At 51.3% G+C, this 55,163-nt stretch carries 64 protein-coding genes, 2 tRNA genes and 3 pseudogenes (2 of these 69 only partly in view); 24 read left to right on the forward strand and 45 right to left on the reverse strand.

Annotation, left to right across the window (positions count from 1 at the left end; all coding sequences use genetic code 11):
• Positions 1-846, forward strand: partial view of an alpha-amylase gene (gene amyA, locus C2U43_RS15585; RefSeq protein ID WP_103285450.1) — the 3' portion only. Its footprint begins 642 nt before the window's first position; only the last 846 of its 1,488 coding nucleotides appear in the window; its start codon lies off the left edge, out of view; the stop codon is at positions 844-846.
• Positions 847-886: 40 nt separating this feature from the next.
• Here amyA and yedD read toward each other — a convergent pair whose 3' ends face one another.
• Positions 887-1,300, reverse strand: coding sequence for a lipoprotein YedD (yedD, locus tag C2U43_RS15590; protein WP_042307689.1), 414 nt, complete (start codon positions 1,298-1,300; stop codon positions 887-889).
• A gap of 164 nt (positions 1,301-1,464) precedes the next feature.
• On the opposite strand from yedD, the gene yedE reads away from it, so the two are divergent.
• Entirely contained in the window at positions 1,465-2,691 is a 1,227-nt protein-coding gene (gene yedE, locus C2U43_RS15595; protein WP_442861433.1) for a selenium metabolism membrane protein YedE/FdhT, read from the forward strand.
• On the forward strand, positions 2,688-2,921 hold the full coding sequence (yedF, locus tag C2U43_RS15600) for a sulfurtransferase-like selenium metabolism protein YedF (protein WP_000790504.1): 234 nt from the start codon (positions 2,688-2,690) through the stop codon (positions 2,919-2,921). The genes yedE and yedF overlap by 4 nt, the downstream gene beginning before the upstream one ends.
• A 54-nt stretch (positions 2,922-2,975) precedes the next feature.
• Here yedF and fliE read toward each other — a convergent pair whose 3' ends face one another.
• Positions 2,976-3,290 (reverse strand): flagellar hook-basal body complex protein FliE, encoded by a 315-nt coding sequence (gene fliE, locus C2U43_RS15605; RefSeq protein WP_079935374.1) that lies wholly within the window; start codon positions 3,288-3,290, stop codon positions 2,976-2,978.
• Between the two features lie 216 nt (positions 3,291-3,506).
• Here fliE and fliF point away from each other — a divergent pair, with 216 nt between their 5' ends.
• From fliF to rcsA, 14 genes and pseudogenes are all read left to right on the forward strand, one after another.
• On the forward strand, positions 3,507-5,180 hold the full coding sequence (gene fliF / locus C2U43_RS15615; protein ID WP_008785112.1) for a flagellar basal-body MS-ring/collar protein FliF: 1,674 nt from the start codon (positions 3,507-3,509) through the stop codon (positions 5,178-5,180).
• Positions 5,173-6,171, forward strand: a complete 999-nt coding sequence (gene fliG / locus C2U43_RS15620) for a flagellar motor switch protein FliG (RefSeq protein WP_003030443.1) — start codon at positions 5,173-5,175, stop codon at positions 6,169-6,171. The genes fliF and fliG overlap by 8 nt, the downstream gene beginning before the upstream one ends.
• Complete coding sequence (fliH, locus tag C2U43_RS15625) at positions 6,164-6,871, forward strand: flagellar assembly protein FliH (protein WP_003834049.1); 708 nt, start codon at positions 6,164-6,166, stop codon at positions 6,869-6,871. Before fliG ends, fliH begins: the two co-directional genes overlap by 8 nt.
• Positions 6,871-8,241, forward strand: a complete 1,371-nt coding sequence (gene fliI, locus C2U43_RS15630) for a flagellar protein export ATPase FliI (RefSeq protein ID WP_003030440.1) — start codon at positions 6,871-6,873, stop codon at positions 8,239-8,241. Before fliH ends, fliI begins: the two co-directional genes overlap by 1 nt.
• A 21-nt stretch (positions 8,242-8,262) precedes the next feature.
• The gene (fliJ, locus tag C2U43_RS15635; RefSeq protein WP_003834052.1) at positions 8,263-8,706 is read left to right on the forward strand and encodes a flagellar export protein FliJ; all 444 of its coding nucleotides are present in this window, start codon (positions 8,263-8,265) and stop codon (positions 8,704-8,706) included.
• Positions 8,703-9,917 carry a flagellar hook length control protein FliK gene (gene fliK / locus C2U43_RS15640; RefSeq protein WP_103285452.1) on the forward strand — a complete coding sequence of 405 codons (1,215 nt, stop codon included), beginning with the start codon at positions 8,703-8,705 and terminating at the stop codon, positions 9,915-9,917. The genes fliJ and fliK overlap by 4 nt, the downstream gene beginning before the upstream one ends.
• 104 nt (positions 9,918-10,021) lie before the next feature.
• The gene (gene fliL / locus C2U43_RS15645; protein ID WP_003834054.1) at positions 10,022-10,489 is read left to right on the forward strand and encodes a flagellar basal body-associated protein FliL; all 468 of its coding nucleotides are present in this window, start codon (positions 10,022-10,024) and stop codon (positions 10,487-10,489) included.
• A gap of 4 nt (positions 10,490-10,493) precedes the next feature.
• Entirely contained in the window at positions 10,494-11,498 is a 1,005-nt protein-coding gene (gene fliM, locus C2U43_RS15650; RefSeq protein ID WP_003030434.1) for a flagellar motor switch protein FliM, read from the forward strand.
• On the forward strand, positions 11,495-11,908 hold the full coding sequence (gene fliN, locus C2U43_RS15655; RefSeq protein ID WP_003030433.1) for a flagellar motor switch protein FliN: 414 nt from the start codon (positions 11,495-11,497) through the stop codon (positions 11,906-11,908). The genes fliM and fliN overlap by 4 nt, the downstream gene beginning before the upstream one ends.
• Complete coding sequence (gene fliO / locus C2U43_RS15660; protein ID WP_103285453.1) at positions 11,908-12,285, forward strand: flagellar biosynthetic protein FliO; 378 nt, start codon at positions 11,908-11,910, stop codon at positions 12,283-12,285. Before fliN ends, fliO begins: the two co-directional genes overlap by 1 nt.
• A complete protein-coding gene (gene fliP, locus C2U43_RS15665; protein WP_003834056.1) occupies positions 12,285-13,022 on the forward strand; it encodes a flagellar type III secretion system pore protein FliP in 738 nt (245 codons plus the stop codon). Before fliO ends, fliP begins: the two co-directional genes overlap by 1 nt.
• Positions 13,023-13,031: 9 nt before the next feature.
• The gene (gene fliQ, locus C2U43_RS15670; RefSeq protein WP_008785117.1) at positions 13,032-13,301 is read left to right on the forward strand and encodes a flagellar biosynthesis protein FliQ; all 270 of its coding nucleotides are present in this window, start codon (positions 13,032-13,034) and stop codon (positions 13,299-13,301) included.
• Between the two features lie 8 nt (positions 13,302-13,309).
• Positions 13,310-14,150: pseudogene (gene fliR, locus C2U43_RS15675) on the forward strand (flagellar biosynthetic protein FliR).
• Between the two features lie 233 nt (positions 14,151-14,383).
• Positions 14,384-15,007, forward strand: coding sequence for a transcriptional regulator RcsA (gene rcsA / locus C2U43_RS15680; RefSeq protein ID WP_103285454.1), 624 nt, complete (start codon positions 14,384-14,386; stop codon positions 15,005-15,007).
• Positions 15,008-15,061: 54 nt separating this feature from the next.
• Here the strand turns inward: rcsA and dsrB are convergent, their stop codons facing one another.
• Entirely contained in the window at positions 15,062-15,250 is a 189-nt protein-coding gene (gene dsrB, locus C2U43_RS15685) for a protein DsrB (protein WP_003030419.1), read from the reverse strand.
• Between the two features lie 163 nt (positions 15,251-15,413).
• Here dsrB and yodD point away from each other — a divergent pair, with 163 nt between their 5' ends.
• Entirely contained in the window at positions 15,414-15,641 is a 228-nt protein-coding gene (gene yodD, locus C2U43_RS15690) for a YodD family peroxide/acid resistance protein (RefSeq protein ID WP_003030417.1), read from the forward strand.
• A gap of 206 nt (positions 15,642-15,847) precedes the next feature.
• Here yodD and C2U43_RS15695 read toward each other — a convergent pair whose 3' ends face one another.
• Positions 15,848-16,033, reverse strand: coding sequence for a YodC family protein (locus tag C2U43_RS15695; RefSeq protein ID WP_003030415.1), 186 nt, complete (start codon positions 16,031-16,033; stop codon positions 15,848-15,850).
• Between the two features lie 77 nt (positions 16,034-16,110).
• Positions 16,111-17,022 carry a DUF808 domain-containing protein gene (locus C2U43_RS15700; protein WP_100272212.1) on the reverse strand — a complete coding sequence of 304 codons (912 nt, stop codon included), beginning with the start codon at positions 17,020-17,022 and terminating at the stop codon, positions 16,111-16,113.
• A gap of 178 nt (positions 17,023-17,200) precedes the next feature.
• Here C2U43_RS15700 and yedA point away from each other — a divergent pair, with 178 nt between their 5' ends.
• Positions 17,201-18,121, forward strand: coding sequence for a drug/metabolite exporter YedA (yedA, locus tag C2U43_RS15705; protein WP_003834062.1), 921 nt, complete (start codon positions 17,201-17,203; stop codon positions 18,119-18,121).
• Here the strand turns inward: yedA and C2U43_RS15710 are convergent.
• The 3 genes from C2U43_RS15710 to C2U43_RS15720 form a co-directional block, all read right to left on the reverse strand.
• Positions 18,113-18,580 carry a very short patch repair endonuclease gene (locus tag C2U43_RS15710; RefSeq protein ID WP_003839067.1) on the reverse strand — a complete coding sequence of 156 codons (468 nt, stop codon included), beginning with the start codon at positions 18,578-18,580 and terminating at the stop codon, positions 18,113-18,115. The genes yedA and C2U43_RS15710 overlap by 9 nt on opposite strands.
• Complete coding sequence (locus C2U43_RS15715; RefSeq protein WP_103285455.1) at positions 18,561-19,991, reverse strand: DNA cytosine methyltransferase; 1,431 nt, start codon at positions 19,989-19,991, stop codon at positions 18,561-18,563. Before C2U43_RS15715 ends, C2U43_RS15710 begins: the two co-directional genes overlap by 20 nt.
• A gap of 76 nt (positions 19,992-20,067) precedes the next feature.
• Positions 20,068-20,760, reverse strand: coding sequence for a phosphohydrolase (locus C2U43_RS15720; RefSeq protein WP_103285456.1), 693 nt, complete (start codon positions 20,758-20,760; stop codon positions 20,068-20,070).
• 442 nt (positions 20,761-21,202) lie between these two features.
• Between C2U43_RS15720 and ompC the strand changes: the two genes are divergently transcribed.
• Positions 21,203-22,390 carry a porin OmpC gene (gene ompC, locus C2U43_RS15725; protein WP_103285457.1) on the forward strand — a complete coding sequence of 396 codons (1,188 nt, stop codon included), beginning with the start codon at positions 21,203-21,205 and terminating at the stop codon, positions 22,388-22,390.
• A gap of 172 nt (positions 22,391-22,562) precedes the next feature.
• On the opposite strand, the gene C2U43_RS29400 is transcribed toward ompC, so the two are convergent.
• From C2U43_RS29400 to C2U43_RS15740, 4 genes are all read right to left on the reverse strand, one after another.
• Positions 22,563-22,682, reverse strand: a tRNA-OTHER gene (locus C2U43_RS29400).
• 309 nt (positions 22,683-22,991) lie between these two features.
• A complete protein-coding gene (locus C2U43_RS15730; protein WP_103285458.1) occupies positions 22,992-24,551 on the reverse strand; it encodes an EAL domain-containing protein in 1,560 nt (519 codons plus the stop codon).
• A 212-nt stretch (positions 24,552-24,763) separates the two neighbouring features.
• Positions 24,764-24,961, reverse strand: a complete 198-nt coding sequence (locus tag C2U43_RS30080; RefSeq protein WP_327003390.1) for a hypothetical protein — start codon at positions 24,959-24,961, stop codon at positions 24,764-24,766.
• Entirely contained in the window at positions 24,943-25,923 is a 981-nt protein-coding gene (locus C2U43_RS15740; RefSeq protein ID WP_103285459.1) for an IS5-like element ISKpn26 family transposase, read from the reverse strand. The genes C2U43_RS30080 and C2U43_RS15740 overlap by 19 nt, the downstream gene beginning before the upstream one ends.
• Positions 25,924-26,020: 97 nt before the next feature.
• Here C2U43_RS15740 and C2U43_RS30085 point away from each other — a divergent pair.
• Positions 26,021-26,164: pseudogene (locus C2U43_RS30085) on the forward strand (DinI-like family protein); the annotation flags it as partial.
• 128 nt (positions 26,165-26,292) lie between these two features.
• Here C2U43_RS30085 and C2U43_RS15750 read toward each other — a convergent pair.
• Complete coding sequence (locus tag C2U43_RS15750; protein ID WP_053390079.1) at positions 26,293-26,844, reverse strand: recombinase family protein; 552 nt, start codon at positions 26,842-26,844, stop codon at positions 26,293-26,295.
• 29 nt (positions 26,845-26,873) lie between these two features.
• Between C2U43_RS15750 and C2U43_RS30220 the strand changes: the two genes are divergently transcribed.
• Positions 26,874-28,148: a hypothetical protein gene (locus C2U43_RS30220; RefSeq protein WP_103285460.1), complete on the forward strand. Its 1,275-nt coding sequence runs from the start codon at positions 26,874-26,876 to the stop codon at positions 28,146-28,148.
• Between the two features lie 12 nt (positions 28,149-28,160).
• Entirely contained in the window at positions 28,161-28,691 is a 531-nt protein-coding gene (locus C2U43_RS15760; protein ID WP_071444917.1) for a tail fiber assembly protein, read from the forward strand.
• On the opposite strand, the gene C2U43_RS15765 is transcribed toward C2U43_RS15760, so the two are convergent.
• From C2U43_RS15765 to C2U43_RS29405, 25 genes and pseudogenes are all read right to left on the reverse strand, one after another.
• Positions 28,663-29,202: a tail fiber assembly protein gene (locus C2U43_RS15765; protein WP_071444916.1), complete on the reverse strand. Its 540-nt coding sequence runs from the start codon at positions 29,200-29,202 to the stop codon at positions 28,663-28,665. The two genes, C2U43_RS15760 and C2U43_RS15765, sit on opposite strands and share 29 nt — an antisense overlap.
• 168 nt (positions 29,203-29,370) lie before the next feature.
• The gene (locus tag C2U43_RS15770; RefSeq protein WP_001752311.1) at positions 29,371-30,402 is read right to left on the reverse strand and encodes an IS630-like element ISEc33 family transposase; all 1,032 of its coding nucleotides are present in this window, start codon (positions 30,400-30,402) and stop codon (positions 29,371-29,373) included.
• 96 nt (positions 30,403-30,498) lie between these two features.
• Positions 30,499-32,409, reverse strand: coding sequence for a phage tail protein (locus C2U43_RS29810; RefSeq protein ID WP_233899542.1), 1,911 nt, complete (start codon positions 32,407-32,409; stop codon positions 30,499-30,501).
• Positions 32,402-32,965 carry a phage tail protein I gene (locus C2U43_RS15785; RefSeq protein ID WP_044711171.1) on the reverse strand — a complete coding sequence of 188 codons (564 nt, stop codon included), beginning with the start codon at positions 32,963-32,965 and terminating at the stop codon, positions 32,402-32,404. The genes C2U43_RS29810 and C2U43_RS15785 overlap by 8 nt, the downstream gene beginning before the upstream one ends.
• Positions 32,955-33,875, reverse strand: coding sequence for a baseplate assembly protein (locus C2U43_RS15790; RefSeq protein ID WP_103285461.1), 921 nt, complete (start codon positions 33,873-33,875; stop codon positions 32,955-32,957). Before C2U43_RS15790 ends, C2U43_RS15785 begins: the two co-directional genes overlap by 11 nt.
• Entirely contained in the window at positions 33,859-34,212 is a 354-nt protein-coding gene (locus tag C2U43_RS15795) for a GPW/gp25 family protein (protein WP_103285462.1), read from the reverse strand. Before C2U43_RS15795 ends, C2U43_RS15790 begins: the two co-directional genes overlap by 17 nt.
• A 39-nt stretch (positions 34,213-34,251) precedes the next feature.
• On the reverse strand, positions 34,252-35,370 hold the full coding sequence (locus C2U43_RS15800; protein ID WP_103285463.1) for a contractile injection system protein, VgrG/Pvc8 family: 1,119 nt from the start codon (positions 35,368-35,370) through the stop codon (positions 34,252-34,254).
• 1 nt (position 35,371) lies between these two features.
• Complete coding sequence (locus C2U43_RS15805) at positions 35,372-35,587, reverse strand: tail protein X (protein ID WP_103285464.1); 216 nt, start codon at positions 35,585-35,587, stop codon at positions 35,372-35,374.
• A complete protein-coding gene (locus C2U43_RS15810; protein WP_442861434.1) occupies positions 35,562-36,023 on the reverse strand; it encodes a phage tail protein in 462 nt (153 codons plus the stop codon). The genes C2U43_RS15805 and C2U43_RS15810 overlap by 26 nt, the downstream gene beginning before the upstream one ends.
• Before the next feature lie 5 nt (positions 36,024-36,028).
• Complete coding sequence (locus C2U43_RS15815; RefSeq protein ID WP_103285466.1) at positions 36,029-37,951, reverse strand: hypothetical protein; 1,923 nt, start codon at positions 37,949-37,951, stop codon at positions 36,029-36,031.
• A gap of 102 nt (positions 37,952-38,053) precedes the next feature.
• Positions 38,054-38,353 (reverse strand): phage tail assembly protein, encoded by a 300-nt coding sequence (locus C2U43_RS15820; RefSeq protein ID WP_103285467.1) that lies wholly within the window; start codon positions 38,351-38,353, stop codon positions 38,054-38,056.
• A gap of 58 nt (positions 38,354-38,411) precedes the next feature.
• Positions 38,412-38,918, reverse strand: a complete 507-nt coding sequence (locus C2U43_RS15825) for a phage major tail tube protein (RefSeq protein WP_016150414.1) — start codon at positions 38,916-38,918, stop codon at positions 38,412-38,414.
• Positions 38,915-40,384, reverse strand: a complete 1,470-nt coding sequence (locus C2U43_RS15830) for a phage tail sheath family protein (RefSeq protein ID WP_103285468.1) — start codon at positions 40,382-40,384, stop codon at positions 38,915-38,917. Before C2U43_RS15830 ends, C2U43_RS15825 begins: the two co-directional genes overlap by 4 nt.
• Positions 40,385-40,422: 38 nt before the next feature.
• On the reverse strand, positions 40,423-41,040 hold the full coding sequence (locus tag C2U43_RS15835; protein ID WP_103285469.1) for a phage baseplate assembly protein V: 618 nt from the start codon (positions 41,038-41,040) through the stop codon (positions 40,423-40,425).
• Positions 41,033-41,587 carry a hypothetical protein gene (locus tag C2U43_RS15840; protein ID WP_103285470.1) on the reverse strand — a complete coding sequence of 185 codons (555 nt, stop codon included), beginning with the start codon at positions 41,585-41,587 and terminating at the stop codon, positions 41,033-41,035. Before C2U43_RS15840 ends, C2U43_RS15835 begins: the two co-directional genes overlap by 8 nt.
• Positions 41,588-41,598: 11 nt before the next feature.
• Positions 41,599-42,255 carry a hypothetical protein gene (locus C2U43_RS15845; protein ID WP_053389956.1) on the reverse strand — a complete coding sequence of 219 codons (657 nt, stop codon included), beginning with the start codon at positions 42,253-42,255 and terminating at the stop codon, positions 41,599-41,601.
• Position 42,256: 1 nt separating this feature from the next.
• Complete coding sequence (locus C2U43_RS15850) at positions 42,257-42,613, reverse strand: head-tail joining protein (protein ID WP_103285471.1); 357 nt, start codon at positions 42,611-42,613, stop codon at positions 42,257-42,259.
• Positions 42,613-42,948 (reverse strand): capsid cement protein, encoded by a 336-nt coding sequence (locus C2U43_RS15855; RefSeq protein WP_103285472.1) that lies wholly within the window; start codon positions 42,946-42,948, stop codon positions 42,613-42,615. Before C2U43_RS15855 ends, C2U43_RS15850 begins: the two co-directional genes overlap by 1 nt.
• Before the next feature lie 72 nt (positions 42,949-43,020).
• Positions 43,021-45,122: pseudogene (locus tag C2U43_RS15860) on the reverse strand (ClpP-like prohead protease/major capsid protein fusion protein).
• Positions 45,079-46,590 carry a phage portal protein gene (locus C2U43_RS15865; RefSeq protein WP_103285473.1) on the reverse strand — a complete coding sequence of 504 codons (1,512 nt, stop codon included), beginning with the start codon at positions 46,588-46,590 and terminating at the stop codon, positions 45,079-45,081. Before C2U43_RS15865 ends, C2U43_RS15860 begins: the two are co-directional and overlap by 44 nt.
• 8 nt (positions 46,591-46,598) lie before the next feature.
• Positions 46,599-46,814 (reverse strand): hypothetical protein, encoded by a 216-nt coding sequence (locus C2U43_RS15870; RefSeq protein ID WP_016150423.1) that lies wholly within the window; start codon positions 46,812-46,814, stop codon positions 46,599-46,601.
• Positions 46,811-48,928, reverse strand: a complete 2,118-nt coding sequence (locus C2U43_RS15875) for a phage terminase large subunit family protein (protein WP_103285474.1) — start codon at positions 48,926-48,928, stop codon at positions 46,811-46,813. Before C2U43_RS15875 ends, C2U43_RS15870 begins: the two co-directional genes overlap by 4 nt.
• Before the next feature lie 3 nt (positions 48,929-48,931).
• Positions 48,932-49,438: a DUF1441 family protein gene (locus C2U43_RS15880; RefSeq protein WP_103286001.1), complete on the reverse strand. Its 507-nt coding sequence runs from the start codon at positions 49,436-49,438 to the stop codon at positions 48,932-48,934.
• A 348-nt stretch (positions 49,439-49,786) separates the two neighbouring features.
• Positions 49,787-49,954 (reverse strand): YnfU family zinc-binding protein, encoded by a 168-nt coding sequence (locus C2U43_RS29815; protein WP_219816768.1) that lies wholly within the window; start codon positions 49,952-49,954, stop codon positions 49,787-49,789.
• A gap of 190 nt (positions 49,955-50,144) precedes the next feature.
• Positions 50,145-50,291, reverse strand: a complete 147-nt coding sequence (locus C2U43_RS29405) for a hypothetical protein (RefSeq protein ID WP_158654543.1) — start codon at positions 50,289-50,291, stop codon at positions 50,145-50,147.
• A gap of 244 nt (positions 50,292-50,535) precedes the next feature.
• Between C2U43_RS29405 and C2U43_RS15885 the strand changes: the two genes are divergently transcribed.
• Positions 50,536-50,784 (forward strand): hypothetical protein, encoded by a 249-nt coding sequence (locus C2U43_RS15885; protein WP_080625351.1) that lies wholly within the window; start codon positions 50,536-50,538, stop codon positions 50,782-50,784.
• A gap of 161 nt (positions 50,785-50,945) precedes the next feature.
• Here the strand turns inward: C2U43_RS15885 and C2U43_RS29600 are convergent, their stop codons facing one another.
• The 7 genes from C2U43_RS29600 to C2U43_RS15920 all read right to left on the reverse strand — a co-directional run.
• Entirely contained in the window at positions 50,946-51,083 is a 138-nt protein-coding gene (locus C2U43_RS29600) for a hypothetical protein (protein WP_182315670.1), read from the reverse strand.
• Between the two features lie 362 nt (positions 51,084-51,445).
• Positions 51,446-51,943 (reverse strand): hypothetical protein, encoded by a 498-nt coding sequence (locus C2U43_RS15890; protein ID WP_080626323.1) that lies wholly within the window; start codon positions 51,941-51,943, stop codon positions 51,446-51,448.
• A gap of 23 nt (positions 51,944-51,966) precedes the next feature.
• Positions 51,967-52,515 carry a lysozyme gene (locus C2U43_RS15895; RefSeq protein ID WP_103285475.1) on the reverse strand — a complete coding sequence of 183 codons (549 nt, stop codon included), beginning with the start codon at positions 52,513-52,515 and terminating at the stop codon, positions 51,967-51,969.
• Positions 52,487-52,765, reverse strand: coding sequence for a phage holin (locus C2U43_RS15900; protein WP_003832349.1), 279 nt, complete (start codon positions 52,763-52,765; stop codon positions 52,487-52,489). The genes C2U43_RS15895 and C2U43_RS15900 overlap by 29 nt, the downstream gene beginning before the upstream one ends.
• An 854-nt stretch (positions 52,766-53,619) precedes the next feature.
• A tRNA-Ile gene (locus C2U43_RS15910) sits at positions 53,620-53,696 on the reverse strand.
• Between the two features lie 365 nt (positions 53,697-54,061).
• Positions 54,062-54,661: a hypothetical protein gene (locus C2U43_RS15915; RefSeq protein ID WP_080626324.1), complete on the reverse strand. Its 600-nt coding sequence runs from the start codon at positions 54,659-54,661 to the stop codon at positions 54,062-54,064.
• Positions 54,662-54,674: 13 nt separating this feature from the next.
• Positions 54,675-55,163, reverse strand: the final stretch of a protein-coding gene (locus C2U43_RS15920) for a DUF968 domain-containing protein (protein ID WP_103285476.1). 552 nt of this gene lie beyond the right edge of the window; the window shows 489 of its 1,041 coding nt (coding positions 553-1,041); its start codon lies beyond the right edge, outside the window; it ends in the stop codon at positions 54,675-54,677.

A 55,163-nucleotide genomic window follows, 5' to 3' on the forward strand; every position in this document is an offset into this window, starting at 1 on the left:
GAGATCAAATACTGGGCGCGCTGGGTGATGGAGCAAACCCAGTGCGACGGCTTTCGTTTAGATGCGGTGAAACATATTCCGGCATGGTTTTATAAAGAGTGGATTGAACACGTACAGGAAGTCGCGCCCAAACCATTGTTTATTGTCGCGGAATACTGGTCCCACGAGGTCGACAAACTGCAAACCTACATTAACCAGGTGGAGGGGAAAACCATGCTGTTCGACGCCCCTTTGCAGATGAAATTCCACGAGGCCTCCCGTCAGGGCCGCGATTACGACATGAGCCAGATTTTCACCGACACGTTAGTCGAGGCCGATCCGTTTCATGCCGTCACGCTGGTTGCCAATCATGACACCCAGCCATTGCAGGCGCTGGAAGCCCCTGTCGAGGCGTGGTTTAAGCCGCTGGCCTATGCGTTGATCCTGCTGCGGGAAAACGGCGTACCGTCGGTGTTTTATCCTGACCTCTACGGAGCGCATTACGAAGACACCGGCGGCGATGGCGAAACCTATCCTATCGACATGCCGATCATTGAACAACTTGATGAACTGATCCTCGCACGCCAGCGCTTCGCGCATGGGGTACAGACGCTCTTTTTCGATCATCCTAACTGTATCGCTTTTAGCCGCAGCGGAACGGACGAAGATCCCGGCTGTGTGGTGGTGCTGTCTAACGGCGATGACGGGGAAAAAACCATCAATCTGGGGGCGAATTACGGTAATAAAACCTGGCGCGATTATTTGGGAAATCGCGAAGAAAGCGTGGTGACCGATGAAAACGGGGAAGCGACGTTTTTCTGCAACGGCGGTAGCGTCAGCGTGTGGGTGATTGAAGACGTGTTGTAATACTCAACCCCGGTGGCTACTGGCTACCGGGGCGTGCTGCTTATGGCAGCGGTGTGGCCAGCGGCGTTTTCGTTAACGCGTCAGCGCACTCCTGCGTCGGGCGATCCACCCGTTGCAGCGTCATGCCATCATACTCCAGCGTATTGCCTTCGCGCTCAATCTCATACAGCTCACGTTTCACCGTCACGTTGGTGAGATCGCCGGAAATCATCGTCAGTTTCCCCGGCAGGGCAATGACCCGCTGCCACTGGCGACAATCCAGCGTGTCACCCTCTTTCGTCACTACCAGGCTGGCAATGGCTTCCGGGCTTACCAGGCTACGTTGCGGTCCTTTTGACTGCCAGTAACCTTCCAGACCGGCTGGCGCGGGCGTTTTCACCACGTCGTTATAATTCTCTACTTCGGCGCATCCGCTCAACGCCAGAAATACCCCAACGATTGCTAATTTTTTCATCATTCATCCTGCATGCGAAGAAAATGGGATTGTGGCATTAAAGGCCTGATGCCGCCAGCCTTTCGGTGGCATTGAGAAAGATTGATCCAGACGGTGTTACCTCTTATTACTCATAGTCAAAAATTCTGATCGGTGTAGTATCCACACTTCTTGTTACATACCTTCTGAGTTCAGAGGCAAAACGCATGTCATGGCAACACTTCAAACAGGCCTGGTTAATTAAATTTTGGGCCCCTGCCCCTGCGGTCATCGCAGCGGGTATTCTCTCTACTTACTATTTCGGCATTACGGGAACCTTCTGGGCCGTGACCGGTGAATTCACCCGTTGGGGTGGTCAAATCCTGCAATTATTTGGCGTTCACGCCGAAGAGTGGGGTTACTACAAGCTGATCCATCTTGAAGGCTCACCCCTGACCCGCATCGACGGTATGATGATCCTCGGTATGTTCGGCGGCTGTTTTGCTGCCGCACTCTGGGCCAACAACGTCAAACTTCGCATGCCGCGCAGTCGGATACGCATCATGCAGGCGATAGTCGGCGGGATTATTGCCGGATTCGGCGCCCGTCTGGCGATGGGGTGTAACCTGGCCGCGTTCTTCACCGGCATTCCACAGTTCTCGCTACACGCCTGGTTTTTTGCGCTGGCAACAGCCATTGGCTCGTGGTTTGGCGCACGTTTTACCCTGCTGCCGATATTCCGTATTCCGGTCAAAATGCAGAAAGTCTCCGCCGCTTCCCCGCTGACGCAAAAACCGGATCAGGCGCGTCGCCGTTTCCGCCTGGGCATGCTGGTGTTTATCGGCATGATCGGCTGGGCGCTACTCACGGCGATGGATAAACCCAAGCTCGGTCTGGCGATGCTGTTCGGCGTTGGGTTCGGACTGCTGATTGAACGGGCGCAAATCTGCTTCACCTCCGCCTTCCGCGACCTGTGGATTTCCGGTCGCACCCATATGGCAAAAGCGATCATCTTCGGGATGGCGGTCAGCGCCATCGGTATCTTTAGCTATGTGCAACTGGGCGTCGAGCCTAAAATCATGTGGGCGGGTCCGAATGCGGTGATTGGCGGCTTGCTGTTCGGCTTTGGCATCGTTTTAGCGGGCGGATGTGAAACCGGCTGGATGTATCGCGCCGTTGAAGGCCAGGTGCATTACTGGTGGGTTGGTCTGGGCAACGTTATTGGCTCGACCATTCTGGCCTACTACTGGGATGATTTTGCTCCCGCGCTTGCCACTAACTGGGACAAAGTGAATCTGCTCAACACCTTCGGCCCGCTCGGCGGTCTGCTGGTGACCTATCTGCTGTTGTTTGCCGCGCTGATGCTCATTATCGGCTGGGAAAAACGTTTCTTCCGTCGCGCAGGGCTGACGCCTGCCAAGGAGTCTGTATGAAAAATATCGTGCCTGATTATCGCCTCGATATGGTCGGCGAACCGTGTCCGTACCCGGCTGTAGCCACGCTGGAAGCGATGCCGCAATTGAAGAAAGGTGAAATTCTGGAAGTGGTGAGCGATTGCCCGCAGTCAATCAACAATATTCCACTGGATGCGCGTAATCACGGCTATACGGTGCTGGATATTCAGCAGGATGGTCCAACGATCCGCTATTTGATTCAGAAGTAACTGGTTGCCGGATGGCACTGCGCTTATCCGGCAAACATTCTCTGCACGTTGTCCCTACACCTGCATCGACATGACTTCCTGATACGCCGACACCAGTTTGTTACGCACCTGAATACCCATCTGCATCGATACCGACGCTTTTTGCATATCGGTCATCACATCATTTAACGCAATGCCCGGCTCACCCAGGGTAAATTTCTCAGCCTGCGTACGGGACGCGGTTTGCACATCGCTGATTCTGTCTAACGCCGCATGCAGTTGTCCGGCAAAACTCACGGTCGGTTGTGGCTGCATATCCTGCGTTTTTGCTGACATCGCCGTGGCCTGTAACTGGCTGATGACCCCTTCAATCCCCTGTATTGCCGACATTCTGATCCCCTGGATGATTTTTTACGTAGCTGAGATTACCAGTTAGTCAATAAGATAAAGGCGTTAAATAACGATAAAAAACCACGGTTTTTAACGCATAGAAAAATTCGAAACCGCAAATAATGAGACCGTCAATTTTTCGAGTTTGCTGACCCGGGAGTGAGTCTTGTTCCACTTTGCAAAAAACGCCGTCCACGATAAGCCACGAGGTGCGAGATGAGTGCGACAGCATCGACTGCAACCCAGCTTAAACCTCTCGAGTGGTTAAACCGCCTGCGCGCGAATCCCAGAATTCCTTTGATTGTGGCGGGAGCCGCTGCCGTCGCTATCATCGTGGCGATGGTCCTGTGGGCCAAAGCGCCTGACTATCGCACGCTGTTCAGCAATCTTTCCGATCAGGATGGTGGCGCGATTGTCACCCAACTGACGCAGATGAACGTTCCCTATCGTTTTACTGAGGGAAGCGGTGCTATAGAAGTTCCTGCCGATAAAGTCCACGAACTGCGCTTACGTCTGGCGCAGCAAGGCCTGCCGAAAGGCGGCGCCGTTGGTTTTGAACTGCTGGATCAGGAAAAGTTTGGTATCAGCCAGTTTAGCGAGCAGGTCAACTACCAGCGTGCGCTGGAAGGTGAATTAGCCCGTACCATTGAAACGCTGGGACCGGTAAAACGCGCCCGCGTGCATCTGGCAATGCCGAAACCGTCGCTGTTTGTGCGTGAGCAAAAAGCGCCTTCAGCCTCCGTGACCGTTAACCTTGAACCGGGCCGTGCACTGGATGAAGGTCAGATCAGTGCAGTTACGCATCTGGTTTCCAGCGCTGTCGCCGGGTTACCGCCGGGCAACGTTACGCTGGTCGACCAGGCGGGTCATCTGCTAACTCAGTCGAACACCAGCAGCCGCGATCTTAACGATGCGCAGTTGAAATACGCCAGCGATGTCGAAGGCCGCGTTCAACGCCGTATCGAATCGATCCTGTCGCCGATTGTCGGCAACGGTAACGTACATGCGCAGGTCACCGCGCAGCTGGATTTTGCTAATAAAGAGCAAACCGAAGAACAGTACCGTCCAAACGGTGATGATTCCCAGGCCGTGCTACGTTCACGTCAGTTAAACGTCAGCGAGCAGATCGGAAGCGGAGCGCCAGGCGGCGTACCGGGCGCGTTGTCTAATCAGCCAGCACCGGCGAATACCGCGCCAATCGCCAACCCTCCGGCTAATCAGCAAAATGCGCAAACCACGCAGACGGCAAATAACAGCAATAATGCCGGACCACGCAGTACGCAGCGCAATGAAACCAGCAATTATGAAGTCGACCGTACCATTCGCCACACCAAAATGAACGTCGGCGATGTGCAGCGTCTCTCGGTTGCAGTGGTGGTCAACTATAAAACGTTGCCGGACGGCAAACCGCTGCCGCTAACCGCCGATCAGATGAAACAGATTGAGGATCTGACCCGCGAAGCGATGGGCTTCTCCGACAAACGTGGCGATACCCTGAACGTGGTGAACTCTCCGTTCACGGCGACCGACGATTCCATGGGCGAGCTGCCGTTCTGGAAACAGCCGTTCTTTATTGATCAGTTGATGACCGCAGGCCGTTGGTTACTGGTTCTGCTTGTTGCCTGGATCCTGTGGCGTAAGGCTGTTCGTCCGCAGTTGGTTCGCCGCAGCGAAGAAGCAAAAGCGGTACAAGAACAAACGCGTATTCGTCAGGAAACCGAAGAAGCGGTAGAAGTTCGCCTCAGCAAAGACGAACAGACCCAGCAGCGTCGTACGAATCAGCGTCTGGGTGCAGAAGTGATGAGCCAGCGTATTCGTGAAATGTCAGATAACGATCCGCGCGTCGTGGCGCTGGTCATTCGCCAGTGGATGAGTAACGATCATGAGTAATGCCCTTACCGGTACCGATAAAAGCGTCATCCTGCTGATGACCATTGGCGAAGATCGCGCTGCTGAGGTGTTTAAACACCTTTCCACGCGCGAAGTTCAGGCGCTGAGTACAGCGATGGCGAACGTACGCCAGATCTCCAACAAACAGTTGACGGAAGTGCTGGCCGAATTTGAGCAAGAAGCAGAACAGTTTGCCGCGCTGAATATCAACGCCAACGAATATCTGCGCTCCGTGCTGGTGAAAGCGCTGGGCGAGGAACGCGCCTCCAGCCTGCTGGAAGATATTCTGGAAACCCGCGATACCACCAGCGGCATTGAAACGCTCAACTTTATGGAGCCGCAAAGCGCCGCCGACCTTATCCGCGACGAGCATCCGCAGATTATCGCCACCATTCTGGTGCACCTCAAACGGGGCCAGGCCGCCGATATTCTGGCGCTGTTCGACGAGCGTTTACGTCACGACGTGATGCTGCGTATTGCTACCTTCGGCGGCGTGCAGCCTGCCGCACTGGCAGAACTGACCGAGGTACTGAACGGTCTGCTCGATGGCCAGAACCTCAAGCGCAGCAAAATGGGCGGCGTGAGAACGGCGGCAGAAATTATCAACCTGATGAAAACCCAGCAGGAAGAAGCGGTTATCACCGCCGTACGCGAGTTCGACGGCGAACTGGCGCAGAAAATTATCGACGAAATGTTCCTGTTCGAAAACCTGGTGGACGTCGACGATCGCAGTATCCAGCGCCTGCTGCAGGAAGTGGATTCCGAATCGCTGCTGATTGCGCTGAAAGGTGCCGAACAGCCGCTACGCGAGAAGTTCCTGCGCAACATGTCGCAACGTGCTGCCGATATTCTGCGCGACGACCTTGCCAACCGCGGTCCGGTGCGCTTGTCGCAGGTGGAAAACGAACAGAAAGCGATTCTGCTTATTGTGCGTCGTCTGGCGGAAACCGGCGAGATGGTGATCGGCAGCGGCGAGGATACCTATGTCTAACGAACTGCCGTGGAAAGTCTGGACTCCGGACGATCTCGCCCCACCGATGGCAGAGTTCGTGCTGGCCGACCACAGCGAAACGCCGCTGTCCGAAGAGACGGAAGAACCCGAGCTTTCAGCAGAGCAACAGCTTGAACAACAGCTCGCACAGCTGCAAATGCAGGCCCATGAGCAAGGGTATAACGCGGGGCTGGCGGAAGGTCGACAAAAGGGTCATGAACAAGGCTATCAGGAAGGTCTGAGCCAGGGGCTGGAGCAAGGCCAGAACCAGGCGCGAGCACAGCATGCGCCGATTCATGCCCGTATGCAGCAGCTGGTGAGCGAGTTTCAGAATACGCTGGACGCACTGGACAGCGTCATTGCCTCGCGCCTGATGCAAATGGCGCTGGAAGCTGCGCGTCAGGTGATTGGTCAGACGCCTATCGTGGATAACGCTGCGCTGATTAAGCAGATCCAACAGTTATTGCAACAGGAACCGCTGTTTAGCGGTAAGCCACAGCTGCGCGTACATCCGGACGATCTCCAGCGTGTTGAGGAGATGCTCGGTGCCACTCTCAGCCTGCACGGCTGGCGGCTACGCGGCGATCCCACGCTGCATCACGGCGGTTGTAAAGTCTCAGCCGACGAAGGCGATCTGGATGCCAGCGTCGCCACTCGCTGGCAAGAACTCTGCCGTCTGGCAGCGCCGGGAGTCGTGTAATGACCACTCGCCTGACTCGCTGGCTCAATACGCTGGACAACTTCGAAGAGAAAATGTCGCTGCTGCCTGCGGTGCGTCGTTACGGTCGTCTGACCCGCGCCACCGGGCTGGTGCTGGAAGCTACGGGGTTACAGCTGCCGCTGGGTGCCACCTGCGTCATTGAACGCCAGGATGGCAACGAAACCCAGGAAGTTGAAAGCGAAGTCGTAGGCTTTAACGGTCAACGTCTGTTTCTGATGCCGCTCGAAGAGGTCGAAGGCGTTCTGCCCGGCGCGCGCGTATACGCGAAGAACATTGCCGGAGAAGGTCTGCAAAGCGGGAAGCAATTACCGCTTGGCCCTGCTCTGCTGGGTCGTGTGCTGGACGGTAGCGGCAAACCGCTCGACGGACTGCCCGCCCCGGATACCACCGAAACCGGCGCGCTGATTACGCCACCGTTTAACCCGCTGCAACGTACCGCAATTGAACACGTTCTGGATACTGGCGTACGCCCCATCAACGCGTTATTAACCGTTGGTCGCGGTCAGCGTATGGGACTTTTCGCAGGTTCCGGCGTCGGTAAAAGCGTCCTGCTCGGCATGATGGCGCGCTATACCCAGGCCGATGTCATCGTCGTGGGCCTGATTGGCGAGCGTGGCCGCGAAGTTAAAGATTTTATTGAAAATATTCTCGGCGCTGACGGTCGCGCACGCTCGGTAGTGATTGCCGCTCCGGCGGACGTCTCGCCGCTGTTACGTATGCAAGGCGCGGCCTACGCCACGCGCATCGCCGAAGATTTCCGCGATCGCGGACAGCACGTATTGCTGATTATGGATTCCCTCACCCGCTATGCGATGGCGCAACGTGAGATAGCCCTGGCGATCGGCGAGCCGCCGGCGACTAAAGGTTATCCGCCGTCAGTATTCGCCAAATTACCGGCGCTGGTTGAACGTGCCGGGAACGGTATTCACGGCGGCGGTTCAGTCACCGCGTTTTATACGGTACTGACCGAGGGTGACGACCAGCAGGACCCGATTGCCGATTCCGCGCGCGCAATTCTGGACGGCCACATTGTGCTGTCACGTCATCTGGCCGAGGCGGGTCACTATCCGGCCATCGATATTGAAGCCTCGATCAGCCGCGCCATGACCGCGCTCATTAGTGAAAAACATTACGCACGGGTGCGCAACTTTAAACAGTTGTTGTCCAGCTTCCAGCGTAACCGCGATCTGGTTAGCGTGGGGGCGTATGCCAAAGGCAGCGATCCAATGCTGGATAAAGCCATCGCCTTATGGCCACAGCTGGAAGCGTTTTTACAGCAAGGCATCTTTGAACGGGCTGACTGGGAAGATTCTCTACAAGCTTTAGAACTGATTTTCCCTGGTGTGTGATTAAGCAGGAGAGCATAGGTCATGGCACAACATGGTGCGTTAGCAACACTGAAAGACCTGGCTGAAAAAGAGGTAGATGACGCCGCTGTCTTATTAGGAGAGATGCGTCGTGGCTGTCAGCAGGCAGAAGAACAATTAAAAATGCTGATCGATTATCAGCATGAGTATCGCAACAATCTGAATACCGATATGGGCCAGGGTATTACCAGCAATCGCTGGATTAACTACCAGCAATTCATTCAGACGCTGGAAAAAGCGATTGAACAACACCGCCAACAGCTCAATCAGTGGACGCAAAAAGTGGACATGGCTTTGAACAGTTGGCGCGACAAAAAACAACGATTACAGGCGTGGCAGACGTTGCAGGACAGACAAACCTCGGCGGCGTTACTGGCCGAAAACCGTCTGGATCAGAAAAAAATGGATGAATTTGCTCAGCGCGCAGCTATGAGGAAACCCGAATGATTACTTTACCCCAACTGATTACCACCGACACCGACGTAGCCGCAGGTCTTCAGTCAGGCAAAGCGGTAGATTCACCCGAAGATTTTTTAGCGCTGCTGGCTGGCGCATTAGGTGCGGGCGACGCGCAGGGTAAAGACGCTCCGCTGTCGCTTGCCGACTTACAGGCGGCCAGCAGTAAGCTGCAAAAAGGGTTACTGCAAAAAAATGGCGATGCCGCACAGTCGGTCAAATTAACCGATCTGTTGGCGCAACAGGAGCAACAAACCGAGGCTTCTCTTGCCGACATGACAGACGCTCAGCAACTGTTGTCTGCTCTCACACCTTCACTGAAAGCTAATGCCCTGACGACGCTGGGCAAAGTTGCTCAGCAGGACGAAAAAAGCACTACGCTGAGTGATGACGATCTCGCCAACCTGAGCGCACTGTTCGCCATGCTGCCAGGACAACCACTGGCTACGCCTGCCGTCGACAGCGCACCAGCCTCTGTTGATGCCACTCTTTCGGTGTTGTCACGTGGCGCGGTACACGGCGCGACGACTGATAACGCAGACGAATTGCTGCCGGGTGATGCCAAAAAAGGCAAAGCGGATGTCACAATTGCTGGCGGTGGTGCTAATCAGGCAAACAATCCAGCACTAACCCCGCTGACGGCGGCGGCGAACGCCAGAGCTGAAATCGACAGCACCCCGTCACCGACCAGCATTGGCATGACTGCGGCCCCGCTAAGTGGTCCACAAACACACGCACAACCGTTACCGACGGCCGCGCCGGTGTTAAGCGCTCCGTTAGGTAGCCATGAATGGCAGCAATCGCTGAGCCAGCACGTCACATTGTTCACGCGCCAGGGCCAGCAAAGCGCAGAGCTGCGTCTGCATCCGCAAGACCTGGGTCAGGTACATATTTCCCTCAAACTGGACGACAACCTCGCACAGTTACAAATGGTTTCACCGCACAGTCACGTGCGCGCCGCACTGGAAGCCGCATTACCGATGCTGCGTACGCAGTTGGCTGAAAGCGGCATTCAACTGGGGCAAAGCAACATCAGCAGTGAAAACTTCGCTGGCCATCAGCAGTCTTCCGGGCAGCAACAGCAGGCTGGTCGCGCTCAAGGACAAGACATTTTTGCCGCTGAAGATGACGCAATACTGGCAACCCCAGCCTCGCTGCAAGCCGCTGCCCGCGGCGATGGCGCAGTAGACATCTTCGCCTAACGCCAGAGGTAGCATGATTATCCGCGTCTTTTCCACGCTTTGTCGTGGACAGGACACGGGATAATCAGCCCATAAGCTGTACCGAAACAGGAAGCCCGTATCTGATGACTGACTCCGCGATTAACAAAAAAAGTAAACGCGCTATTTGGATCCCTCTGCTGGTATTAATTACCCTCGCCGCCTGCGCAACTGCGGGTTATAGCTACTGGCGCATGCAGCAGCAGCCGTCCGCCAGCGTCAAAGCGGAACCGCCTCCACCGCCAGCCCCGGTATTCTTTGCGTTGGATACCTTTACCGTCAATCTGGGTGATGCAGATCGTGTGCTGTATATCGGTATCACGCTGCGCATGAAAGATGAGGCGACACGTTCACGTCTTAACGAATATCTGCCGGAAGTGCGCAGCCGCCTGCTGCTGCTGTTCTCTCGTCAGAATGCAGCCACACTCGCCACCGAGGAAGGTAAGCAACAGCTGATTACCGCCATCAAAGAGACGCTGGCGACTCCGCTCGTTGTTGGGCAGCCGAAACAGGTTGTCACCGACGTTCTTTATACAGCTTTTATTCTGCGGTAAAGACATGGGCGACAGTATTCTTTCTCAGGCTGAAATCGACGCATTGCTCAACGGCGATAGCGAAACCAAAGACGAACCCATTTCAGGTATCGCAAAAGAAAGCGATATTCGTCCTTATGATCCCAACACTCAGCGTCGCGTGGTACGTGAGCGTTTACAGGCGTTGGAGATCATTAACGAACGCTTTGCGCGCCAGTTCCGAATGGGATTATTTAACCTGTTGCGCCGTAGCCCGGATATTACCGTGGGTGCGATCCGTATCCAGCCATACCATGAATTTGCGCGCAACTTACCGGTTCCGACCAACCTGAACTTAATCCACCTGAAGCCGCTGCGCGGTACGGGTCTGGTGGTGTTCTCACCGAGTCTGGTATTTATCGCCGTAGACAACCTGTTTGGCGGTGACGGTCGTTTCCCGACGAAAGTCGAAGGTCGCGAATTTACGCACACGGAACAGCGCGTTATCAACCGCATGCTGAAGTTGGCGCTGGAAAGCTACAGCGACGCGTGGAAGGCCATCAACCCGCTGGAAGTGGAATACGTCCGTTCTGAGATGCAGGTGAAATTTACCAATATCACTACCTCTCCGAACGACATCGTGGTGAATACCCCGTTCCACGTTGAAATTGGCAACCTGACCGGTGAATTTAACATCTGTCTGCCATTCAGCATGATTGAACCGTTGCGTGAGCTGCTGGTGAATCCGCCGCTGGAAAACTCACGTAATGAAGATCAGAACTGGCGCAATAATCTGGTGCGTCAGGTTCAGCATTCTGAGCTGGAGCTGGTGGCAAACTTTGCCGACATTCCGCTGCGGCTATCCCAGATTTTAAAACTGAAACCCGGCGATGTACTGCCGATTGAAAAACCCGACCGCATTATTGCTCATGTGGACGGCGTGCCTGTGCTGACCAGCCAGTATGGCACCGTAAACGGTCAGTATGCGTTACGCGTAGAACATCTGATAAACCCGATTTTGAATTCGCTGAATGAGGAACAGCCCAAATGAGTGATATGAATAATCCGTCCGATGAGAACACTGGCGCATTGGACGATCTGTGGGCTGACGCGTTAAACGAGCAAAAAACCACGCCCACCAAAAGTGCGGCCGATGCGGTATTCCAGCAGTTAGGTGGCGGCGACGTTAGCGGTGCTTTGCAGGACATCGACCTGATCATGGACATTCCGGTCAAGCTGACCGTCGAACTGGGCCGTACCCGTATGACCATCAAAGAGCTGCTGCGTCTGACGCAGGGTTCGGTTGTCGCACTGGATGGTCTGGCAGGCGAACCGCTAGATATTCTGATCAACGGTTATCTGATTGCCCAGGGCGAAGTCGTCGTAGTTGCGGATAAATACGGTGTGCGTATCACTGACATTATCACCCCGTCTGAACGTATGCGCCGCCTGAGCCGTTAATCATGAATACCCAGGCTACCGTTTCTCAACCCGCCGCCGTTCCCGGCTCACCGCTGGCGCAGGTAAGCGGCGCGCTGCTCGGGATCATCGTCTTGATCCTGGCGGCGGCCTGGGTCATTAAACGTCTGGGGTTTGCCCCCAAAAGTGCCGGTACGCGTGGGCTGAAAGTCACGGCCAGTACCTCACTGGGTCCACGTGAGCGCGTGGTGATTGTCGAGGTCGAAGATGCCCGTTTGGTACTGGGCGTCACAGCCTCGCAGATTAACGTCCTGCACACCCTGCCCCCGGCACCTGCCGATGCAGAAGAAAAAACGGCCTCCCCTGCGGATTTCCAGGCCATGATGAAGAGTTTTCTGAAGCGTCCTGGGAGATCCTGATGCGCCGTTTGTTATCCCTTACGCTGGCAGGCTTGTGGCTTTTCAGCCCCGTTGCCCTCGCCCAACTCCCGGGTCTGGTCAGTCAGCCTTTGCCGGGCGGCGGACAAAACTGGACGTTACCCGTGCAGACGCTGGTGTTCATCACCTCGCTGACGTTCCTGCCTGCAATTTTGCTGATGATGACCAGCTTCACCCGCATCATCATCGTTTTTGGTCTACTGCGAAATGCGCTGGGTACCCCCTCAGCACCACCTAACCAGGTGCTCCTGGGCCTGGCGCTCTTTTTGACCTTTTTCATCATGTCGCCGGTGATCGATAAAATCTACGTTGACGCATACCAACCGTTCAGCGAAGAGAAGATCTCCATGCAGGAAGCCATGGAGAAAGGCGCCCAGCCGCTGCGTGAGTTTATGTTGCGCCAGACCCGTGAAGCCGATCTGGCACTCTTCGCGCGCTTAGCAAACAGCGGTCCGTTACAGGGACCAGAAGCCGTGCCGATGCGAATTTTGCTGCCCGCTTATGTCACCAGTGAGCTGAAAACAGCATTCCAGATAGGCTTTACCATTTTTATTCCGTTTCTGATTATCGACCTGGTGATCGCCAGCGTGTTGATGGCGCTCGGGATGATGATGGTCCCGCCCGCCACAATCGCGTTGCCGTTCAAGCTGATGCTGTTTGTGTTGGTAGACGGTTGGCAGCTACTTGTCGGCTCGCTGGCACAAAGCTTTTACAGTTAGAGGCGCGAAATGACTCCTGAATCGGTCATGATGATGGGCACAGAGGCGATGAAAGTCGCTCTGGCCCTTGCCGCGCCTTTGCTGTTGGTCGCTCTCATCACGGGTCTTATCATCAGTATTCTGCAGGCGGCGACCCAGATTAACGAAATGACGCTGTCCTTCATCCCCAAAATTGTCGCGGTGTTTATTGCCATTATCGTTGCTGGCCCGTGGATGCTTAACCTGCTGCTCGACTACGTGCGTACGCTGTTCAGCAATATCCCCTATATCATCGGGTAGACAACGTTATGTTGCAGGTGTCCAGCGTTGAGTGGCTCCACTGGCTGAATTTATACTTCTGGCCTTTGCTGCGCATACTGGCGCTCATCTCAACGGCCCCCATCCTCAGTGAACGAGCCATCCCCAAACGGGTAAAGCTGGGGCTGGGGTTGATGATTACCGTCGTTATCGCCCCATCGATTCCCGCCGTTGACGTCCCCATCTTTTCTGTTGGCGCGCTTTGGCAGGCAATGCAACAAATCCTGATCGGTATCGCATTAGGCTTCACCATGCAGTTTGCGTTTGCCGCAGTACGTACCGCCGGGGAATTAATTGGCCTGCAAATGGGCCTTTCCTTCGCGACGTTCTTCGATCCAGGTAGCCGTCTGAATATGCCGGTTCTGGCACGACTGATCGACATGCTCGCCATGCTGCTGTTCCTGACCTTTAACGGCCATTTATGGCTGATTTCGCTGCTGGTAGATACTTTTCATACTCTGCCCATCGGCGGCAATCCGGTGAACAGCAATGCGTTTCTCGCGCTGGCACGGGCGGGCAGCCTGATTTTCCTCAACGGGCTAATGCTGGCCCTGCCGGTAATGACGCTGCTGCTCACGCTGAACCTTGCACTTGGTTTGTTAAATCGCATGGCACCACAGCTGTCGGTTTTCGTCATCGGCTTTCCTCTCACTCTGACCGTAGGTATTTCACTAATGGCGGCGCTAATGCCATTAATTGCGCCATTCTGCGAACGATTATTCAGTGAAATTTTTAATTTACTGGCCGATATCGTCAGCGAAATGCCTGGAAAATAATAACCCTTATTTTTTATCCTGTTTTACTAAGGATTGTCCTAAATTTAAAAAGTGACAACATCCACCAGGATATCTCTGTCGCGGCTTATTTGTTTTTGCCTCACTCACATAACGCAACATTCACTTTACTTTAAGATGTTTCCTGGCAAATTATACGCAACTTTACGGGATAGTAAATTCGCCTGAAAAACAGCGAAAGCGTCATCTTGGGTCGTTATTATTCCGTTTAGTTGTGATGAAATAATCAGGTAAGGGGAATTATCGTTACGCATTGAGTGAGGGTATGCCATGTCAACGATTATTATGGATTTATGCAGTTACACCCGACTAGGGTTAACCGGATATCTGGTAAGTCGGGGAGTGAAAAAAAGGGAAATCAACAACATTTCCAACGTTGATGAACTCAGTCTCGCCTGTGTCTCTCAACAACCCGCTGTGGTGTTTATTAATGAGGACTGCTTTATCCACGATCCTGCTAATAGCCAGCAAATAAAGCAAATCATTAATCAGCATCCCAGCACATTATTTATTGTGTTTATGGCAATTGCCAACGTGCATTTTGATGAATATCTACTCGTCAGAAAAAATTTATTGATTAGTTCTAAATCGATTAAACCTGACTCACTGGATAAACTACTTGGCGATATTCTGAAAAAGGAAGTAGATATTGCTATTGATGTGAATCTGCCGACATTATCATTAAGTCGAACCGAATCCGGCATGCTGCGTATGTGGATGGAGGGTCAGGGAACAATACAGATATCAGATCAAATGAATATCAAAGCCAAGACGGTGTCATCCCATAAGGGGAATATAAAACGAAAGATTAAAACGCATAATAAGCAAGTTATCTATCACGTTGTAAGGCTTACGGATAACGTCACCAATGGTATCTTTGTGAATATGCGCTAAGACGTTCTGACTGGTGGCGACTCCACCAGTCAGAATCAAACAGCGAAACTCATGTCACTCCACTTTTTCCACAAAGATACCATCCTGATGACCTGATTCATTAAAGAACCAGATACCGAGCGGGTAGTCTTCCAGCGAAACCAGGTACATGGTGCCTTCACTAAATTCTTCGATTGCCAGTACCACGCCCGGTCGACGAGGACCGCCGTCCGTTTTGACTGTAACCCGATCATTCACCTTCATAGTTTTCCTCCTGTGGCTTTGTGCCAGTGTAGAACAAATTCCTTTTTCTGGCAGCGCTGTGCACGCGCGATTGCGGGTTTTATCGACGGTCTATACTTAAGTTGTGCGTATCTGATGTTTGGGTACGCTCCCCCGGTATCCTTAACGGTTGAGAGGTATGAGGATGAAAACCGCGAAAGAGTACAGCGATACGGCCAAACGTGAAGTCAGCGTCGATGTCGACGCGCTGCTAAAGGCAATCAACGAAATCTGCGAGAGTGAAATTCATCGCAGCCAGGATGACCCGGAGCGCGTCAGCGTTGACGGGCGTGATTACCATACATGGCATGAACTGGCCGATGCGTTCGAGCTTGATATCCATGATTTTAGCGTGTCGGAAATCAATCGCTGACTGAGGGCGAAAAAAATCCCGGCCCTTATCGGGTCGGGATCAAGCTTGCTTATGCAAGAAGCACTTGTAAATTCGTTACACCAGAAAATCTGATGTGAACCAAACCTTATCTGCAATTTTTTTGCCTGACAAGTAAATAATTCTCACCGGAATGATAAATATAACTAATGGGTGAGAGATCACCAGGTTACGGTCGAGCCAAATGTTCAGGCATCCTGACAGAGCTGTCTTCGCTCGCCAGGCACCACCAGTTCATCTTCACGGAATGCTTCCCGTTTAACGCCAAAGCCGTCGTACCAGCGACACTCCACCATTCCGCTGGCATACCCGGTAACGATCATACGTGGGCCACCCTCTTTGGAGGTGACTTCCTCACTGACAGAAAAGACCATACCTGCCTCCTGTATCAAGAGAAACCTTTACACCTTAGATGACAAGGAGGCGTTTTGCGTAATCAGTCCTGTAACAATTAGTGCGAAACTCCGCGCACTCTGGCGACAGCTTTTACCAGCAGAACGACAATCCCACCGATGATAAAGCCGAGCACCAGGTTAAGCAGGGTCGGAAGCATTAGCGAAATCAATGTACTTTGCTGCTGAGCAAAATGTTCAATCGCATGATGCAGCGGCGATATTCCGTGTACCACAATGCCGCCTCCCACTAAAAACATCGCCAGTGTGCCGACCACAGAAAGTGTTTTCATAAGCCAGGGGGCAACCACCAGTAACCCTTTGCCCAACGACTGGGCAAGCAGGCTGCGCTTTTCTGCCAACCAGTACCCAATGTCGTCAAGCTTAACGATAATCCCGACCAGGCCATACACGCCCACGGTCACCACTAACGCGATACCTGATAGCACCAACACCTGATTCAGCAAGGGTGCGTCCGCTACAATACCCAGCGTAATTGCGACAATCTCGGCAGACAAAATGAAGTCGGTACGTATTGCCCCTTTGATTTTATCTTTCTCAAAGGTGAGTGGATCCTGTGCGGCCAGAGCAGCCAGACGCTGCTGACGCTCTTCCGGGCTTTCTTTGTGCTTCCGCGCCTCCAGGGTATGCAGAACCTTTTCCACCCCTTCAAAACAGAGAAACGCCCCACCTACCATTAATAAGGGGGTGATCGCCCAGGGAATAAATGCGCTTATCAATAGCGCCAACGGCACCAGAATAACTTTGTTAACAAACGATCCTTTCGCTACACTCCAGACCACCGGGAGTTCGCGGTTCGCCCGCACGCCCGACACCTGCTGTGCATTAAGCGACAGATCATCCCCCAGCACGCCCGCGGTTTTTTTCGCGGCCAGTTTTCCCATCACTGAGATATCATCCAGCAGCGTGGCGATATCATCGAGTAAGGTCAGTAAGCTACTTCCTGCCAAAATTTTCACCCTCAATATTATTTTTTTGCAGTCATAAGTATGAAGTAAAACACGCCATGCTGAAACTGACCTTTCTGGTCAACAAGTTTTTAACATCAACACGTAATTATAAATCTCGCCAGTAAGATAGTTTTGACGTTTACTATGTTGCACCTTTTTATTTCCACCGTGAGGGATTATGCGTTTCAGGCAATTGTTACCGCTTTTCAGTGCGCTATTCGCGCTGTACATCATTTGGGGTTCCACGTACTTCGTTATTCGCATTGGCGTTGAAAGCTGGCCGCCGTTAATGATGGCAGCCGTACGTTTTCTCTCCGCGGGCATTTTATTAACAAGTTTCTTACTTATTCGCGGGCACAAGCTGCCCCCCTTACGCCTAATCCTGAACGCCGCGTTAATTGGTATCCTGCTGCTGGCTGTAGGTAATGGGCTGGTCACCGTCGCAGAACACCAAAATGTCCCTTCCGGTATTGCCGCCGTGGTGGTCGCCACCGTCCCGTTATTTACGCTGTGTTTTAGCCACTTTTTTGGCATCAAAACGCGCAAGCTGGAATGGTTGGGGATAGCGATTGGGCTAGCTGGGATCATCATGCTGAACAGCGGGGGCAATTTAAGTGGCAATCCGTGGGGCGCTATTTTGATCCTGATCGGTTCAATAAGCTGGGCGTTTGGCTCGGTATACGGTTCACGCATTACCCTACCCGTTGGCATGATGGCCGGAGCCATTGAAATGTTAGCCGCCGGTATTGTGCTGATGTGTGCATCGCTACTTTCCGGGGAAAAACTGACCACCATGCCAACATTTTCAGGCTTTATGGCGGTGGCTTACCTGGCCCTGTTTGGCTCCATTATTGCCATTAATGCGTATATGTTCCTGATCCGCAATGTCAGCCCGGCGCTAGCCACCAGCTATGCCTACGTCAATCCGGTTGTTGCCGTGCTGTTAGGTACCGGTCTGGGGGGAGAAAGACTGGCCCCTATCGAATGGCTGGCGCTCGGCGTGATCGTGTTTGCTGTGGTGCTGGTAACGTTGGGGAAATACCTGTTCCCTGTTAAAGCGGATGCCGTTGCTACCCCGTCGGAAAAAACGTTACAGTAAATGAATACCGAGAGTGTCGATCTGCGCGGTGTCACCACCGCCGCAGATCCACTCGATGACACGTTCAGATAACGCTTCATCGTCCAGCTTTTCGCGACCGCGCAGGGCGCACTCCCAGACAATCAGTACGCGCCAGCCCAGAGCCTGCAACTTTTCACAATCCCGCGCATCGCGCTGGACATTTTTGCCTATTTTTTCCAGCCAGAATTCCGTTCGTGTCGCGGGGACTTTAAACAAATAGCAATCGTGGTGGTGCCAGAAACAGCCGTGAGTAAAAATCACACAATGATAATCATCCACCACAAAATCGGGGCGACCGGGTAACGTCGCATCCTGCACGCGAAACGTTACCCCCTGCTCTGTCAGCACGCTGGCAAGGCGTTTTTCAATTGCGGTATCGCGGGTAGCTATCGCCCGCATATTTTTACTGCGTGTTGCTTTATCGTGAACGTCTGCCACGCTGATTCTCTTTCTCGCGAATAGCAACTGCCTGCCTGATTTTCGGCTCCAGCAGCCTGGCCACCGCCGCAAATGCCGGAACGACCACCGAATTACCAAACTGGCGATAAGCCTGGGTATCTGACACAGGGATCCTGAACTGATAGCCCTGCGGAGATTCAAACCCCATCAGGCGCGCGCACTCTCTGGGCGTAAGTCTGCGTGGGCGGTGTCGCTGATTCTGCGGATCGTCAAAATCTTTTTCACCCAGCGCCATATCCCAGCCACGGTCAATCAGGATCTCCGCCCCATCTTTATAATAACGCGCAGATAATGTGCGCGTTACGCTATCAGGGTTACCGGGATACACCATGCCATAGCCAAATCCATTGCCCCGCGCCTGATGCTTTTTCGCATAGCGATAGAGGTATTTCCACAGCACCGGCGTCAGTATATATTTCGCATCGACGGTCGGCTCAAGCAGTTCCGCCAGCGTGGTACGCCGCGGCGGATAACGCGTGACAATATCCCGCAGCGTGAAGTCTGATTTCAAATTCAGATCGCGTCGGAAGCCGACAAGCACGATACGTTCGCGATGCTGAGGCAAAAAATGTTGCCCATCGATAATTTTCGGATCGTCCGGACCGTTATCCGCCGCATCCGCCACGTCATAACCCAGCTCGTCCAGCGTTTGCATAATGATGCGAAACGTTTTGCCCTGATCGTGACTCTTCAGGTTTTTGACGTTTTCGAGCACAAATATGGCTGGCCGACGCGCATCGATAATGCGCACCACGTCAAAAAATAGCGTGCCTTGCGTATCACAGGCGAAACCATGTGCCCGCCCTAACGCATTTTTCTTTGATACACCAGCCAGAGAAAATGGCTGACAAGGGAATCCGGCTAACAGCACGTCATGTTCAGGAACATGCTGGCGAATATGTTCTGCCGCCTGCTGGTCACTCACCCCATCGTGATGGCTGAGTGTGATATCACGAATATCTTCATTAAAGTTGTGCTGGAGCGGATCGCAGTAGTTGTTCGCTTTATAGGTGCGCACCGCATGCTTGTTCCACTCACTGGTAAACACGCACTGCCCGCCAATAGCTTCAAAGCCGCGACGAATACCCCCAATGCCAGCAAAAAGATCGATAAAGCGAAAGGCATAATGCGGATGATGCGCAGGTGGTTTCGGCAACAAAGTATTCAGATGAATGAGCTCGCGGTCGCTGAGGCGATGCCATGTTTCATTAGCAACTACTCGTTTAAAAATGGCCGGGCTCCAGCGGTTCTCGCCAACGCCATTCAGATGAGCAACCAGCGTTTTCACGTCATATATTTCAAGCAACTTAGCCAACATCACCTGCACGTCGGTCTCGTTTTCATCTGTCATCGGGTTCATGGAGCCTGCTACTGAAAAATTATCCTGCATACATTTAACCGGCAGAAATGGATAACCGACAGATTAACATAAATTAGCACGGTTGACGTTTCAGCCGTATTGGCGACTAGCGCGCTTTAAAGGATTGAATCGCGTCAAGATCCAGCATTTCGTATTCTCCTTTTAACTCCGCACTCAGCTTCGCCATATACGTCAGTAAAAAATCCGCATTATGTTGTGCCAAATGCCTCCCTCGTTCGGTTTGCATCGTCAACGGCAACGTCAATAACTTGGTCTGGAAGTGATCGAGCGCGTACTGTTTATCGTCTAGGCTACGCTTTCGGGCAAACGGATCTTCCGCATCAAACAGCGCAACCCCTAACGCCCCTGAAACGGCAAATACGCGCGCTAAACCAATTGCACCCAGCGCCTCAAGCCGGTCTGCATCCTGCACGATTTTCGCTTCAAGGGTTTCTGGCGCGATTTTGGCGCTAAAACTGTGCGCCTCAATGGCATGACACACTGCCGATAACCGCTGTTGTGGAAAATCCGGAAAATCGCGCATCAAAACACGACGTGTTTCCTTGGCTGCCAGTACCGACGAACAATGACGCTCAGGATGGTTCTTTGGCAGGCTGACGAGATCGTGGAAGTAGCACGCGGTCAACACCACCAGCCAGTCTACGGTTGCATCTGTACTCAGCTTTTGCGCCGTTATCCACACACGTCGAAAGTGAAAGATGTCATGTGCAGCATCTTGTCCAGAATGGTTATCAGCTAACCAGGCTTCAAATCGCGACTGCCAGTCGTGCAGTTTCATGCTATCTCCCTTTGTAGAAAGAAAATCACCTTAGCAACAATTTTCATTGCAGGCCACTGCCCGCCCCATTACATAATCATCTTTTATTATTGCACTAAAAATAAAATCCACATGAATTTATAAAGCCCACCACGCCAATATCGAAAAATAATTTATATGAATATTAAAAACAAACATCTAAAACAAATAAAATACACATAACAAATAAATAGATAAACACATATAACTAACTGATTAAAAACAATTCACATGGCGAATACCAATGTAATTAACACACGCGCATAATTATATAAAGATGCAAAAGAAACATTTTGAAAATATTTTAAATACATTTGTTACATGTTATATTTTAAATTAAATGAACTTCATAGATAGTATCCAAATGTAGTCACTCGGATAGTACTACATATTCATTTTAATTATCATGCAAAGGGAATACATAATGAAAAGAAAAGTATTGGCACTGCTTCTCCCTGCTTTATTAGCTGCAGGCGCAGCAAATGCGGCTGAAATCTATAATAAGAACGGCAATAAACTGGATCTGTACGGTAAAGTCGACGGTCTGCGTTATTTCTCTGACGATGCGGGCAACGATGGCGATCAGACCTATGCGCGTGTAGGTTTCAAGGGTGAAACACAGATCAACGAGATGCTGACCGGTTACGGTCAGTGGGAATATAACATTCAGGCCAACGGCACCGAAGGTGACAAAGGCGATTCCTGGACTCGTCTGGGCTTTGCCGGCTTAGGTTTTGGCCAGAACGGTACCTTCGACTACGGTCGTAACTATGGCGTGGTCTACGACGTAGAAGCCTGGACCGATATGCTGCCAGAATTTGGCGGTGACTCCTACACCCAGACCGACGTGTATATGACCGGTCGTACTAACGGCGTGGCTACCTACCGTAATAACGGCTTCTTCGGTCTGGTTGATGGCCTGAACTTTGCACTGCAGTATCAGGGTAATAATGAAGGTGAAGGTACATGGAGTGGCCAGGAAGGTTCCGGTAATAGCCAAAACCGTAAACTGGCGAAAGAAAATGGTGACGGTTTCGGTATTTCTACCTCCTATGACTTCGACTTCGGTTTAAGCCTCGGTGCGGCATACTCCAGTTCTGACCGTACGGATGACCAGGTTGCGCGTGGTTACCAGGACGGTATGAACAAACGCAACAACTATGCTGGCGGTGAAACTGCGGATGCCTGGACCGTTGGTGCAAAATATGACGCGAACAACGTGTACCTGGCAGCCATGTATTCAGAAACCCGCAATATGACTTACTATGGCGGTGGTAACGGTGAGGCTAGCGGCGGTATCGCTAACAAAACGCAAAACTTTGAAGCCGTTGCTCAGTACCAGTTCGACTTCGGCCTGCGCCCTTCCATCGCTTACCTGCAATCTAAAGGTAGCGATTTAGGTGGTCAGGAAGTGAGTCGTGGTAACTGGCGTTATGTCGACAAAGACCTGGTCAAATATGTTGATGTGGGTGTGACTTACTACTTCAACAAAAATATGTCCACCTATGTCGATTATAAAATCAACCTGCTGGATGAAGACGACAGCTTCTATGAAAGCAATGGTATCGCAACTGACGACATCGTTGCCGTTGGTTTAGTCTACCAGTTCTAATTGACGCAAAAATAAGCAAGCCCGCTTCATATGAAGCGGGCTTTTTATTTATACGAAACGTATTTTTTTATCACACGGGCATTACAACGATAAACTTGTGAGGATACTCAAAGAAAAAAACATCCATGAGAACTGTCGTTGAAAGCGAGGCGTGCAAGTGCTTGAATAGTAGCGGAGAGAGGGGGATTTGAACCCCCGGTAGAGTTGCCCCTACTCCGGTTTTCGAGACCGATTTCATTGGTAATATTTTCAATAACTTAACTTTTCTTGCTGGTATATCCACAATATTTCCACTTCATAAAATTCAACTAGTTACGCGTTTATCCATACTTAATATACCAACACTTTCTGAGCTAAAACCTATAGTTCAAAGTACAACCTAGAGGTGAGACTGTGTGGAAGATATTCCCAGTCAATGACGCGTGAAGCCTAACTCGGCCAGCTCTCTGATGAAGCCGAACATGACATTACATACAATTTTGAACCAACTCGCAGATTGAATGCGGCAAGATATCAAAATCCTTCTGCAGTTAAATTTATATAGCTCGCGGTTACACGTGTTATATAGAATGCGAAAACAATGAAAATAAAGTGTTAAATGTTAAGGCAAATTGGCATCCTCGACTAATTTTGTCAATTTATCTATAGATAGTGGCTTTGAGTAATACCACCCTTGGACACCGCACTCAGGGAACATTTCAGTTAAATATTTCACCTGAGTTGATGTTTCTACACCTTCGAAAACGACTTTGTGAGTTATATCTTTAAAAATCTCCACCAACCCTGACAATACATTATTATTTATAGAGCATTCATCGATAGAATCTGTAATTGACTTATCAATTTTAATTTCATTTATTTGTAAATTTGATAGCCAGTTTAAATTTGAATGACCAGTCCCGAAATCATCAATAGCTATTGATATACCTTTATTATTAAATAAAGAAATAACCTTTTGGAGGGAATTTATTTCCGCGCTCTGCCTTTCTGTTAACTCCATCATTATCATACCTGGTTTTATATTTGATTCATCAATCATCTGAAACACTTTTTCTTGAAATGATTCCGACAGAAGGTCTTGAGAACTAACATTAATGCTTATAAAAATATCAAATTCCTCAGAAAGAGACATGGTTTGCTTTACTACCATTCGAAATACAAAATCACTTATTCCCTGGATTAAACCATGCTTCTCTGCAATAGGGATAAAAATATCAGGAGGAATGCTACCAATATCATGATCATCCCATCTAATTAGTGCTTCCACACCAATAATTTTTCCGGTTTTTATTTTATAAATAGGTTGATACACAAGATATAATGATTCGCTTCTTATCGCATTTTTTAATCTTGAAACTAATGATTGCTTACGTGCAACTCTTTGATTATAAAAACCACCCAGAAGAACACCAGTTACAATAGATGTAAAGGAAATCAACAACATCGTTAACCAACTATCGAAACTCATCCACGGAAATTTAACTCCCCCCATGACACAGATATTATTATTTTTATTACAGCTTTGCGTGGTAATAAGTCCTAGTTGGTAGGATTTATCATGCTGAGCCTCTTCAAGAAGATCGACCTGCTCACCAAGTTTGAACAAATGAAGCGAATGATCTCTGTCACCTACAATTGCAGAAAACCCCTTCTCTTCATGGTCTGTAACAAATCTATTAAATGCAAATGGTGAAATCGTTATGGCTAATTTTTGATTGCTTAGCAAATCAGCTTTTACATTATTTCCCAGTAACACACCAAAAAACCAAGTTACATTGTCCTTTTCAACTTTTCTATCATAGATATTGAGAAGCAATGGTGCTGGCAACACTCCCCATAAAGCACTACATATGACTGCACCATTTGAAATAAATGATATATCTTTTATAAGAGCATAGGGCCATAAGGCCACTCTTAGAGCATGAAGTTGTAGTTCACTACAAGGACTATAAGCATTAAATATTTCATAACTATCATTTATTTTATCAATCTGTTGAATGAGACTAACACTTCTATTCAAAACTCGTTCTGTATATGATGCAATCCTCTCCTTGTATATATAATACATTGAAATCTCAGACAATGAGAAAAAAATAAAAAATGAAAACGTGATTGATATCACATAAGGCTTAATTCGTTTTAAATTGTGGTTATTCTTCACACCGACCTCTTTATATGCCTGACCCTATGTAACAACATACATTCTACTATCTGTCGTGAATCAAATACATACAGTTAAAACAGATTATCGGCTAAAACAAATATATCTTTATGTTTTTTATTAGAAAAGAACGTTATAAAATAACGCAAAACCACATCCAAGTTAGATTTGTGTTTGCATTTTAGCCAAATAAGTGGCACTTCATCTTGTATTCATAGGTCTAATGTAAAGGATGTAATTCTAAGGAAGGTGCGAATAAGCAGGTCATTTCTTCCCAAGCTGACTCGCTGATTAAAATTTCGCGGATCTGGGCCGATTTTTTTCCCGCAAACACATCGAATCAGCCTATTTAGGCTATTTTTTCCACCATTTCTGGCGTTATTTCCGGTTTTTACTGAGATCTCTCCCACTGACGTATCATTTGGTCCACCCGAAACAGGTTGGCCAGGGTGAATAACATCGCCAGTTGGTTATCGTTTTTCAGCAGCCCCTTGTATCTGGCTTTCACGAAGCCGAACTGCCGCTTGATGATGCGAAACGGGTGCTCCACCCTGGCACCGATGCTGGCTTTCATGTATTCGATGTTGATGGCCGTTTTGTTCTTGCGCGGATGCTGCTTCAAGGTTTTTACCCTGCCGGGACGCTCGGCGATCAGCCAGTCCACATCCACCTCGGCCAGCTCCTCGCGCTGTGGCGCTCCTTGGTAGCCGGCATCGGCTGAGACAAATTGCTCCTCTCCATGAAGCAGATTACCCAGCTGATTGAGGTCATGCTCGTTGGCCGCGGTGGTGACCAGGCTGTGGGTCAGGCCACTCTTGGCATCGACACCAATGTGGGCCTTCATGCCAAAGTGCCACTGATTGCCTTTCTTGGTCTGATGCATCTCCGGATCGCGTTGCTGCTCATTGTTCTTGGTAGAGCTGGGTGCCTCAATGATGGTGGCATCCACCAAAGTGCCTTGGGTCATCATGACGCCTGCTTCGGCCAGCCAGCGATTGATGGTCTTGAACAATTGACGGGCCAGTTGATGCTGCTCGAGCAGGTGGCGGAAATTCATGATGGTGGTGCGATCCGGCAGGGCGCTATCCAGGGATAATCGGGCAAACAGGCGCATGGAGGCGATTTCGTACAGGGCATCTTCCATGGCACCGTCGCTCAGGTTGTACCAATGCTGCATGCAGTGAATACGCAGCATGGTCTCCAGCGGATAGGGCCGTCGGCCATTGCCCGCCTTGGGATAAAACGGCTCGATGACAGCGGTCATATTCTGCCATGGCAGAATCTGCTCCATGCGGGAGAGGAAAATCTCTTTTCGGGTCTGACGGCGCTTAGTGCTGAATTCACTATCGGCGAAGGTGAGTTGATGGCTCATGATGTCCCTCTGGGATGCGCTCCGGATGAATATGATGATCTCATATCAGGAACTTGTTCGCACCTTCCCTAAGGGAAATAAGTGTGAAACCGCGCCTTTTCCCGATACTGGTACTTGGGTAAAACCGATGATGACACTGCCGGCGATCAACACTGACACCAGCAAGCACGAGAAGGAACAGATTAGCCGTACTGTTCAGGAAATGTTTGAAGAAGCTGATATGTGGATGGTTTCAGATTAAACGCCTTGAACCTTGATATTGCTTAAGTACAATCCGCCGTGACTGGCAATCATTCAATACTCGCACTATCGAACGTTCGCCAGTCCGCCGCCGCCCGTTCTTGCATACGACGACGCGGTGGCGTCTTCTCAACACCGCGCAGGAAATTTTTTGTATAGCGTTGACACCCCTACATCATAAATTATAGCCACACGTTTTCGTGACTCTCCAGCAGCAATCAACCTTCCAGCCTGAGCCCACTCTTCAGCAGTTAACTTTGGTCGTCTGCCGCCGATCCGACCATCTTCGCGCGCAGCTGCTAAACCAGCCCGTGTTCGCTCAACAATAAGCTCTCTCTCCATCTCCGCAAGCGCTCCCATGACATGAAAGAAAAAGCGTCCCATCGGTGTGGAGGTATCTATACTGTCGGTCAGGCTACGGAAGTTTATGCCGCGTTCCCTCATTTCTTCGACCAACACGACAAGATGCCGCATACTACGACCGAGACGATCCAGCTTCCAGACCACCAGCGTGTCACCTTCTGATAATGTTCTGAGCACCTTTTTTAAGCCTGGTCGGTCTGACGTTTTTCCACTTATCTTGTCTTCGAATATCAGCTCACATCCTGCACACTCAAGCGCGTTTCTCTGCAATGCTGTGTTCTGGTCATTTGTTGACACCCGTACATAGCCTATCAGCATGATCAATCCCTTCGCTAAAAGCCGGGATCATGCCATTTGCACCTGAAATATTCATTTTCGTAAACGTTGGTTTAATAGAAACGATAAATCGCGCAGCCGGTTCGCTGCAAAAAGACCAGAACCTGAATGATATCTCGGATAAAGTACAGGCGCGTAATGCGCTGCAACTAGGTACAGCCGCAACGCTCGACGCTACAACGTCGAGAAATGATAATACTCTCGGTCGTGTATTAAAGGTTGGCGACCGGAATTTGGGGGTAACTGTAATTCACGCTTCACGCGGCTTTAATTTTAATTCGTATGAATTTGCAGCAGGTGAAACCCTTTTCATTGAAGTAAATGCTGCAATCAATTTCCCCGCGGGAATGCCTGAGTTTGCAAATACGTTTGTTTATGTGAATGTTATCGGCATCCGTGATTCGGGTAATGATTGTGCGCTTTTGCTTTCCAGATACGATACAAATATAAGTTATCTGGCGTGGAGAATACACGAGGCAAATACTTCGATAAATTGGCGGGTACTAAAAATCCCGACAGCCGCCGCTGATATTGGTGCCATTCCGAAAGACCCCATTGGGTATATTGGAAATAACGGCACAATGGCCTCTGCATCCGCGCCTGGGTGGTGGTTGGTGAGCGTTGAGAACCCTGACAAGGTAGCTGATTTTCCCAAATACCCAAATGGTTACAAGCTGTACGGATACGGTTTTATGTTCGTTGCGCGTTCAGGAGATGTATGGCTACAGCAATATTTCAGTCATACCGGGGCGAGCGCCAGTCGCCAGACATGGAATGGAGATATGTCTGAACAGACTCCATGGGTTATAGACTACAACACGGAAAATAAACCAACAGCCAGTGATGTAGGCGCATTGCCTATTACTGGTGGCGGGTTGAATGGCAATTTGGGTATCGGAACAACTAGCGCTCTAGGCGATAACTCAATTGCTTTGGGCGACAACGATACTGGTTTTAAACAGAACGGTGACGGCATTCTGGATGTTTATGCCAACAATGTTCATGTTTTCCGGTTTCTCCACGGCGCCATTGAAAGTGCGGTGCCGATAAAAGTTAGTGGAGTTGAAGTTGCAACACAGGCATGGGTGCTACAAAACTTCGTCCAGAATATCGATCTGACAGCACCTGCTGAGGTTGGTTTCTGGGACGGGAATGGGTATACGCGAGGAACAGATGGGGCAGCCATGTACAATTTTAAAATGGTTGGTGGGAGCAGTAACGTTGGTAACTATATCATTCGTTATACGCGAAAACAGGTTAATAACACCTGGTATGTAATTAACTAAAGGTAAATAAAAATGCAACGTTTCGGTAGATTCACCCCCTATACACCTGATACCACTGACAGACCAAAAATTATCGATGGTCAGAATGTTCTATTTTTGCAGGATGATAAAGGTAATGACTGGTATGACGTTATTAAATTATTTAATGAATCTGAAACACTGAAAATTGGCTATGACGATGATGGTCGTGTCAGAACGTTCACGACAAATATTCATGCCTTTTTTCCGGTCAATATGAGTGTTGTAGAGCTTCCGGCTACAAAAGCTAATTTGCGCGTCACGCTGGGGGATGACTGGTTTTATAAAGACGACAAATTGCAGCAAATCCGCAATTACCTGGCTGACGCAGAAGCGGAACGCGACCGCCGCATGGCTAAAGCTACAGCGCGTATTGACTGGCTTGAAGCTGCGCAAAAAGATGGTGATATATCAGCCGACGAAGAAACGGAACTGGCGGCGTTACGGGCTTATCGTACCGCGCTACGCCGCCTTGACTTAACTACAGCACCAGATGTTAAGTGGCCTGAATATTCGGTGGCGTAGGCCATTCAGGTTTTGTTGTATCAACACGCATAACTCTCACCCTATATTTTTTCCATTCTGACAATGCGGCGGTTTCTTCTGCTGTCGCCATTCCTTCATCGACAGCATCTTGTAGAGGTGCAATAGAGGCAGCTGCGGCAGATAATAGCTCCGTTTTCTTCGCTTCAGCCTGCGCGTACAATTCCTTTTGTGAATATTGGCGTGGTTTAATTTCACCGTTGTCAAAAACCCAACCACCTGATATATCCACATTTTTATTTTCAGTGCCGATTTCAACTTCAACAACACTTAAGTTTCGCGGGTAAATGTTTGAAACGTCTCGGCTAATGCTGCGAATAATACCGGCTTCATCGTAAGCAATTTTCAATGTATCTGGTGAGAAATTTGTCTGTGATTGATACCAATCTTGTCCATCCTCAGAAACATAAAATTCAACATTATGTTCTTTGATAAGCAACAGGCTATTTTCATCGTTTGGTGTGTATTTTTTTAGATTTTTAAGGTGCTGCATTTTATCCTTTACCTCTTATTCGATGACATTATACCAGGTGCCGTTAATCAGTTTTTGAATATAACGGACAAGTAGACCACCAACGTTCGAGCTACCACCGACCATCCATATTGCTGTCGCAAATGCGCTGTCATTGCTGGACCAGCTAAATAGCTGCGCCTAATACCGCTACACTTTTGCCTGACCATGTTTTCCTCCGGGGAATGGGCTGGCGGTTTCCATAAAATGGCGGACCTTTTTCAGTAACTGCCACATTGAGCGGCACTGATGATTACGGGTTATCGTGTCATGAAGTGCCTGCCATAGCTGTTCCACATGATTCACCCACGGCGAGTAAACCGGCTGGTAAATTACCCTGAACTTGGGATTTGCTTTCAACCAGCGCTGTGTTTCGCGGCTTTTATGGATAATGTAGTTATCAACGATCAGCGTGATTGTTTTCGCCCGCCGGTAAGTGGCTTTCAGGTGCTTCAGCAGAGCGATAAACAGCGCTGAACTTTTGCTGTTGCCGCCCACGTAGCTGACTTTACCCGTGCCACTGTGCAGTGCGCCGGCCAGATAGTATTTTTCGTTCTGCCCCGGCGTCACTACCCGTTTCTGCTGTCCGCGCAACTGCCAGTCCGCACCGATTTTAGGATTAAGGTGGATATCCACTTCATCTTCATAAAATACCGGATGCTCTGCGCTGCATTCATCCAGCGCTTTGTGGATTACCGCCATCTTTTCATCTTTATGTGGGTCACGGATACGCAGAGTTGGCGCGGCCCTGCGCCATACAAGCCCCGCAGATGGCAACCAGCGGCGAACGGTTCCTGCATGTAACTGGCAACCGGTTATCTCATTGATTTTTATTGCCAGTAATTCGGTGCTCCAGCGTGAACGTTGATAACCAAAATCGCCGGGAGAATGCTTTATCAGCTCACGTAACAGGGTGCAGATATGTTCAAAAGGCCAGCGTCGGGAGCGCCCTGCGGGTAAGGATTTCAGGCCTTCAATACCTGAGTGCGTAAACCAGTTAATCCAGCGACCAACGGATGAACGGGCACAACAGAGAGTTCTGGCAACATCGCTGACCCGTTCACCCCGATGAAGCATCAGCATGGCCGTGAGTCTGCGGGCATGATTTTTATCACGCGTTTTATGAATAGCTTTCTGCATCAGGCGTCGTTCGCCACGGGGTATTGGTACTATGATCGGCATCGCTCAGTCCGGTTGGTGATTTTGGTTGGTTTGGCGATTGATCAGATCGCACAATCCGGGCTGAGTTCCCTTTCAGTGATCTACTATTCCGCGCAGCTATTTAGCACCATCCCAAAACTTACGCTCCTGCGGCGCACTGACGCGAATATTCTGGACAAAGTTCTGTAATACCCATTCCTGCGTTGCGTAATTACCTCGCGGCTGATAGCGAGCATCAAAATTTTCGTAGCTGCCCGGAATAATCCGACCACCGCTTACCCAGTCCCCGTTTTCATCCAGATAAGCTTGCCCATCAGTTCCATTTTCTGAACGGGATTTATTTATCATATAAATGCCGAACTGATGATTACCCAGCCCACCAAGGATAAAATGTCTGTCCGGGTGTTCCTGCCTGACAATTGCTGATGCGCCGTCTTTGTCCACAGGTGCAACGCTGGAAAAACAAGTCTGCTCGCGCATGTAAATCCAGCTCCCCGTTGAGCCAAATACCTGCACACCACCGGGAACAATCCTCATCACCTGACGACTATCGGAATAAGCATCAAGAACGCCGTCACCGTTCTGTTTAAATCCGGTATCACCGTCGCCCAAAACAATTGAGTTACCACCGAGGGCGCTCTCAATCCCAATACCCAACGCACCGTTAATCTGAGCACCACCGCTGGCGAGTAATTTGTGAGACATCGAAATCTCACCCGTTCTGAGGTTGATGCTGAGTGGTCGCAGTGGGCCGATATCGCCAGTTTCGCCCTGATTTTCCAGCGTGGGGATAAGATGCAGATATTCTTCCGTACGCCGGAAAATCAGGCCAAACTGTGCATTAAATATCCTCAGCGCATTGGCTCCTGGAATTTTCAACTCACCACTCATGGTGTCACCGGAACGCTTCAAATCCCTGCGCCATCCGGGTAAATATCCATCACCATGATTGATATAGGTAAACTGAGCGCTGAGTGCACCTTCACCTGTCGTGGCTGTAGTGACACGAATAGTCATAGCGCCACGGTCGCCCATTACCTCGACCACAGCCCCAGCCAACTGGATATTCCCGCACCCCGTATCAGTGATGGTTCGATTATCACCGTAAGACCATGAACCCTTGCACATCCAGTACGGATGATTAAATGCCCCCTGTGTTTCAAGCCAGACAATAAACTCCGCAGTCGTCCAGTTGCCGCCTCCACCAATGCTTATTCCACCACTGAAAGCCCTCGCAGCACCGATATTTCGCACGAACCTATCAGGTTGTGGCACATCCGCACCGTTCTGGTCTTTTTGCAGCGATCCAGCCGCGCGATTTATCGTTTCTACCAAACCAAGGTTTTGTAGAAATAATGCGACATTCGGAATGTCACCGCCGTTCCGGTCTTTAGCCAGCCGCGCATTCGCATTATCTATTGCGATTTTAACTGCGGCAGGGGTGGCAGCCTGCGTTTCACTGGTGCTGTTCACCGCACTGTTAAGTTGAACCAGCCCTCTTTGTTGTGTCGTGCCATCGAGGACACCAATGGATTCACGCGACGTTTTTTGTGCTTCCGCGCCCCGCGCTTTTATCTCTTTCAGGTTCTGGTCAATGCGCAGGAATAAGCCGTCACCTGTAGCAACATTCAGCGTGATATTTGAGGTATCTGATACCGCCAGGCGAAACTGCATGTTAACGCTGACACCACCAACCGGCTTATCGATCGATGGGCAGTTTGCCACCGCGTAAAGCTCTCCGGCGTCAGTCATTAAACCGACTTCGCGAACGGTGAATCCACCAACCCCGGTCGGCAGGACGATTTTCGCCATTAACTGCGTGGACTGCTCCGGTGACACCACCAGCTCAGCGATATCTCCCCGGTACGTTTCATTGATCAACAGGATTTGCGACGGATCGGGTTTAACCTGCTTGCCATTACTGTCCCCCACCACAAAGTGAGTCAGTACAATCAGGCGACCACTGGCCAGCGCCTCCGCTTCCAGTTCTTTACCCCGGTTAGTGATAATTGAGTAGTAATCAGCCATGAGATTCCCCGGCAAAAATGTCCACATCGATATGCGCTGTTGTCGCACCCGAAATATAAAAAGCCCCGTCCATACCCACATTCGCCATCACATCGATTCTGCTCAGATAGCTGCGCAGGTTCTTGGCCCGATCGGTGAGCTGGCGGATCTGATGATAGAGAGCGTCGCTGACCCCCTCACTGCTCTGTACTTCGATCCGGAAGGTGTAAGGTTCAGCGCGCGGCGTGTCTTCCCACCACTCAACCACGGTTGTGGGCAGGTTCACAGACCCGAGAGAACGGCGTACCGCCCCGGCCGTTCCCCTGTGCTGATGAACATAAGCGGCATCTTTTATCACCTGTCGCTTCTGCGCCTCTGTCCAGCCGTCATCCCAGAAATCAACGGCATGCTCCCAGGCCAGCCAGGGGAGAAGATGCGCCGGACAGGTGTCAGGATTTTTGGACTTGCGCACCATGTTGGTATCGAGGGTGGCGATTTGCTCAGCGCTGGCCTGCTCCTGCGCCCGCTCTTCATGAAATGCGCCTGGAGGAAGCAGAGATCGAAACTTAGCCGTCATTGCTGCTTACCTCCCTGCGGGTGACATTAATGGCGGTACACCACGGGGCTTTACCCGCTTCCGCTTCCAGATCTGTCACCGGAGAAATCAGCCTTACCCGTACCACACCGGATTGCTGCAGCGCGGCATAAATGGCGGACAGCGGGATGACAGTTTTAATCCGATGGGAAAGCATGGTGTATGACCGTAAAACATCGATGGCATTATTCAGCACCGTACTGGCGTCAGGTCCTTCCGGGATCTCCAGCTCCGCCGTAACTGCATAGTTTGCAATCGAGGCACTTTTTACCGTCACATAGTCCGTTAACGGGCGGATTTCATCCGCATTCAGTGTGCTGTTAACCTTATCAAGCAGGGTCTGTCCCGCTGTTCCATCCCCGGTACGGGACAGGACATAGACATCAACGTAGCCAGGCCGGTTATGGGTTTCCGGCCCATAGGCATCTGCATCCAGCACATCCGTATCGGCAGACTTCGCATGAAAGCGGTATGCGTTACGCGCGCCTGCTGTATTCAGCTGCGCCCATGAAAGCTGGATACGTTCGCGAAATGCCGCATCGTCTTCCAGTTCAGGCTCCACTGGCGGGATGGCAAGCGGATCGCCGGGCTTAATAACCTGACGTTTAACGTTGAATGCAGCACCTATCTGGTCAAGGTCTGCCTCTTTTGCACTCGCGAGAAATACCGCCCGCACGGCATCATTAACCCGCTGAAACGCAAGTGTCAGCTGGTAGGCATTCACCTCCCCCTGTTTAAACGTCGGATCGGATTCCACCAGCGCATCAAACTGCTTATCAAGTTCCCGCAGGCGCGCCAGCCACCGGGTGAAAATTTCAGTCGCATCCGGCACCACAATGGCATCCGGTACGTCCAGTTCGGACAGGTTGATCACGTCATAGCTGCTTGCCATAAATCGTTATGTCTCCCGTTCTGACAGGTAAATTGGTTTCCTTGTTGATCCCCTCGATATCCAGCACACAGCCGGACTCCCCTTCAGGAAAGGAAACAAGCACACGTGTTACCTTCAGCCGCGTCTCCCACCGTGCCAGTGCGGTCGCAGACGCAGCGATTATTTGTAGTCTGGTAAAATCATCCCGGGGGTTATCCACCAGCGAAAACAGATCACTGCCATAGTCCCGGACAAGAACCCGGCTCCCGATGGGCGTGGTCAGTATGTCGCTGACGGACTGGCGCAAATGGGCGACGCCGGACAGGCGTTTTCCGGTCCGGTTGTTTACACCGTTCATGATTAAATTCCGTTACTGAGTCGCCGGATGGCGGGAGGGTTAACCGAAGTAGGACGGGCCTTTTTTGTCCTGCTTTTCTGATTTTTTCGAAGCCGCTGCGGGTTTACGAATATCCACGACAAGGTTGTAGGTGTAGCTGAATCCTGCGGACGTCAGAGAAAAGACCAGAGACTCAACCACCCAGGCCCGATCCTCACGGGAGCCAAAACCGGAAGTCGTCACACTTGCTTCTGCAGTCAGCGGAACATGTTTAGGCCGACATGGCCCCGTGAGCGTCATTTTCTGCTCGTTACGCTTCGCCTGTGTTTTCCTGGAGTTTGCCTGTTGCTCGGCGGTGTTTTTCTCCGACTGGGTATAGGGATTGGTCATCGCCGGGCCATCATGTTCAACGGAGGAGGTCTTTGTCGTGCCATCCTCCTCGTCGTAATAACGCACACCGATTTTCTCTTTGGCCTTACCTCCGCTTCCCGTAGCTTTCCCCGTCGAACTCCCCCGCTCACCTTCACTGTAGGACCAGTTTGATACTTCATCCGGTGTGATGGTGATCCCGCCAGTCTGTTTTCCTGAAGCCGTTGCCGTGGCCCCTTGCTGTAAAAAAAGCCAGTAGCCTCCTGATGGTTTGCTCACTGCGTTGTAGTCACGCGCAAGCCTTGCGAGCAGGTTGGCATCGGATTCCGCCACCTGATCGATATGGCTGATATGAATATCTTTCAGCACGTCGGCCACGCAGGGAATAAGTCCGTTATCGGTGGCCACTGTTTTGACAATATCGGCAAGGCGAAGGTTATCCCAGCTCCGGGTTTTCTGGCTTGTCACATCTCCGGGTTGTTTCTGGGCGTTCATCGGCGCGGCGGTCGCATAAAGCTCAATACGCCTTGGCGGGCCGCTGCTCGAGACACCACTGACAACAAACCAGCCTTTATCGATCAGCTGGTCATTGAATCCCAGAGCAACCCGAAGCCGGGCACCTTTAGTGGGAAGCGCCAGCGTTTCAGAGATGAGGCTGATTTTCAGTTCATCGGCTTTTGCTGTTGCCCCACCATAATCCGTCAGGGTCAGTTCACTCAGGCATTGTTGCAGCACCCGGGTTATATCTTTCCCTTCGGCCTGAATGCTGAAGGCCGGCGCATATTCCGGCATCGCTGTCTGATCTGCCATATCAATCCCATAAACTGAATGGCGATTCCGCTACGGGCGTCACCAGATCCGGCAGTGTGATATACAGGCCGGAAGAATACATAGCCCCCTGATCCGCCAGCCCCTGATTGGCTTCAAGAACCTGAGTCACTGAATCTGAAAGATTTTCAGTACCGTAATGCACGGCACAGATTGCATCCAGTACATCTCCGTCACGGGTTTGATAGATCGTCGGCATAGTGTTTTAGCGTCATCGTCCAGTTTTTATTTCGGTGACCGCCACCCGGTAAAAACTTACTCGTCGTGTCTGAAAAGTCGGTCACCACCCACCAACCCAGCACATCGCCTTCTCCGCTGACAAGCTGCTGGGGTTTCGCCTGTTCGGCAAGATCAAATAAATCATTTACCCCTTCCACCCCTTTACGGAAAAAGGCGTGAGACTGCCCTTCCAGCCTGATGGTACGCCCGGGCTTTCCGGTGTACTGAAGAAGGTCCTGTTTGCCGATGCGTTCCTGTTCACTCCAGCGCCAGCTGGCCTCACGGGTGAGCTGATGATAAGCCGCTGTATCAATCGAAAAGGCGAAACTCCCCAGCATCATCATCACGCGGGCTTCCTGCCCACCCCGTAATGCGCCTGTACTGCGCTGACCGGAATCTTCAAATATCGGGATAATTTCACTCACCAGACAAGTCCCCCATCCAGAAGGCTGTTATCACCATTAAAGGCAGAATTGTTTTTCGTCACCGTGGTCACTTCATCGGCAATGGCTTTCTCATCCTGTCCCGGCGCGGCATTAATTTCGAAGTGGTACTCAAATTTGCGGTTATCGGTTATCTGCCGTGATGGCGGCTGCTTATCCAGTACATCCATTTTCTGAAGCAGACTTTCCCAGTAACCGCCCGTGCTCTCGTCTTTCAGAATCACCGGCTCAGCAGGTGAACTGTCTGTTGCAGTAACATTCCTGTCCTGCTGCCCGGCGGGAAGAAGGGGAGCATTCGGATACTTATCCTCTGCGCGGGCGTTTTCTCCTTCGCCCTGGCTGTACGTCAGCCCTGATGGTTCTCTTTTCCACTGACGGGCAAATGTTACCGGCTCATGCGCGTAATTATCCCAGGCTCCGGCACTGCCTTCCGGAGCCACTTTATCTGTTCGCGCTACACGTTCCTGGTTATGTTGTAACGCTGCATTCCAGTTTAAAAGCTTATCGCCGTCTTCCGGTGACAGGTATTTATCAAGCGATTTGTTAAAAGTCTCATCATCACTGTCACGAATGAATCGCCCCGTAGCGGAGTAAGATTTTTTAACCGCATCAGGCAGCCCAGGATTATCCTTTAGCTGTTTTTCAAACCATTCCCCCTGACCGCTCTGGTTTGCCCTGAACCGGGCCATATCGACGCCATTTGTGGCAAGTGTCTTCAACACGTCCCGCTGATCATTACGATCATCAGGTAACAACCACGAAAGCTTTTTAGCCAGTGCGTAAATAATTTTGCCGACAAAAACCACACCCTGTCCAAACGTCACGACACCAGGGTAGAGATCGTTACGCATGAAAGTCACAATGCGTTTAACACCACCGCCTTTAAACCATTCGGCAAGATCATCAGTCAGATTACGGATATCAGGCGCCAGTTCATTTCCCAGTTGCCCGGAAATTTCAGCAACCGCAGAAGAGAAAACAGTGCGGAGATTATTGATAGCCTGATTACCCGCAACCGCCCCATCAGCTCCCTCTTTGGTCACAAGGTTGTAGCGCCGCTGTTCGTCCATCAGGTCGCGGTAACTCCGGCCAGACTGCTTGATAAGCATCAGCAGTTTGCTCGCTTCCCCGCCAAAAAGAGAATCCAGTGCGAAGGAGGCTTTTGACTCGTCCTGAAGGCTGAGCGCCCGTTCAACAATTTTGTCGAACTGCGCCATATCGCTGAGCCCGGCAAAATCACCCGCTTTGAAACCGAGCGTTTCAAACGCATCCTGCAGTGAGCCCTGCTTACCGTTCTGTTTATACTCCCCGGATTTGTGCAGATACTCTTCAAAGAGATCGCCAATGTTTTCCGCATTCATGTCGTACTGCTTTGCCAGAGAATCCCAGGCATTAAACGTGGCCACGTCCACGCCGTAACTTTTTGCGACATTAGTGCGGGTTGCCGTTTCAGCATTGGTGGCGGCTGGTGCTATCAGTGTGCCAAGTGCTGAAGCCACTACACCGCCACCGCCAATAGCCAGCCCGGATCCAAACATCCCGCCCACCTGGCCGGCGATCCCCAGACCTCGCCGGAACAGACCTTTACCGGCACCCTTGAACGCCTGAATGCGCTGTGCTTTTTGCATCTGTACATTCAGTTTCTGCTGTTCCGCCTCCGTTTTGCGGATTTCCCTGAAAACATCGGTATAGCGGCGCTTTAAATCTCCCAGGCTTTCACCGGCCAGTTTGGCGCGTTTGATTTCTGCTGCCAGTCTGGTCTGGTCTTTTGTCAGTCGTTCAGACTGCTTTCCGACATCTTTCAGGCTTTTTTGCAGACCATCTGCAGATCGTTTCCATGAATTATCCAGGTTTCCGCCAAAGGTAATGACGGCCTTAAGGTTCTGGCTTATTCCGCCCATGGTTTATCGTCTCCAGTTCGTCGGTCAAAAAATCAGAGAAAGTGCTGAACGGCATATCGAGGTATTCCGTCATCGGAAAATGCAGTCGCCGCCCCAGAAATCTTATTGCCCGGAGGAGTCCGCCTTCGGTCGCTTCGCGGGCGGGAGCATAAAAACGCTAAAGGCATCCGTCAGCTGTGAGTAATCTGCCGCCGTCATCAGCCAGAGATCCTGTTCACTGAGATTGCACAGCAGCGCAATCATGCGGGCTTCTTTCTCTTCTTCGTTGCCACGGTCTTTGGCATGAGTGATGCGATCACGAACCAGCGGTTCACGCATGGTGACTTCATTGATCACAACCCCATTATCAAGTGATACGGGGGAATACAGTTTTATAACGCGGGTTTCACCAGGAAAGCTCATAATGTGCTCCATAAAAAAACGGCCCGCAGGCCGTTACAGTGGTGGGGTAACAGTAAAATCAGAGACGCACTTTGGCAGCCAGGCCAGAAAGCACATCCACGCCATTCACCCTGCGGGCAAAACGCTCTGTATCGATGGCGAACAGTTCGCGCCCGTCCAGTGACTGACGGTAGTAGCTGACAGCAATATCAACCGTCACGGCATTTTCGGAAAGCGTGTCCTTACTGCGCGCATCCGGCGTGACGGTCTGTACAAACCCCTCAATTTCCTCAACCGTACCGCGCGCAGTGCCGTTACCTAGATAGCCCTGATAAGCCGTAAAGCGTGAACGGCTGCCGCTGACAAAACCGAAGCTGGCCAGCATATCCGTATCTATCCCATAAAATTTAACCTGACAGGTCAGTGCTTCCATGCCGTCATCAACCGGGGTGGGCGCATCCTGTGCGCCGGTACGCAAATCCGTTTTAACAATAGCCAGAGACGGCGGCGTAAATTCATGCGCCCCCTGAATACGGATCCCCTGCCGGAAGAAGGTCCAGACGCGTAGTGTGTTTTTATCGCTCATGCTGCAAGCATCTCCTCAAGCGCATAGTTATTGTTCACCCGGACGCGCAGGCTGATAAGTTCAGTCGGCGATTTCGGACCAAAGTCATAGTTGATGTACAGGACACCCGACGCCATGGTTTCCGCGGTGTTCAGTTCTTCATCCAGCCAGGCCCGCCCACCGAATATGGCACCAAGACCGACCAGTTGCCGCATATAGGCATTGATGGTGCCGATAATGTCATCCGCATTTTCCCGGTCCAGTGGGCGGTCAACATACTCCAGCATGGTTTCCTGAATGCTGTCCTCAATAACATCAGCAGTACGGCGGACAGATTCAAAACGCCACTGAGGATTGGTTGCACACAGACGGTTCCCCCAGTGTTTAAAACCCGCCCGGCGGATAATGGTGGACACGTTCTGCATGTTGAGCAGGTTTGCATCGCAGTTCTCATCCCCGAGGATAAATTCATCGATCTGCTCAACACCGAGGATGTTGTTGATGTCCTGGTTCGACTTGCTCCACCACCAGCCTTTTTCAAAGTCGATGCGGGCGCGTAACCCGGCAGCAAACGCAGAGTAAGGCCGATAAACCAGCTGGCCATCTGCATCGCTTGCCTGGACCCGCGGGCGCAACAGTTCAGTTCGTGCGCCATAGGACTGGCGACGCTGTACCACTTCCTGCAGCGTCGCACCGGAGGCGCAGTCAACATATGCAACGGCGCGCAATTTCCCGGCCACGGTTTCCAGCCCCTTACCAACCGCATCGTCCTCACTGAATCCCGGCGCTATCACAATACGCGGCTGGTACGTGGTAACAGATTTCGCTGAAGACAGGGTGCCGATCCCCTTCAGTACCGCAGCGCGTCGTTTTGCCACATCGTTTTCATCTGCCACACGCACCACCACCGTCAGCGCATTACGCTGATCGTTAATGTCTGTCAGTGCCTGTTTCAGCGTACCTTTTTCACCCAGGCGGGATAACAGCGTGGTGCCGACGACCGCCACCGGCGTATTGAGTGGAAAGGGTTCATCTTCCCCCCCCGCCAATTGCAGGCTGAAGGGCTGGACAATTCCGTCACCGCGCCCGCTCGCACTGACTTTTGCGCCATCAACACCACCGACAGCCTCAGCAACGTCTCCGGGTTTAGCCGTGATAACACCGTGCTCATCACAACCCAGCGTGATGTTCAGTGTCAGCGATTCAGGATCCCAGCTTGCTGACGTCACAACCGCAGCAGGATTTTCGGCTGCCGGCTGTCCGGCCAGCGCAGCGACATTGATGACATTGCCTTCCCGTCCCTTAATGGTTGCAGTGAAGTCGATAACGTTATCGAGAATGGGTGTACCGGATGATCCCGATGCGGCGGTTCCCCCCGACGCATCAGGTGCCGTTCCCACCAGGCCGATAATGGCGGTCTGAATCGTGGTAACCGCCACCGTACCCGAGGTGAGTTCAATAGTTTCAACGCCATGTAACTGAGACATGTTTTTTCTCCAGGCATAAAAAAACCTGCCGCAGCAGGTCACATTTTCTGATTAGGTTTATCGGTGAGCCCGCCGCTGTCGCCGCGGTGATCGTGGTTGTTAAAGACTTCACGTATCTTGCTCATGCTGCCGGATTTATCCGTTATCTCCTTTGACGCCCCGATATTCCCTGTAACCGACGTGTCAGCATTAATCCAGGTTTTTCCCTGAACTGTCAGGGTATCCGTAATTTCAACCGGACCATCCAGCGTGCCTTTACCGACAATTTTGTAGGTTCCACCATCAGCCAGCGTAATCGTCAGGGCATGCGCGTTCCTGTCATAACGGATCTCGGCCCCGTCGCTGTAACGGGTAATGTGCTCGCTGTCACTTCCTTCCGGCACCGGCAGCTTTCCTGTGTTCCAACCGGGAAACACCCGTCCGTTGTTGAGCTCTCCGGCTTCGGACAGGACCGTAACCGCATCCCCCACGGCATAAGGATTTGAATCAGCACGGTTAGCTCCGGAAAACCCCTGGCACAACGGCAGCCAGGTCGTGATGATATCCCCCAAATCCACACGGCATTTTGGGATGCGATCGTGCCTGACGGAATGGATAACACCGCGCCGGACAAGGTTCGCCAGTCTGCGCTGCAGGTCGCCTTCTATATCACTCATCGGGCTGAGCCTCCCTGATAAGCTGATAGTCATCCACGTGATTACGGCCCGTATCAGGTGCAGCACCCAGCCAGGCCTGCTGCAGAGGCATGCCATTGTGTGCAAAGGGGTCAGTACCAAATGCAGCCGCCTGGGTGAATGAAATACGCCAGACCAGATAATCATCCATTCGCGGATCAAACTCATCACGTTCAGCCGTGGTGAATACCGCAGGCTCAATATGGCCCAGACCAAACTGCTGCCCGTCAATCCACTGGGTAATATCGGCCGCAGCGGTTCTGACAAAAATCTCAGGCTGACTCACACCCGATCCGGCGGCATCCACCACCACGAAGAGATCACAGGTTAAATTAACGCTCAGTTGCCCCTCATTACCTCCACCCTGTTCCCAGCTGTTAATCGAGAAATACACCGCGGGCGTGGTCAGGCCCGAAAAGCGGGGAACATTTCTTTCCGGATACGCACCGGCATCACGCACCCATCCGATTTTTTTTAATGCGTCAGTCACAGCATCGTGATACCGCCCCAGCAACAGTGGCTCGGCCATCGTTCGTTACCTCAGACAGAAATACGGGCTTTTACGCGCCCGCGAATGTCGGTTTCAAAGTGATGCATAAAAATCTCCATCGCTTCCGCAAATGCGTTGTCCTCGATGTAGTTCAGCATCGGTTCGTAGATATCTATTTCTGCTTCGCGTGTCCGGCGGGTCTGGGGATCGCGAATAACCACCGTCCGGCGATTATCCCGTTTTGAACGGGACACCTCCCCGTTTTCAAACGACCGTTCGCTCAGCAGATTACCTTTCGGGGAAAATCCAGCGTTTTCTGCCTGGCGGCGCGCTTTAATAAAACGCCCCGTGTTGCGGTCACGCCGGGTATGGTGCGGTCGCAGCCGCCCGTTGATTCGTCCTTTTAGGTCTTTCACCTTAATGGCATTCAGCCCGAACCAGAGCCGGAAATTATCCAGTTGTGATCCCCTGTCCAGACGAAAAGACAGCAGACGGCGCCGGACCAGATCCATACTGCGTGGGGCCAGCCCGTCTTTCAGATCCGCCATCGCTTTCTTTCGCAGCGTGGCGGCAGTACGTCTGAGCGCGCGCGAGTATGCTGCACGGAACTGTTTTTGCGTCGCACCGATACTGTCCGCAATTCGCCAGATAACATCCACATCAATATCGACGGGTAAATCCCGCCGCAGTCGAGACTCCCGCGCCATATCAGCTCCATTTATCGATCCGAGGCTGTGTTTTGCCGGGTTCCCCATATGCCAGCGTGACGCGGGTCCGCCCTTCTTCATCCGTGCCGATATGTGTCACCCGGTAAGGGATGGTATTGATAACCACACCGTCATGTTTTTCGAGACCGGAAATATCCGCAGTCATTGCACTGAACGCCGGGGAATGGTTCTGAATTTCCCCGCCGCCCGGTATACCCGACAGCGCATCCGGTGATTCAAAAATCACGGTCACCAGACGCGGGCCTTCACCCATTTGCAGGCATGCAGGGACTTCTTCGGCAAACGCCCGGTTAATCCGGGCATCTGCTTTAGCCAAACGCTCCCGGAACCGGCTCATCAGAACCCCAGGCGGACGGCAACATCAGCATCATCCGCCTCAGCGGCTCCCCAGGCGGAACCAACAACCGGGTTTGGCGTTGCATCATCGCCTTTTGCCACCGTCAGCTTGCCGCCAGCCAGATACAGTTTCTGGCCTGCCACAATTTCTTCTGCCGCTTTAGGCAGGACAAAAACACCGGCCATATGCAGTGTTCCCCACTCGCCAGCAGGAATATCGCTGTGTGCCACCCCGGCAATTCCGCCGACCGCCACCAGCGCACCGGATGAAACGGCATCAACACCCGCATTGTGATAATCCAGTGTGGTACCGTCCTGCTGATAGTTATTCGCCATGTTTTTTCTCCATAAAAGGAAAAGGCGACCAGCGCCGCCTTCAGGGATAAAAAAACCGCCAGGCGGCGGTCGTTATTTTTTGGTGACTTTAACCAGCCCGCGCCAGTCAAGCGGGGCCACACCCGCATCAATGCGCACCTTGAATGCGGCACCGTCCACAGTAAAGCCCTGCTGCTGTTCCAGATATGGCGTGTCGATACCGTCCAGATAGGCCACTTCAATGGTGTCGCGCCCCTGCGCAGCAGTCAGATAAAAATCCGTCGGGCTGCTGTCATCCAGGCGGGCCTCAGAAGCCACTGTCACAAAGTTCTGGATCGGGTTAACGATCCCGCTGTTCGCGTCTGCGCCCGGTACGCTGGCGGACTTAATCAGCTGGTTGGCCCGTGACTCAATTGCCACTGGCGTCAGCATGTAGGCCGGACGAATATTCAGACGACGATCGCCGGATTTTTGCAGCAGCATTGCCTTACGTGCAGTATCCAGCCCTTCAATACTCAGATCGGCTGCAACAAGGTTGCCATGATCGGCGTGGAACAACGGCTTACCGTCCGACATTTTCGGGTTGCTGGTCAGTACAGCCCAGACCAGATCGCCGACAGTGGCTCGCGCAGCAAGCCCCATTGCCTGCGGGATACGCGTCAGCATATCCAGGTCGTCGTTGATGATAGTCTGGCGGTCAATGCTGAAAAGCTCACCATAGGTGGCCAGTGCAATCGGCTCACCGCGATCTTTAATGGTGACATATTTATATTCCGCCCCGGCGCGAACCTTACGCAGCGATGCCAGTGATTCCAGGCCAACGCGGTGCGCGGTTTTGAAATCGGTCAGTGTGCCTTTACGGGTCCACTGTTCGAATGTTTCGCTGGCCTCATCCCAGCCAAGCAATGCCGCCTTATGCGCCACATCCATCAGGATATTGCCGAAATCGCTGCTGCTGTGGGTGAACGCCAGCCCAACCATCGCCTGTGCGGTACCGACACCAGAAATACCGATACCACGATCCACCAGCGAGGCGCGGGCCAGTTCGCGCAGGGTATACCCGTTGTAGGCGTTATCTTTTTCCGCCTGCGCATAGCCCGCACGGTTCATCACCGCCGCACGAATGGAATCACCAACAATATTCCCGTTACCCGCATGGATGTGAACAGCACCCGGACCGGCACTCGGGTCGTCCCTGCCGCCAGCGCATTGAGCAATTTGGTGCGGGCCTGTTCCGCTGAGCAGGAAATATCCGTGATGCATTCTGCTTTCAGCGAGCCGAAAGCAGGAAACGCATCAAACACAGCGGAAACTGCGCTTACTCGTTCAGTATTCGCCGCCTGCATCTGCTGCTGGAGCTGGGCGGCCAGCGCGGTAATGTCGATATTTCCTGCCAGCGGTTGCTGGGTGGGTTGATGTGCCGGTGGGTTATTTGCGGGCTGCGGTGCCGGGTTTTGTGCGGGTTGCGGCTGACTTGCAGGGGCTTCGGCGCGCGGCCCAAAAAGGTTGTTAATCTGTTCTGGCATATTCTGGTAATCCTTCAGTTTATTTTGATTCACACAGGCTGCTGCCTGCAGTTCTGGTTCAAGCGTGTCAGCGAAACCTTTTTCCACCGCCTCCGCGCCAGTAAGCCAGGTTTCAGCTTTCAGCATCGCCTCCAGTTCTTCCTGCCCCAGCCCGGTCTTGTTCATGTAGGCACTGAGCATCAGCGCTTCATTACGATCAAGCCAGGCAGCGTAATCACGCATATCATCGGAATCCCCGGCGATCCCGCCCCACGGCTTGTGTACCATCAGCCAGGCGTTTTCCGGCATATGCACCGTGGCACCAGGCAGGCAGACAATCATTGAAGCCATACTGGCAGCCACGCCGTCCACCCAGATATCCAGCTTCGCCTTCAGACGGGACAAGGTGTTAAAGATGGCAAATCCCTGCATCACATCGCCGCCCGGGCTGTGGATATGTAGATCGACGGCGCTGGCCTCAAACACCCCGGCCTCCTTACAGTCGGAGACGAACTGCTGAGCGGTAATCCCCCAGCCGCCGATCACGTCATAGAGAAATATTTCCACCCGTCCGGCAGCTAGGGCGCGTATCTCATACCAGCACTGACCGTTTGCGGCATCGATACCAGCCACACTGGCACGGGGATTAATCATCGTCCCGCGACGGTGCGGGCTTATCATTTGCTGCATCAGGGAGCACTCCTTTATCGTTGGCGGCGTCTGAGTCGAACACCAGCCCGTTTTCTCGGTTGAATTCGGTTTCACGCATACGCTGGCGCTTCACCTCCTGGGGGGATTGGCCACGGGCACGGATCCATTCCGCTTCAGTTCCCGCACCACCGCGCACAATTCCCCGCCAGGCCATTGCCTCTTTTACAGGGTCAATCCACGGCATAACCGGGCCAAGATAGGTCGCATTAAAGAGGGTTGATCGATCCACATCCGGTGGGATATCTGTCGTTAACAGCGCCATCGCCAGCCAGGCGCGGTATACCGGGCGACTGTGCTGGCCAACAAACCATTGCTGCAGTACGTTGTAACCTTCATAGCTTTCCACCAGTTCCTGGCGCTGAGCGCTGTATGTGCCATTGTAGTCACGGGCAATACTGGAATAGCTTCCCCGGCTTCCGGCGGCAACAGCACGTAATTGCCCGTTGCGAAACTCATGAAGATGGACATTCGGACGATTTGATTCCACCATGCCAAGATCTTCGCCTGGTGCCAGATCGTCAAAAATCATCCCGGGTGCGATATCAAAATAGCGGTATTTATTTTCTGACGGCTTCCAGTCGTCTTCCTGAGGGAAAGTAGCGGCATCACCTCTCTTGATATAAAAGCCCAGCGCAGCAGCGATTCTTGCGGCGACGCGCTCACTCTCTTCGTAATCCTTAATGTCGCCAAGGCGGCGGATCACGCCGTGTAACAGACTCACCCCGCGTAACTGATGAAGACGTTTTCGCTGCGCGAGATGCAGCATATTCTCAGCAGCAACAGTTTTCAGTTCTGTGCTAAAACGCGTCATGTTGGCCGGATGGAATTTATATACCCGGTAGCCTGTCGGACGTCCCCAGTTATTCACAATAATGCCCTGACGAATCTGCTGCCCCGAGGTGCTGTTCAGGTTCATCGGCACAAAGTCAGCCTCAAGCAACTCCAGAGAAAACGGCACACTGGTCGAGTGAGTCAAACCAGCAACCGGCCCTCTCACAAGCTGGGTAAAAATTTCACCATCACGCAATGCGGAACGCAGCGCCAGCCGTTCCGCTTCCGGGCGGGTAAACATCCCGGTCACTTCCGGGCGAACTGACCATTCGGACCAGAGCGCGGAAATCTTTGCCGCAAATTCTTCATGCAGTTTTCCGTCCAGCCCCAGTGGCTGCGGTTCAACCTGAATCCCCTGGGCGCCAATCACCCGCTCCTCGAGCTTATCCAGCAGACCAATTACAATGTCATGGTCTTCATCCAGCGCCCGCGCCTGCTCGCGCAGTGATACACCTGCAACACCAACAGCAGTGTCAGCCGCGCGGCTCTCGCGCTTCGTTTTATTAAGCCGGGAAGGCTGTGCCGCATCGTATGCCTGCAACAGCATTTTGTTTCTGGCGCGCGCGACTGCCCACCCTGGTGCAATTGCACCAAGTGCTCTGTCGAAAATACCCATGGAAGACCTTAATTAAATCTGGCGAGTTTGAAAGATCCACCGCGACGGTTCACGGCAACCCAGCGTTTTTCCCAGTATTCCAGCTCTCTGCGAAGCGCCACGGGATCATGGTTAGTTATGGCGCGACCATTTACGCCCGTAAAAGACACACTTTTCCCGTCCAGGGAATCACGGTATGCCTGGCGTACAGTTACCAGCATCTGCTGAATTTCTGATTTCGTCACAGCCAGCCTCCGTTATCACTGACACCCAGCCAGCCACCAGAAAGCTGGCTGGACGGTTCAGTTACTGAAACAGAAGACGAACGTACAGGTACCGCTTTTTTCACAGTAATCTCCCTGGGGCGCTCCCCGTCAATGATGTTTGAATTACACTCCTGAGCAGCTGCCCATGCCGGAGGCTGTTCCCAGTCCCGGATTTTTTCATAACCTCGCAGGACAGCGACGGCGTGGGCATAACAGAAAAGGTCAAAGGCTTCGTTATTGCCTTTTCCGGGCTTGCGCCATTTTCCGTCCGTACCGCGTTCTTCGTAGGTCAGTTCTTCGTAGAACCACTCCCCCAGCCAGTCAGGAAAATGGATATACCCGGCACCGGGTGTTTCACGCTCAAGGTTGTTACTGAGCTGATCTTTTAGCAGGTCTGTCTGCAACAGATATACCGGAACCTCACCACGCGCATCCGCCCGGCGGTCGCTTCGGCCTGTGTTGTCAGGGTGCGTTTTGGTAATGATTTTCTGGCGTCGGGTGCTGTCACCTTTTATCAGGTAAACCCGTTTACCCAGCCCGTCACGACGACACTGGCGCCAGAATTTATAGGCGTTATCCGTTACCCCATCTTCCCCGCCGCTGTCGACAGCCATTGCAAGAATGGGCATCCGTCGCGAAGGGCCTGACTGCAACGCATAGGTTTTTTCGAGGACATCCGTGATGAGCAGTTGCCAGTCTTCCGGATAGGATCCGGGATGCACCTGCTGTGCCTCACCATTTTCATCACAACGCAGGGACTGGCGGATGTTATAGCGGTCCACCAGCCAGCGTTCGCCGTTTTCACCGTACCCGATGATCTGGACGACAAAACGGCGCTTCTTCCCACCCTGCACATCCACCGACGCCAGAAGAAAACGGACTTTCGGCGGCACAAGCCGTTTGCCATAGTCTTCTGCCCGCAGCATCAACACGTCAGCACGTCGCTGCTCACTGGCTGCACGGGGAAGATAAGGAAGCCCCCAGTCCGTATTAATTACCGTCTTGAGCGTTTCTTCGCTGCCGGTGGCCTCATAGTCCTGCTCCGCCGTCAGTAATTTGTAAACCAGTTGCGCCCATGTCTGGTATGCCGCCGCTGGTCCCTCCATCCAGAACGAGGCAATGCGCGAGCGTCGGGCTTCTCCGGTGATGTTGCCCTCACGGTCGATAGTCTGTCCCTCTCGCAACCAGACACCCTTTCCGTTCAGTTCCCGCTTCCTGTCGGCGGTAATCATGCCGCTACAATGCGGACATTCAATGTGCGCCGCTTCACTGGCTTTTACCGGGTCAGACGTTTCCCGGTAGCCTGTCATCGCCTCCATGGCCGGTTGGAAATATTCCCCACAATTTGGACATGGCCAGTACCAGCGACGACGATCGCCGCGGTTATATAAAGATAGGATCCCGGTCGTGGGAGGGGCTTCGTGAGGTGACTTTCTCCGCCACTTCGTATTGGTTATTTCCCTGCCCGGTGAACTCTCGACCAGCGTCATCCCCGCCGACATAAAGGTGGTGGTACGTTTTGAAGCAAGCGAAAATCCGTCCCCTTCCCCGTCGATATCTTCCGGGAAGCGATCGTAATCCGTCAGAGCCACACACTTAAAATCTGAGGACGACATGATGTTGATAGACGGCCAGCCTATCTTCAGGTAGTTCCCGGCAAGGAAAGTCCGGTCATGCACGTTGTTGTCATTGCGTGAAGGACTCAGCCGGCATGCCACCTCCGGGCTGACACGAAATGTTCGGGCCAGACGTTTTTTTGAGTGTTCGCGCGCTTTTTCTTCCGTCATCTGAATGATGAGCATGTCAGACGGATCACAGACAACGTTGTACACCACCCAGCCATCAATCAGACCAATGGTTTTACCCGTTCGGGCAGGGCCAACAAAAATGACAGCATCATATTCGCGTGATGCCAGGCAGTTCATCGGCTCCACAACATAAGGGGCAAGATTAGGATCCCACTCAACGGAGTTACCCACACCGACCGGAACACGCATATATTTATGTACGGCTTCGGCTACAGGCATTCGACGTGGTGCTCTGATGATCCCGGCAGTGTTTTTTCTTAGCTCCGCCGCCGTGGCCTGTCGCATGGCTTACTCCTCTTCTGGCGAACTGTCCTCCTGTTCCGGCGTATCTGCCTGCTCAACCTTCAGGGCTATCTGATCCCGCAGGTCATCGATGACTTTTTGAACCCGAACGACAGCTGTAGGCGTCATCGCGCAATCACGTTCAAGAATATCCGGCAGCGTTTCCAGCACCTGAACGACGGCTTTTGCCATCGATGAAAATTCTCGGGTAACTGTCGATGCCGGGATTAACTCACCTGTTTCCTGCTGGAATTTAAGCCTCTCGCGTTCAGACTGAAACCACGCCTTACGATCCGGCGGTAACATCTTATCGATATCCACCAGCTCGGATGCCGTGGTTCGGCCCAGCAGTTCCCGGAGAATATCGACAACAGAATAAAGCTTGAGACGAGAATTACTGCCTGGAGCGGGCTCAACATTATTCAGCCTGCTTGCGATCGTCTGACGATGAAGATCGGTCACCGCTGCCAGTTGATTGATGTTGAGGCGAAGGTTCTTCAGTTCGTTATCCATGATGATGAACAATATTTAACCATTTCGACATCGTGAATAATCTCACGACTTAAATATCAACAAGTTAAGGGAATGATGATGATGCCGATAAAATGCAAAAAACCAGCCGTTTTCCGCGTGTCCTCGCCCCCTCGGTGTTCAGAATCGCCAAGAGGACCCGCACAAATAATAATGATTATCAATTGCAGTCAGCATCATCCACAGGTTAACTGTTCAAGCGTTTGAAAAGAATTCAACTCGAAAAGCATCCCAGCACACAGCTGATGAAAGATATCTCTTTGATGTACGCGCGCAATGTGCACAAAAAAGCCCCGCAATTGCGAGGCCTGGGTTTATTTCTCTCTCGAACTACTTGTTGTGAATGACAAATAACGATTTACATTTAGGACAAAGCAACGCCTGTTGCTGTCGTACTTTCGTGGTCGACTGTGTGGAATTATGCCCACATATCGGACACATAACAGTCATGCTGGCTACAAGGCCAACGCGACGCATTGCGTTATCAAAATATGACATGATGGTTAACCTTTAAATGAGTGTGGTTTACCATATCATAACCAGTTCATTTATTAACCAACTATTCTCGTATATTTGACATTATAACTATTTATCATAGTCATGCCTGCCTACAGCATTACCCTGAATTAGCCCGAAGATTAGCAATGAAGATTTTTCCCTTTTTCACCGTAATTGTAACAGCACTTCATTAGGCGCTGGAATAATCATCGGGATTCTTCACAACCCAGTCACCTTTCCTGTCCTTTACAACCTCAATAAATTCATCAGCATGAGAATATGAACCACCTTCATCTTCCCACTCATTTAACGAATGTAACCATTCATCCTGTGTCACGATTTTTCCTGTTACAGTACTACGCAAAAAAATAGTCATAACTATTTAGCCGGTAATTTAAGGAATCGATTCACTTTGATTATAGGTTAGATATCACATAGCATATCTCCTATAGCTCCTGAAAACATATCAAATAAAATTATTAGAACATTTTAATATAAATCAAATCATTATCAGCGTTTCCCATGTGCATTTATTCTAACTGCTATACTTTATAGATCGCTAATTATTGGAGATTTAGTTTATGTTTGGTATAAAAAAAGATAAAAACCATATTATTCATGGTGAGCTGGAGGAAAGTTATGGTGAGGCTCTGGAGTCACCTGACCATAAATTTAATGATACAGCAAGAAAATACGCATCCAGAGCAGGGGATGCAGTGCGAACAAGTACAGATAACATCAAGAGTCAGATAGAATCCAATCCAATGACGTGCGTCGCCGTAGCTGCGACAACCGCGTTTATAATTGGTTTTTTGATTGGGCGGCGTTAAATAATAAATGGCTCACACCGAGCCATTTAAACCGTAGAACGCTTAAGTAGCAAAAATAAACAACATTGCTTATTATTTTAAATTTCATTTATACGAAGTTCTAATCGAATTCTCAATACATAAAAAACCGCCTAGATTACGACGGTTTATTATGATGCGTATCATTTAGGAGAATCCCTTTCAATTTCTGGATCATCTGGCTCTGAGGGTTCTCCGTCATCTGGATAAATAGGTTTATCTTCTCCAGGGAAGGGTAAATCTTCAGGCATCGGATCAATTATATCAGGACGGTCTGTCATAAAACCACCTTTAAATTACTAAGAAAACAACAAAATATTATGTTTACTTTTGTGTTTTTTTAGTTTTATTCTTTTCCTCATCATCATTTTTTCTATCCTTGTTCTTAGATTGATCAGGAGATATGTTCATTGAGTAAAAATTCATGGAAAACTCCAATTTATTCTCCAGCAAGTCGCTGTGGTTATAGTATAGTCAAAAAAAACCATAAAAATTAACGAGGCGGTTATTATTTCGCGCAAGCACACCCATGTCATTAATTAATGAGAAATTAAAAAACTATACTTACAATTAATTTACATAATCCTATAGGGCGAGATTATTTTTATGTTTTCTAATTACCCACATCGCTTCCAACCTTCCTCTACCTTTTTATCTCTTCAATTTCTCTAATCCCTGCAAGTTGGTTGTTTGCCTTCTCTATTGCTGCAAGAAGAGGTTTAATCCAGAGTACGGCCTGGCAGTACGTCAGCGCGCTGGAGGCAACGGGACTATCACTGGCTGCGTCAGCGTCCCCGGAATCGGAGTACATTGCGCTGGCACGTAAACGGTTCGCGTAGTTGAGCAGCCCACCAGCGACATCAGCAGGAACAGGCATATCACAGGTTTTTTCACGTCGGAGAATCTCCCGGTATTCGATCACTGTTTTCTCGGTGCTGGCATCTATCAGTGAGTTAAGGCGATTGGCGTTCTCGGCTACCTGATTAAACCGGTTGAAGTTGAAAGCCTGCGTGGTTATTACCGTCGCCTGTAGTGCGTTGTCGCTGCGCAGTACCCGATTGTCACTTTCGGATGTGGCCAAAGCGGCATCGCTGCGGGACAGCAGCACGCAGAGCACCGCGATGAAGATGATAGCTGCCATCCCAACAACAACGAGGCTTCTGTTCACTGGTCTATCCCCCAGCACGTCAACGCGCTTTCCTGGTCGCGCCGTTCTACCTGACCATAGCAGCCATTTTTCTGGCCTTTGGTCAGGCGACAATCGCGCCCGCCGTCTTTAATCCACCAGCGGATCGCTTCACAGGCACCTCTACGGTCGCCAGCATTAATTCGCTTATAGAACGTAGACGGGAAACATTTTCCGGGGCCGATGTTGTATGGGCAGAAAGATGCAATCCCGGCTTTCTGTGGTTCGGTCAGTGGTACCTTGATATTTCGCGCTACCCACGCCAGCGCCTTGTCGCGTTCTATGGTGTTCACCTGGGCGCATTTCTCAGCAGACAGTTTCATGCCCTGGACTACTGGCTTTCCATCAACCATCGTGGCGCCACGGCATATGGTCCAGAGTCCACCACCGTCGCGATATGCCGTAAGGCTATTACCCTCTTTCTCATCCAGAAACTGATCGAGAATCACAGGTGCGGAAGCTCCGCCAAGAATCAAACCAACGACCGCTGCGCTCAGTTTATTCTTCAGCTTTGGTGACATTTCCATTAAGCCGGTCCTCCCTTTCCTTTTTCCTGTAATACCAGTTCACTGCGCAGGTGATAACAGTGCATGCGATACCGACAATAATTGCCCAGTCGCTCAGGCTTAACCCTGCAATTCTGTCGGCCAACATCCAGGACACCTCTTTTGCTGTTTTTGCTGTTTCGGCATATGCCTTCGCTGATACACCGCAGCCGGTCAGCGTGGTTCCTGTTCCATATGAAAGTCTGCTGTAAATGGTGCTCATTCTGGTCATAGCCTCACCTCCGATTTTTCGGATGGCGCTGTGTGTGAAAGGATCAGGCTTCACGGACTGGATTTATCAACAAAGCACGTAGCGGATGATTCCCGTGAGCCTGAAATTGATGAGTCTGTCTGAAAAATCAGATACTTTATTAAAATAACTCGATAAGTGTGGTTAAATTAGAGTACGTTCTTAAAATTCAATTAGTACAAATGATCACCAAACCCTGCCCTTTTTGTGGAAAACTTATCGCCCCAGAATCTCTGATATGTTCACACTGCCTCGTAGCTAACCCTTTTGTGAAAGCGGCTCGAAGAGAGCGATTTAGGAATGTGCTTGTATTCATCACGGTTGCTTTTCTTCTGGTCGCATTAATGGTCTTACTTTATTTGTAAAGGTTATAATACGGAATAAACTGGAACGCCCAGCCGGAATCACAGCATAGTGCGTGAAGCATCAGGGACTGTGATTGGACAACTCTCGCTGAGATGAGATTCGCCACGATTCAATACCCCTCCCGGGCATGAACTGGGGATTTGCGAAGATCTGCACAGAAAGGCGGCATGACCTGGGTGCAACAAACTATTCATGGGAGTATTTATTGAAAAAACAATATAGCCTTCATGACTGGAGCACTGGGCTTAAAGCCCTGGCATCAACCTTCATGTTTATCATGTTTTTGGTTTACGCTGTCTAATGTTGATAACAGAATCAATACCCACCAAGCGCTGTCACCCATAAAAGATTAACACTATACCCGCCGGGTGGAAGGCTGGGGTATTTGGTTTGATCTGGTCCGCCACCGGGGCCCCGAACCTCGTACTACAACATTATGTTGTCGCTCTTCCCGATGAGCTAGTGGCGGTTGGTGGCCCTTGCTGGACTTGAACCAGCGACCGGGCGATTATGAGCCGCACGCTCTAACCAACTGAGCTAAAGGGCCGGGAGCAGGATAATACATAGTTCGCACAGTCCATTCAAATAATGTGAGCACTTTCAGAATATTCAAGTCACTGAAATGAAAAGGCTCCGCTTAGTTGCGAGGCATTGTCTTCTTGTGGATGATTGAGGAACGACGATATGACAGGGGTACTGGTGCTATGCACCTCGCGAATACCCCTGTCGTATCGCCGGAAAGCAAAAACCCCGCGCTGGCGGGGTTCTCGTTATATTCAAATTGTTCGCTTTTCGTCGCTGCCATCGTGGCGCAGCTCTGCCAAGCATGAATGAATTATCTGATTTTCTGGCCCGTTTTCAACTCCACCATAAAAAAAATAGCACTAATAGCTAAAAAATGGTTCATTAAGTCTATTCAGATAGTTGTTTGCGTGCTTCCAAAAAGACCTTTGCTCTGAATATTTCTAGGCACCAGCGCACGCGCTTTCTCGCCTCCCCATCAGTTAACCATGGCGCAATCGCCTGCAGCTCCCGGGTTATGTCTGAGATCTTTTTTCGTGTGGTGTAATACTGAAGACCTACCACATACACCGGATCGTTTATATCCAGCGCCTGCAGCACGCATTGCTCAACAAAATCGACATCATCATTATGCAGGGCTTCGTCAATCACACTGGCGGGTGACTGCGGCCATAGAATGCTGTGCGCCCTGTTCATTGCCTGCTGCCCACGGAATCCCTCTTCTCTCGCCTGATTTAACGCAACGGTGAATCGCTCGAGTGCCTTATCTGACCAGTTCCGTCCCTTAAGCACATTCCAGCATGCATGGCTCCGCGGCATACGGGGTGCAGTTTTTCCTCCCACACCTTCTCCCCATGTGGTGAGCAGGGATTTAATCCATCCAGACTGGATCCCCGTAAGGAGAATACATTTACCCAGCCAGCTTTTACGAGGCGCTGTTGCTGCTTGACCCAGTGCTTCGAAATGATTGCGGCGTTGACGTGGTGTCATCCGATTCTTCTCCTTACGCCAGAACACCAAGCCCATAAGCCCGGTCCAGCACTCTGATTATCATTACCGGCTGAGGAACATATTTTTGCTCAAACTTCACCGGGTCGTTATGTAGTTCTGTATGGCACTGACGACACAGGGGGATCGCGAAAATATCATGCGCCTTCGTTGCCATACCTCCCTGCCCCCAGCCAATTAAATGGTGTGGGTCATCTGATGGTTTGCCGCAGCATTCGCAGGGCTGTGTTTTAATCCATTCCAGATATCGGGGAGCCGTCCAACGGATATGCTTTGGACGTTTCATATAGGTTTGCGGGGACTCAGGATCGACCAGAACACCAACTACGGGCTTAACCGCAGGCACCTGCGCTGGTGGCATGTTCACGGTTACTGTGCTGGCTTTGGCTGTAATGATGCTGGTGGCGGTTAGACCCGGTTCGATGTCGCATTCATGCATGACTGACTTATGATCTTCCGAAGGAATACGAAGCGCCCGCCTGGC

The sequence above is a fragment of the Citrobacter freundii complex sp. CFNIH9 genome, assembly GCF_002903305.1.
In the GTDB taxonomy this organism is placed as follows: Bacteria; Pseudomonadota; Gammaproteobacteria; order Enterobacterales; family Enterobacteriaceae; genus Citrobacter; species Citrobacter portucalensis.

What these genes read in the sequence shown, in the direction of transcription:
- yedD (WP_042307689.1), bottom strand. Translation starts at nt 1,300, where the DNA reads ATGAAAAAATTAGCAATCGTTGGGGTATTTCTGGCGTTGAGCGGATGC.
- yedF (WP_000790504.1), top strand. Translation starts at nt 2,688, where the DNA reads ATGAAAAATATCGTGCCTGATTATCGCCTCGATATGGTCGGCGAACCG.
- fliE (WP_079935374.1), bottom strand. Translation starts at nt 3,290, where the DNA reads ATGTCGGCAATACAGGGGATTGAAGGGGTCATCAGCCAGTTACAGGCC.
- fliF (WP_008785112.1), top strand. Translation starts at nt 3,507, where the DNA reads ATGAGTGCGACAGCATCGACTGCAACCCAGCTTAAACCTCTCGAGTGG.
- fliG (WP_003030443.1), top strand. Translation starts at nt 5,173, where the DNA reads ATGAGTAATGCCCTTACCGGTACCGATAAAAGCGTCATCCTGCTGATG.
- fliH (WP_003834049.1), top strand. Translation starts at nt 6,164, where the DNA reads ATGTCTAACGAACTGCCGTGGAAAGTCTGGACTCCGGACGATCTCGCC.
- fliI (WP_003030440.1), top strand. Translation starts at nt 6,871, where the DNA reads ATGACCACTCGCCTGACTCGCTGGCTCAATACGCTGGACAACTTCGAA.
- fliJ (WP_003834052.1), top strand. Translation starts at nt 8,263, where the DNA reads ATGGCACAACATGGTGCGTTAGCAACACTGAAAGACCTGGCTGAAAAA.
- fliK (WP_103285452.1), top strand. Translation starts at nt 8,703, where the DNA reads ATGATTACTTTACCCCAACTGATTACCACCGACACCGACGTAGCCGCA.
- fliL (WP_003834054.1), top strand. Translation starts at nt 10,022, where the DNA reads ATGACTGACTCCGCGATTAACAAAAAAAGTAAACGCGCTATTTGGATC.
- fliM (WP_003030434.1), top strand. Translation starts at nt 10,494, where the DNA reads ATGGGCGACAGTATTCTTTCTCAGGCTGAAATCGACGCATTGCTCAAC.
- fliN (WP_003030433.1), top strand. Translation starts at nt 11,495, where the DNA reads ATGAGTGATATGAATAATCCGTCCGATGAGAACACTGGCGCATTGGAC.
- fliP (WP_003834056.1), top strand. Translation starts at nt 12,285, where the DNA reads ATGCGCCGTTTGTTATCCCTTACGCTGGCAGGCTTGTGGCTTTTCAGC.
- fliQ (WP_008785117.1), top strand. Translation starts at nt 13,032, where the DNA reads ATGACTCCTGAATCGGTCATGATGATGGGCACAGAGGCGATGAAAGTC.
- rcsA (WP_103285454.1), top strand. Translation starts at nt 14,384, where the DNA reads ATGTCAACGATTATTATGGATTTATGCAGTTACACCCGACTAGGGTTA.
- dsrB (WP_003030419.1), bottom strand. Translation starts at nt 15,250, where the DNA reads ATGAAGGTGAATGATCGGGTTACAGTCAAAACGGACGGCGGTCCTCGT.
- yodD (WP_003030417.1), top strand. Translation starts at nt 15,414, where the DNA reads ATGAAAACCGCGAAAGAGTACAGCGATACGGCCAAACGTGAAGTCAGC.
- C2U43_RS15695 (WP_003030415.1), bottom strand. Translation starts at nt 16,033, where the DNA reads ATGGTCTTTTCTGTCAGTGAGGAAGTCACCTCCAAAGAGGGTGGCCCA.
- yedA (WP_003834062.1), top strand. Translation starts at nt 17,201, where the DNA reads ATGCGTTTCAGGCAATTGTTACCGCTTTTCAGTGCGCTATTCGCGCTG.
- C2U43_RS15715 (WP_103285455.1), bottom strand. Translation starts at nt 19,991, where the DNA reads ATGCAGGATAATTTTTCAGTAGCAGGCTCCATGAACCCGATGACAGAT.
- C2U43_RS15720 (WP_103285456.1), bottom strand. Translation starts at nt 20,760, where the DNA reads ATGAAACTGCACGACTGGCAGTCGCGATTTGAAGCCTGGTTAGCTGAT.
- ompC (WP_103285457.1), top strand. Translation starts at nt 21,203, where the DNA reads ATGAAAAGAAAAGTATTGGCACTGCTTCTCCCTGCTTTATTAGCTGCA.
- C2U43_RS15740 (WP_103285459.1), bottom strand. Translation starts at nt 25,923, where the DNA reads ATGAGCCATCAACTCACCTTCGCCGATAGTGAATTCAGCACTAAGCGC.
- C2U43_RS15750 (WP_053390079.1), bottom strand. Translation starts at nt 26,844, where the DNA reads ATGCTGATAGGCTATGTACGGGTGTCAACAAATGACCAGAACACAGCA.
- C2U43_RS30220 (WP_103285460.1), top strand. Translation starts at nt 26,874, where the DNA reads ATGCCATTTGCACCTGAAATATTCATTTTCGTAAACGTTGGTTTAATA.
- C2U43_RS15760 (WP_071444917.1), top strand. Translation starts at nt 28,161, where the DNA reads ATGCAACGTTTCGGTAGATTCACCCCCTATACACCTGATACCACTGAC.
- C2U43_RS15765 (WP_071444916.1), bottom strand. Translation starts at nt 29,202, where the DNA reads ATGCAGCACCTTAAAAATCTAAAAAAATACACACCAAACGATGAAAAT.
- C2U43_RS15770 (WP_001752311.1), bottom strand. Translation starts at nt 30,402, where the DNA reads ATGCCGATCATAGTACCAATACCCCGTGGCGAACGACGCCTGATGCAG.
- C2U43_RS29810 (WP_233899542.1), bottom strand. Translation starts at nt 32,409, where the DNA reads ATGGCTGATTACTACTCAATTATCACTAACCGGGGTAAAGAACTGGAA.
- C2U43_RS15785 (WP_044711171.1), bottom strand. Translation starts at nt 32,965, where the DNA reads ATGACGGCTAAGTTTCGATCTCTGCTTCCTCCAGGCGCATTTCATGAA.
- C2U43_RS15790 (WP_103285461.1), bottom strand. Translation starts at nt 33,875, where the DNA reads ATGGCAAGCAGCTATGACGTGATCAACCTGTCCGAACTGGACGTACCG.
- C2U43_RS15795 (WP_103285462.1), bottom strand. Translation starts at nt 34,212, where the DNA reads ATGAACGGTGTAAACAACCGGACCGGAAAACGCCTGTCCGGCGTCGCC.
- C2U43_RS15800 (WP_103285463.1), bottom strand. Translation starts at nt 35,370, where the DNA reads ATGGCAGATCAGACAGCGATGCCGGAATATGCGCCGGCCTTCAGCATT.
- C2U43_RS15805 (WP_103285464.1), bottom strand. Translation starts at nt 35,587, where the DNA reads ATGCCGACGATCTATCAAACCCGTGACGGAGATGTACTGGATGCAATC.
- C2U43_RS15815 (WP_103285466.1), bottom strand. Translation starts at nt 37,951, where the DNA reads ATGGGCGGAATAAGCCAGAACCTTAAGGCCGTCATTACCTTTGGCGGA.
- C2U43_RS15820 (WP_103285467.1), bottom strand. Translation starts at nt 38,353, where the DNA reads ATGAGCTTTCCTGGTGAAACCCGCGTTATAAAACTGTATTCCCCCGTA.
- C2U43_RS15825 (WP_016150414.1), bottom strand. Translation starts at nt 38,918, where the DNA reads ATGAGCGATAAAAACACACTACGCGTCTGGACCTTCTTCCGGCAGGGG.
- C2U43_RS15830 (WP_103285468.1), bottom strand. Translation starts at nt 40,384, where the DNA reads ATGTCTCAGTTACATGGCGTTGAAACTATTGAACTCACCTCGGGTACG.
- C2U43_RS15835 (WP_103285469.1), bottom strand. Translation starts at nt 41,040, where the DNA reads ATGAGTGATATAGAAGGCGACCTGCAGCGCAGACTGGCGAACCTTGTC.
- C2U43_RS15840 (WP_103285470.1), bottom strand. Translation starts at nt 41,587, where the DNA reads ATGGCCGAGCCACTGTTGCTGGGGCGGTATCACGATGCTGTGACTGAC.
- C2U43_RS15845 (WP_053389956.1), bottom strand. Translation starts at nt 42,255, where the DNA reads ATGGCGCGGGAGTCTCGACTGCGGCGGGATTTACCCGTCGATATTGAT.
- C2U43_RS15850 (WP_103285471.1), bottom strand. Translation starts at nt 42,613, where the DNA reads ATGAGCCGGTTCCGGGAGCGTTTGGCTAAAGCAGATGCCCGGATTAAC.
- C2U43_RS15855 (WP_103285472.1), bottom strand. Translation starts at nt 42,948, where the DNA reads ATGGCGAATAACTATCAGCAGGACGGTACCACACTGGATTATCACAAT.
- C2U43_RS15865 (WP_103285473.1), bottom strand. Translation starts at nt 46,590, where the DNA reads ATGGGTATTTTCGACAGAGCACTTGGTGCAATTGCACCAGGGTGGGCA.
- C2U43_RS15875 (WP_103285474.1), bottom strand. Translation starts at nt 48,928, where the DNA reads ATGCGACAGGCCACGGCGGCGGAGCTAAGAAAAAACACTGCCGGGATC.
- C2U43_RS15880 (WP_103286001.1), bottom strand. Translation starts at nt 49,438, where the DNA reads ATGGATAACGAACTGAAGAACCTTCGCCTCAACATCAATCAACTGGCA.
- C2U43_RS29815 (WP_219816768.1), bottom strand. Translation starts at nt 49,954, where the DNA reads ATGTCATATTTTGATAACGCAATGCGTCGCGTTGGCCTTGTAGCCAGC.
- C2U43_RS15885 (WP_080625351.1), top strand. Translation starts at nt 50,536, where the DNA reads ATGTTTGGTATAAAAAAAGATAAAAACCATATTATTCATGGTGAGCTG.
- C2U43_RS29600 (WP_182315670.1), bottom strand. Translation starts at nt 51,083, where the DNA reads ATGACAGACCGTCCTGATATAATTGATCCGATGCCTGAAGATTTACCC.
- C2U43_RS15890 (WP_080626323.1), bottom strand. Translation starts at nt 51,943, where the DNA reads ATGGCAGCTATCATCTTCATCGCGGTGCTCTGCGTGCTGCTGTCCCGC.
- C2U43_RS15895 (WP_103285475.1), bottom strand. Translation starts at nt 52,515, where the DNA reads ATGGAAATGTCACCAAAGCTGAAGAATAAACTGAGCGCAGCGGTCGTT.
- C2U43_RS15900 (WP_003832349.1), bottom strand. Translation starts at nt 52,765, where the DNA reads ATGACCAGAATGAGCACCATTTACAGCAGACTTTCATATGGAACAGGA.
- C2U43_RS15915 (WP_080626324.1), bottom strand. Translation starts at nt 54,661, where the DNA reads ATGACACCACGTCAACGCCGCAATCATTTCGAAGCACTGGGTCAAGCA.